Source organism: Gilliamella sp. ESL0250 (assembly GCF_013345045.1).
Classification (GTDB): domain Bacteria; phylum Pseudomonadota; class Gammaproteobacteria; order Enterobacterales; family Orbaceae; genus Gilliamella; species Gilliamella apicola_H.
Genome location: NZ_JAAEDV010000009.1, coordinates 1 through 57,671 on the forward strand (window position 1 = coordinate 1; position 57,671 = coordinate 57,671).

Here is a 57,671-nt window from a genome sequence, read left to right on the forward strand (position 1 = left end):
TTAACGATTTATAATACCGAAAGACCGCATGAGGCGTTAAATAACATGACACCGATTGAGTATAAAACACTAAAACAAGCAGCATGATTTTCTACGTGAGTTGTGTACTAGGTTTGGGGTATTTACATTCGATCCATTTTTTTTAATTAAAATTGATAAACTATTACCATCACTTATTTCATAATTTTTTTCTTTAATTTTTAAATTTTTAATTTTTATATCAGTTAGTTTATTACTAGCCATAACACACTTACCACTAAAAAATTTGTATACGTTTTTAGTCGTATTATAGCCGTATACAAAAACGTATACAAACATATATGCAATTTAGCGCAATTCAGTGCAACTTAGTGCAAGTGTTTTTTGGGGTGAAAGCTTTGTTTTTTAATGATTTTTAACGGTTGGATAAGGGATTAAAAAAGAGGAATGGTGGGTTGTGAGGGGATCGAACCCGCGACCAATTGATTAAGAGTCAACTGCTCTACCGACTGAGCTAACAACCCACCGAAATATTCGTCTATATTATATATAGTTTTAAGCAATAATGCAAATCACTAATCTGATTTTTAATTACTAAAATTTTGAGATAAATAGCCAAAAATTAAATTTAAAATTCTAAAATCATTAGAATTTTATCATTATGCGACTTAAGTTTAATTTATTATGAATCAATAAAAATTAAATTTAACAAGTAAATTTCAATATTGCTATATCATTAAATAATTCTATGTTCTACTGTAGTGAGTATTTCAACAAAATTAAATGTTCTATCATGAATTATAGATAAATCAGGAGGTAAAAAATGAAAATATCCTCAGTGACTATGCTTATCACAATGGGATTATCCAGCGCAGTAGCTTATGCGCATACTGCAAATGAAATTATCGTCCGTGGTGGACCTGTTTATGTTCACCCTAAAGATAAAAGTGATCATGTTAAAGTAGGCGGAGCCAAAAGCGATCTAAAAGCAAAAGCCGATAACGATACACAACTTGGATTAAATTTCCAATATATGGTGACCGATAATATTGGTGTCGAACTGTTAGCTGCAACACCTTTTAGCCATCAAGTTAAGCTAGGCGGGGGCAATTCAACGGGGCTTTCTGGTGCTCATTTAGGGAAAATTAAACATCTACCACCTACATTAAGTGCCGTTTGGTATCCACTTGATTCACAATATGAGTTACAACCTTATGTTGGAATGGGTATTAACTATACCTTCTTTTTTGATGAAAAAATTAGTGGTGAAGCCAAAAAAGCGGGATTTCATGGTTTAGATCTTGACAGTTCTTGGGGCTGGGCAGCTCAAGTCGGTGCTGATTATTCTTTAAATGACAATTGGCTTTTGAATGCTCAAATCCGTTATATTGATATAGAAACTAAAGCAACAACCCATTTAGGTAATACTAAAGTTACCGCTAATTATAAGCTTGATCCATGGGTTGCAATGATTGGTGTAGGTTATAAATTTTAAAGGAACAAACATAAAAAACCTCTCAAACGAGAGGTTTTTTATTACAAAGATTAAAGATTTTTTATGGCAACATACTGCTCTTGCAGTTTGGCTTTATCATCAATATAACCTTTTTGTTTTTCTTTTTCTTTCGCAACTACTGCTGCTGGTGCTTTATCGACAAAGCTGGCATTAGACAGTTTATTTTCAATACGAGAAATTTCGCCATTGATGCGTTCAATTTCTTTTTCTAAACGCGCAAGTTCGTTTTCTTTATTGATTAATCCTGCCATTGGGATTAATAACTCGGCGCCATCAACCAGTTTTGTGACCGATAATGGTCCAGTTTCACCATCATCAAGTAAAACAATTTCAGACAATCTTGCTAATGATTCAATAAAATTGATGTTATCAGCGATGATTCGATGCACCGTTGGTGAGCATTTTCGAATTAATAACTGCAATGGTTTGCTTGGCGCAATATTCATTTCAGCACGTATGTTTCGTACGGCAATCACGACATCTTTTATCCAATTAATATCAGCTACTGCTTGATCATTTGAATGCTGTTCATCAAAAGCAGGCATTGGCTGTAACATGATGGTGTCAACGGTTATATTCATTAAGCCTTTTACATTTTGCCAAATTGCTTCGGTAATAAATGGAATAATCGGGTGCGCAAGACGTAATAGAGCTTCTAATACCGTAATTAACGTATGGCGAGCTGCGCGTTGCTGTGACGGTTCGCCATTGGCTAAAATGGATTTGGTTAGTTCTAAATACCAGTCACAGAATTGATTCCATGTGAACTCATATAAAATATTAGCTGCTAAATCAAAACGATAAGTATCAAATGCGTCTCGATAAGCTTTAATGGTTTGATTAAATTCGGCTAAAATCCATTTATCTGCTAAAGAATAATCTAAACCCCCGCCTTTAAAGCCACAATCATGCCCTTCTGTATTCATCAGCACATAGCGGCTAGCGTTCCAAAGTTTATTACAGAAATTACGATAACCTTCTAAGCGTTTTAAATCCCAATTAATATCACGCCCAGTTGAGGCTAACGCTGCTAAAGTAAAGCGTAGCGCATCAGTACCGTGCGCCTCAATGCCATTAGGGAACTGTTTTTGGGTGCGTTTAGCAATTTTTTCAGCTAATTGAGGCTGCATCATATTGCCTGTCCGTTTTTCTAATAAAGCTGGCAGTGAGATACCGTCAATCATATCTAAAGGATCGATAACGTTTCCTTTAGATTTAGACATTTTCTGCCCTTCTTCATCACGAATTAAACCTGTGACATACACTGTTTTAAAAGGAACTTGTGGTTTACCATGTTCATCTTTAATAAAGTGCATGGTCATCATGATCATTCTAGCTACCCAGAAGAAAATGATATCAAAACCAGTTACGAGCACATTGGTTGGATGGAAGGTGGCTAAATCATCAGTATTATTCGGCCAACCTAACGTTGAAAATGTCCAAAGCGCAGACGAAAACCAAGTATCCAGCACATCTTCATCTTGCGATAATTCAATATCATTCGACAGATTATTCCCGCGTCGCACTTCTGCTTCATCACGGCCAACATAAACATTACCTTGTTTATCATACCAAGCCGGAATACGATGTCCCCACCATAATTGACGTGAAATACACCAATCTTGAATATCATTCATCCAAGAAAAATACATATTTTCATACTGTTTTGGTACAAATTGGATATCACCATTTTTTACTGCATCAATAGCAGGCTCGGCAAGCACTTTTGCTCGCACATACCATTGATCGGTTAGCATAGGTTCGATCACAACGCCACCACGATCACCATATGGAACGGTCAAATCATGCGGTTCGATTTTTTCTAAAATACCCAATGATTCACATTCTGCAACGACTGCTTTACGAGCAGCAAAGCGTTCCAATGTTTGGAACTGAGCAGGAATAACTAGATCATAAGCATCGCTTGGTTCACCATTGGTATCAAATACTTCAGCTTGCTGACGAATATCACCATCAAACGTTAAAATGTTGATCATCGGTAATTGATGACGTCGCCCAACTTCATAGTCATTAAAATCATGCGCAGGGGTAATTTTTACGCACCCTGTACCTTTGGTCATATCGGCATGTTCATCACCCACAATTGGAATACGGCGGTTAACAAATGGTAATATGACAAATTGTCCAATCAGATCTTTATAGCGAGGATCTTCAGGATTCACCGCAACCCCTGTATCCCCAAATAAGGTTTCAGGACGAGTAGTTGCCACCACTAAATAATCTTTTCCGTCGGCTGTTTTGGCACCATCAGCTAACGGATAACGTAAATGCCACATTGAACCTTTAACTTCGCGGTTTTCAACTTCAAGATCGGAAATAGCTGTACGTAATTTTGGATCCCAATTGACTAAGCGTTTACCACGATAGATGAGATTTTCTTGATATAATCTCACGAAGACTTCTTTCACTGCATTTGATAGACCTTCGTCCATGGTGAAACGTTCACGATCCCAATCAACTGAATCCCCTAAGCGACGCATTTGCTTAGTAATGCTACCGCCTGATTCGGCTTTCCATTGCCAAATCTTGTCAATAAAAGCATCACGCCCGTAATCATGGCGTGTTTTATTTTCTTCAGCCGCAATTTTGCGCTCTACCACCATTTGCGTTGCAATACCAGCGTGATCGGTTCCTGATTGCCAAAGGGTATTATGACCTTGCATACGATGATAACGAATCAAGGCATCCATAATGGTTTGCTGAAAAGCATGCCCCATATGTAAACTACCTGTCACATTCGGCGGTGGAATGGCAATACAATAACTTGGTTGCGATTTATCACCATTGGGTTTGAAATAACCACTTTGTTCCCAATGCTTATAAAGAGGTTGTTCAATTTCTTGTGGATTATAAGTCGTGTTTTTCATAATTAATGCATAAATCCTGATTTAAGGCATAAAATGGTTGCTATTCTACAGTAAAATAGCCAAACAATAAATTAGCAGAACAATAAACTCATCGATTTAATCGAATTGTAAAAATTTTTATAATACGATAAATAGCATAAAAAAACCGCCTTGTATTAAGCGGTTTTTTTATATCTATCATTGTAAAAATAATTGGTAATTAGTGATGTTGATAAATAAAATTATCAATTAATCGTGTTTTACCAATATAAACCGCTAGCGCACACAAACTATCTTGTTCAAGCCTATCAACCGATGTTAATGATGCTAGATCGACAAATTCAATATAGTCAATCTTGGCTAAAGATTGGTTGACAATAAGATCGTGCATAGCTTTTGTTATAACTGTTACCGACGTTTCCCCTTGCTTTATCATTGCATTGGCACATTCAATTGCTTGATAAAGGCACACGGCTGCGGATCGTTCACGTTCAGACAAATAGCTATTACGTGAACTTTTAGCTAGTCCATCTGCTTCACGCACAATAGGGCAACCAATAATTTCAATGTCGAAATTCAGATCACTGACCATTCGTTTAATTACCGCTAACTGCTGTGCATCTTTCTGTCCAAAATAAGCACGATCAGGTTGTGTAATATTGAATAATTTTGTGACAACAGTGCAAACACCTTTGAAATGCCCTGGGCGCCTTTTTCCACATAAAGCATCTGTTAAACCATTAACATCAACATAGCTGTTAAAATTAGCATCATACATTTCACTGGCAGTTGGACAAAAAATCAAATCTACGCCCATCTTCTCACAAACAATTTTATCTCGCTCTAAATCACGAGGATAACTAGCAAGATCTTCTGAAGGTCCAAATTGTATAGGATTAACAAAAATCGTCACAATAACTTTTTGGTTATCCCTTTTAGCCGCAGCCATTAAGCTTTGATGACCTTCATGCAAATAACCCATGGTTGGAACAAGTCCGATACTATAGCCAGCTTGACGCCAAGCTTTAACTTGTTCTCGTACTTGTCCAATTGTCGTTACAACATTCATTTAGTTATCCCTTATAATTGAAACTCAGATTTAAGTTTGTTTATTACCTCACCATCAATCGCAAATTCATGGATTGAAGTAGGAAATTGTTGTTGTTTTACCTGTTGGCAATAGTCAGTAAACGCTTGTTTCATATGATGACCAATTGGGGCAAAAGATTTGACAAATTTTGAAGAAACACCATCATACATAGACAGCATATCTTGATAAACAAGTACCTGCCCATCACAATTTACACCCGCGCCAATACCAATAGTTGGAATACTCACTAATTGTGAGATCAATTTTGCTAAATCAGCAGGTACACATTCAAGTACAATCGCAATCGCCCCCGCTTGTTCAACCGCTAATGCATCAAGAACAATATTTTTAGCATCTTGATAATCTTTACCTTGCACTTTGTATCCCCCTAATGCAAGAACAGATTGGGGCATGAGTCCAATATGCGCAACAACCGGAATAGATGCTTGCGTAATCATTTTGATGTGTTCACTAAATGCTTGCCCTCCTTCAAGTTTAACCGCTTGAGCCTGACCTTCTTTAATTAGGCGACCGGCATTTAAAACTGCATCATACACAGATGTTTGATAAGACATAAAAGGTAAATCAGTGACAACAAATGCGGACTTAGCTGCTCTTGCAACCGCTTTGGAGTGATGGATCATATCTTCCATAGTAACCGATACGGTGCTATCGTAACCCAGCATCACCATACCTAAAGAATCCCCCACTAATAAACAATCTATACCACTTTCATCCATTAATTTAGCTGTAGTGTAATCATAAGCGGTTAGCATAGTAATTTTTTGTCGGTTTTGTTTACGTTCTTTTAAAGTGGCAATCGTGTTTTTCAAGGTAACAACTCCAATTCTAATTGTCGATAGTCCTTGCTTGGATGTTTTGTTCGACTGATATTAAGTAAAATAGCAGATAACTGCTGGTAAATAGGTTTTAGTTTGACCGGCATAGCCATTATATGTTGTTTGATCGTTTCAATATCGCCTCGCTCGACAGGTCCAGTTAGGGCATCAATGACGCCTACTTCACATATATTTTTAGCATTTTCTAAGAATAATAGATGCCACGCTTGTTCACTAAACTCAGAATCTAACTCGCATTGGTCAAGTAAATCAATACCAAGTTGTACCAATGCAATAACTTGATTACTCAACATAACACAAGCCGCATGATAAAGTGGCTTTTTATTCGCAGGTAAAATGGCTAAAGGATTTTTTAGTGAAACAAAAAAGTTTTTTAATTGAGGAATAATGCTTTCATTTGCCTCAAGCGTAAAAGAAACACCTGACATAGCGGTATAGCATTCAAATCTATCATAAATGGCATATAAAGGATGCAATGAAAACGCAAATGGATGAACAATTTTATGTTGGCTAAATATATGTGACGTCAACAGCCCACTGCAATGACCGATCCATTTATTAGTAATAGGTAATTGGCAAAGTTCTTGCCAAACAGTGGCTATTTGGCTATCTGATACAGTAACCAATAAACAATCACAATCATTAACTAAATCAGCTAACGATGCATAAGCTTGACTATGAATAAAATCACTTGCCTCTTTTGCATGTTTATAAGATCGGCTATAAAACCCAGCAATCCGCATTCCACATAAAGAAAAATACTTAGCTAAGGTGCAACCTACTTTACCCGCACCAATAAAACCGATAATCATTGTAACTATAAATTATTAAATAATTGTCGCATTATAGCTCAACCAGCTTAATATTCAATCAAATTAGAGACTGATAACATATGGGGGCTGAATGGAAAATTATCATTTTTAATAGTGATAAAGTGTAGGAATTACTCGCACTATTTATGGTAATTTAAGAAAATATAACACCAAAAAAATCATGAAGCATTAAATAATATACCATCCATTGAACATAAAACACGAAAATAGGCAGTATTCTACATGAGTTGAGTACTAACTATGGGATAGTTACAGTAGGGGGATTATATGGAAAATGTAAGTTATATTTCAGTTTTATAGTATTATATTGTAATATCATTAAGATCCATTATTTTTTGTTTTTGGAGCATTTATATGAGTAAAATATTATCAAGTTTTACAGAAACACCGCAAACAATTAGTATTGAACAACTAGCAACAGCTTTAGGTTGTAATGAGTCGACGATATATATGTGGCTTAAAGATGAAACACTTCAATTACCAAAACCAATTGAAGTTGGAAAAAAGATGTGTTTTATTTATGAAGAAATTAAAGAGTGGTTGTTTAACAGACCAAGGCTTAATTGTTTTTATAATAAAAACTTAAATAAAATCGAAATTACTAATGAAGAAAGTTTGAACAGCCCTGATATCGATAGTTTAATTAACGAACAAACAGCTTTAGAAATATTACGACAAAATAAAAATAAATTTTTATCTAAAAGAAATGCTATTGTAATGCCTTGCGTTGTCATTGATAATAATACACATTTGTTTTTTAGTGAGTTATTAGGAAAATATATACTTTTACAAACTTATATGTAGAAATTACTCGCGTTTTTTACAGTAATTTAAGAATCTACGTAATGAATATTATAAAAAAGCAAAGTTAGCGCCCCATCCCCCACAAGATGCAGGGCGTTTATATTATAAGCAAAAATGACCACTATCGATTTAGCTAAATCGTTTTATGGTCAGTCATCCGGCCATTTATAAAAAGCTAAAGAAATTCTAATTGAAGCTATTTGTCCCTTTAACCACTAACAAATAACGTTATAAAACTATCTGTTATGATATTAACCATCTAAAATCTACTGAAGATAAATTAAGCTAAACATTCACTTTTTAGGTTATATTTTTTGTAAAAAATATTCAGGATTCTATACCGTTTGGCGATTAATTGAGAAGGCACAACACTATTGGTTAAAACGGGAAATAACCATCTTATCAATCAAACAACTATAAAAGCTATTCCTATGAATTACATATTTTTTATCATAAATTGATTTATTTCATCTAAGAACAAATTACCATATTTTTCCAATTTGATTTTACCTACACCAGTAATATTAATGAGCTGCTTTTTACTTTCTGGTTTAGTTTGAACCATTTCAAGCAATGTCGCATCACTAAAAACAATATAGGGAGGAATATCTTCGGCATCGGCAATATCTTTACGCAATCGTTTAAGATTATTAAATAAAATTCGTTCTTCGTAAGCTAGAATAGTTGTTAAATTAATTGCTCTAGCGTAACGATTTATACGGCTTTTCTTAACAATTTCTAAACGAGGTTTGGCCAATGATAATGATGTTTCTCCCCGAAGAATTAAACGTGCTTTTTGTGTTAATTGCAGAGTGGTATAAGTTGATATATTTTGATTTAAATATCCCAAATAAACCAGCTGTCTAATAACGCTGAGCCAATAGCCAGATGAATTTTGCTTACCAATGCCATAAACAGATAATTTATCATGACCATTATCTTTAATTTGAGAGCGCCCAGAGCCACGTAAAACATCGACAATATATTGCGCTCCATAACGTTGTTCAACGCGATAAACACAGGATAAAACTTTTTGTGCATCAATTAAGCCATCATAAAGTTCAGGAGGATACAAACAAACATCACAGTTATTACAAGGTTCTTCCCGCTGTTCACCAAAATAATTAAGCAACACAATGCGCCGACAAGTCAAACTTTGCCCAAAAGCTTCCATTGCATCAATCTTTTGCAATTCAACCTGTTTATGTTGCCCTTCTCTTTTTTCAATAACTTGTTGCTGATACCAATTAAGATCTTTACTATTAAACAGTAGCATCGCTTCAGCAGGTAAGCCATCACGCCCTGCTCGCCCCGTTTCTTGATAATAAGCTTCAATCGTTCGAGGGCAGTCTGCATGAACAACAAAACGCACATTGGGTTTATTAATCCCCATACCAAATGCAACCGTTGCTACAATAATTTGTACATTGTCTTTTAAAAAATCTTCCTGTGCTTGTTGGCGCTCATTATTAGACAGCCCAGCATGATAAGCTTTAACGGAAAACCCTCGTGCAGCAAGTCTAGTGGTCATATCTTCCACTCTTGAACGACTTGAACAATAAATAATGCCACTATTGCCTTTTTGTGTTTCAATAAACGAAACAACCTGCTCAGTTTGATTAAATTTTTCGACCACCGTATAACGAATATTTGGCCGATCAAAACTTCGCACTATTACTAATGGATCAACCAAATTTAATTGATGAATAATATCAGTCTGCGTCATTTTATCGGCAGTTGCGGTTAATGCAACAATGGGTACTTTAGGAAAACGAGTTGAAAGTTGACCTAATTGACGATAATCAGGTCTAAAATCATGTCCCCATTGTGAAATACAATGCGCCTCATCAATAGCAATTAAAGAAGGTGGATATTCATCAATTAATGTAGAAAAAGCCTGTAATGCTAATCGTTCAGGAGAAACATATAACAGTTTTATGGAGTGATCCAAATATTTTTTGATAACTTCTTGTTGCTCGGTCGATGATAGTGAGGCATTAAGATAGGCGGCAGAAATACCATTGGCTAATAACTGATCAACCTGATCTTTCATTAAAGAAATTAAAGGAGAGACAATAATTGCGGTTCCCGGCAATAATACTGAGGGAATTTGATAACATAAAGATTTACCGCCGCCTGTAGGAATAATTATTAAAGTATCACGTCCATCGATAATAGATTCAATAATTTCTCTTTGTTGATTTCTAAATGACTTGTAACCAAAAACATTTTGCAAAACATCTTCAATCTGATCTTTTATCGACATACCAACCTAAACATGCAGAGCCTAACTTGAGATAGCGAGTATAGCTAAATTAATTTAAACAAACCACCACGAATTTATATAAATTTACAATTGCTCCCAATAATAAAAAATTTTTTAGAAAAGATTTTTTGATTCAAATATGATGATTTTATTTAAATCGCAAGCAAATAATGTTTATTTACAACCTATTCAGTTCGAAAGATTAAAAAAACAGCTATTTTTTTATTTTTTTACTTGCTACAAATCAATTTGCCAGCTAATATTTGCGTGTTTCAAATATACGCCCGTAGCTCAGTTGGTTAGAGCATCACCTTGACATGGTGGGGGTCAGTGGTTCGAGTCCACCCGGGCGTACCATCCTAAAGCCTTATCTAAAAAGCCTTTAAAGTGATTACCTTAAATTTAGATTTTATTAGTAGGGTAAAATGGATACCATTAAATAACCCTTTAAATGCTAACAATTTCAAAATAAACGAATTTACACATGAAAAAATTTCAATAAAATCAGCGGTTTTTATGAATGATTTTTTGCTTAAAATTTGAGTTTTATTTTGGTGAAAGGAATTGGCCTTATTTTCAATACTTGACTTAACTCGTTTCCAGTTAAATAACATTCTACCTGTTGACTTACCTAATTTTTTCATAAATTTAAATCTCTCTTTAGCCTAATATTGTTTATTATGTAGATGTGTATATAGCATTGCTGTCGATTTGATATTGAGTGAATTACTCAAAATCTGGTCAAAAAAACACAGTTAAGTGGCTTCATTTTTTCTTTTTAAAATTCTTAGAAGTGTATATTTCGTATTTCTTGAATTTCTCATTCACTGGTTTGTTTTTTTTGCTAGAACGAACTCTATTTTGCTTTAATTTATCTTGCTCATCCTTTGGTTTATCACTCTCTTCTAATAGAAAATTGGCCATAATAAAGCAGATACAAATCAAAGCAAAAAAAGATACACCACCGATCAACCTAATTGCATCAGGATCTGAACCACGATATGTTATATTATGGATTACCACCGCATCTACAATTTCCGACCAAAAAACAATTAAAAATAATACGATTAATTTTTTCATTGTGGACACCACCCAGTAACAAACTTGTTATCATTACCCTGCACTTTTGCTATATGCGCATGACGTTTGCACTCCAAATTTTCAGGTGCATACATTTTATTCCAAAACATCATTTGCTTCTTTTCTTGATTAGATAAATTGATTTTATATTTATCAGACATGTAAAGATATGTACGTGTTATCATCTCACGAATTTCGTCACGTGGCTGGAATATACAAGCCTTAAAATCCACAGCATTTTTACACTTCCCATACTGATTAAATTCTTTAGTGGATAGCGAATAACGATAATTAGACCTATAGCCATTCACTTCACCAATAGCCGCTTGAAAGTTACGCATATCCCTTTCAATTTGATTGAAAGTAGCATCTTTTTTACACGTTTTATGTCCACTTGCTTGCCGGCATGTTAGGTATCTACCAAAATTTTCTGCAGATATAACATGTTCTCACTCAATGCGGTCAGCTCTAGCCTGATTTTTCTTGTCTGGTATCCACATTTGTCAAAATTAACAACACTTTTTTATCTATCCACTAAAATTCTCATCCACAATAACATGTAGTTTGATTAGGGTTTAATTTATATAATTTAGTTAAATGTGTTTTAGCTGAATTAAAGTTCCGTGCAGAATAAACCAATAACGGAGTAAATAAAAGTAAGATAGCTATTTTTCCCATAAAATACATTTAAAATAAATCCAATAACTGTAAAAATTTAATATGTTAAAAACATCGACTTTTATAGTAGAGCATCATGCAACAGCAACCATCAGCAAGGAACTTGATAAAACAAACCCTCAGCTTTCAATGAGGACTTAAAAGAGTAAAAGAATAAACATACGCTTAATTCTCTTGTTTATAATATTGATATCATTACCAGTCTATTAACCAATCAAAGGTGGGGCGCACCCACCTCTAGTTTTAAATATATTAACAGATATTTAATCAATCAAGGTGATTTATAGTAAAATCAGTAACTGAAACGCCTCAAAACGGGGATTGCAGTAGAAGATTTAAAACAACCCATTGACAATATCGCATTAATTGAGCAAGTAAGTAAAGGCCTAGATATATCACAAACTCAACTCATGATTGATACAGATTATTTTTATCAAAAACAAAAAATAAAAAATAAAATGAATGCCTTATACAGGTAATTTTTTAGTGACTAAATGCATAAATTAATGGATTTTTTCTAAAAAAGGCAGCTATATTAAAGCTGCCTAGAATAATAAACTAAACCGAAATTTTGGTTAATTAGAAGTTAATTTCGGTACCAACAAAATAGCGCCTACCTTCTAAGGTTTTACCAAAATCTTCATTAGAAACATCTTTATCAAATAAGTTATAAACACCAGCATAAATTTTAGCTTGTTTATGAACTTGATAAGATGCCCCTATATCCCAGAAAGTATAGCCTGGATAGTCAACTTTTGTGCCATTACGATTATTTGATGATTCCATACCATAATAGGCCATCTTAGCCCATAAATCCCATTGCTGTGTGGCATACCAATCGAGTTGGGTGTTGAATTTTTGTTTAGGCGTTCTATTTAAAGCTCGTCCTTTATATTGACCACTTTTTTGTTCTGTTTTTGTCCAAGAATAGTTAGAACTTAATAAGAAATCAGTAAATAAAGGTGTTTTAAATGAGAACTCAAGACCTTTAAGATCAGCTTTACCCACATTTTCACGACCTTGTATAAAGTCAAACTTTTTACTATAACCCTTTAACAAACATTTGCTGCCACTTTTACGATCACAAATATAATAGGATTGAATTTTATCTTTATATTTTGTGTAAAATGCGGTTGCCGAAGCATCGATACCATAATCATTGGTATAGCCTATACCAATTTCAAAATTATTTGATTTTTCTGGTTTTAAATTTGGATTTCCAATAATTACCCCATCGGAATATCCGCCTCCAGTAACTTGCCCCCAATCAGTTACAACGTAACGTAATTGTGGAGTCGCATAACCCGTTGAATAACCACCTTTTAAGGTAAAGTTATCATCAATATTCCAAACACTGTAAACCCTAGGGTTCCAGTTGCTACCATAATTTTCGTCTTTGTTGTAACGTAACCCTAATGTTAAACTCCAATTTTCTAAAATACGTAATTCATCTTCACCAAATAGCGCATAATTCCAACGATCAATTTTAGATAATGTGGTTTTTAATTGATTTCCTTTATCGTGCAGCTCTTGATAAGTATATTTCCCACCTAAAGTCAGCATATTAATACTAAAAGGAATAGTAACACGCGTATCTACATCCGTATTTCGAATCTTCATTTTTCTTTCAGGATTATTATTACCTTCATAAGCGACAAATGAGGTCGTTGACACATCACCAAATAAGCCAGTATGCGTTAAAGCAAATGTGTTGCGCTGATTATCTCGATTAAAGTTAGTTCTAGATCTATCTCTTGTTTTGCCCGCCGTTGCGTTACTATTTTGTAAAGCTCGTCCAAAATCGAGATCAAATTTTTGCGTATCTGTGGCATTTAACGATAATTTACCATTTAAACTGCGTAATTTTTGCCCAGCATGACCACTAAGAAATTCATCTTCATGACGTTTTGAATACTGTCCGTACAGTTGAATACCTAAAATATCATCAATAATCGGTCCTATGGTTGAAAAGCTGCCCGTGTAGGTATCTTTTTCTTTTGAACGATAAGGAATAACCGACTCTAGACGCAAACCACTTTGCCATTTATTTGACACTTTTTTGGTAATAATATTAATAACGCCCCCCATTGCATCAGAACCATACAATGAGGACATAGGACCACGCACAACCTCAATACGTTCAATTGCTGTTAATGGTGGTAACCAACCTTGCTCAAATCCGGAATTATCACTGTTTGGTCTGGTTTCACGAGTGCTAATTTTTTTACCATCCACTAATATTAAGGTATATTTAGCATCCATACCGCGAATACTAATATCAGTAGAATCCCCACCCCCTGTGATATTTACACCTGGAATATCTTTTAGCGCATCAGTAACATCGCGATAAGGTTTATTTTCGATCTCTTTAGGTGTAATAACCGAAATGGTTGCTGGTGCTTCTTTTACTTGCTGAGAAAACCCTGATGCAGTAACAACCATAGTGTCGGTATCTGCATTGCTAGCAGCTATCGCAGTACTTGATAATGACAACAAAATGCCCGTATTGATGACATGTTTTGCCAATTTAAACTTCTTTTTTGCGCTCATTTCTTATAACCCCATTATTTATAATGATATTTATAGTTTATATTCTATAAAACACTACACCATATGAGAATGATTATCAATATCTTTATAAAAAATTATTTAGATCTAGACAATTTTCATTTATTGAATAATAATTATTATCATTTACAATAATGTGGAAAAATTGATATGAACAAGAAAAAAAAGTTACTTTTAAGTAGTATTGCGGCGATTGTATTAGGTTTAACCGGCTGCCAATCATCATCAACAATGAGTGTCACCACTGATAGCCAAACGGTGGTCGTCCCTAAAGCGCCTAAAAAAGTAGTGGTAATGAACTACGGCGCATTAGATACATTAGATGCATTAGGTAAAGGCTCAATAGTTGTAGCCACCCCACTGTCAGTTATCCCATCTTACTTGCAACAATATAATAACTCCTCGATTACCGATACGGGCAATATGAAAGAACCCAATATTGAAACTATCAAGCAGGTTAAGCCTGATTTGATTGTTATTGATGGACGTCAGGCAAGTAAAGCCGAAGATTTATCTAAAATTGCCCCTGTCATTAATTTAAGTGTTGACGCCAAAAATTACGTTGAATCGACCAAAAATCATATCCAAGTATTGGCAAATATCACAGGCACTGAAAACAAAGCGGAAAATATTATCCAGTCATTAGATAAAAAAATTCAAGATGCCCAAACTTTAGCCCAAGCCAGTGCTAAAAAGGCTATCGTTGCTATTCATAATGATGGAAAGATGATTCTTATCAATTTAAGTTCAAGTGCGGCACTGATTCATGACGTACTAAACGTTAAACGAGCGGTATCACTCACCGTTATGCCTACAAATAACGCCATAGGCAAACCAAAACCAATTTTTGTTGATGATAATTACATTAAATCGGTGAAGCCGGATATTATCTTTGTTGTTGATCGTAGTAAAGCAATCGGCAAACAAGGTATGGCTGAACACTATTTTTCGCAACACATTCTAAACAAAAATAAAACACAAGTTGTCTATTTAACCCCTGATCTTTGGTATTTGTCGGGTGGTGGCGCAGAAAGCATAAATCGTCAAATTGACGAAGTGATAAATGCACTAAAATAATAATGTTTGATTAGCAAGTTTAACTTCCTATTTTTTAAAAGCCTTTATTAAAAATAAAGGCTTTATTTTATTGTTCTATAGCACTCAACCAATAAGCTTTCTTATTCAAGCAAACAGATTACGTTCCGAGTGATAAATAATAGATATCCGAAGCATTGTTGATAGAAATTTCAAATTAGAAAATCAGTGTATTAACTATGATGAAATATGATAAAATGTCGACGTTATTTTTATTTGCAAATGATAATTAACAAATATAGTTTATTAATTCTCAAACAATACCTCTTTAAATATTAAACACTATTATAAATACTATGAATATGTCACCCCCTACAATTGGATTTGTAAGCCTTGGTTGTCCTAAAAACTTAGTTGACTCTGAGCGAATTTTAACTGAACTACGCACACAAGGTTATCAAGTCGTACCTAGCTATGACAATGCTGATCTAGTCATTGTTAACACTTGTGGATTTATTGACAGTGCAGTTCAAGAATCGCTTGAAGCAATCGGCGAAGCACTAAACGAAAATGGAAAAGTCATTGTAACTGGCTGCCTTGGAGCCAAAGAAGATCAAATTAGAACGGTACACCCCAAAGTACTTGAAATATCTGGCCCGCATAGCTACGAAGCGGTTTTAAGTCATGTGAATAAATATGCCCCTAAACCTGAGTACAACCCTTTTACCAGTTTAATCCCGAGTCAGGGCGTTAAATTAACGCCAAAACATTACGCTTATCTTAAAATTTCTGAAGGCTGCAATCACCGCTGCACATTCTGTATTATTCCCTCTTTGCGTGGAGATATGGTTAGCCGACCAATTGGTAATGTTTTAGATGAAGCAAAACGCTTAGCAGATAGTGGCGTTAAAGAGTTATTAGTCATTGCCCAAGATACTTCGGCTTACGGTATCGACATCAAAAATCGCACCAATTTCTGGAATGGAATGCCATTAAAAACTGATATCCAAACACTGTGTGAACAACTATCAAATTTAGGAATTTGGGTCAGATTGCATTATATGTATCCTTATCCAAGTGTTGATAATCTAATTCCATTAATGGCTGATGGCAAAATTTTGCCTTATTTAGATGTGCCATTACAACACGCAAGCCCAACTATTTTAAAATCAATGAAACGCCCCGGTTCAATTGAAAGAACCTTAGAACGTATTCACAAATGGCGCGAAATCTGCCCAGATATTACATTACGTTCAACGTTTATAGTTGGATATCCTGGCGAAACCGATCAGGATTTTGAACTACTGCTTGATTTTTTGTCACAAGCACAATTAGATCGAGTTGGCTGTTTCCCATACAGCCCAGTAGAGGGAGCTGTTGCGAATGAACTGGCAAACCAAATTCCAGAAACAATCAAACAAGAACGTTTTGATCGTTTTATGCAATTACAGCAAAAAATCTCAACACAAAAATTACAAGCCAAAATAGGCAAAACACTAGCTGTCATTATTGACGAAATTGATGACGAAGGCGCAATAGGTCGCAGCATGGCTGATGCCCCTGAAATCGACGGTGTTGTTTATTTAAACGAAGAAAACCAAGTCAATATAGGTGATATTGTTCAAGTTAACATTGAACATTCCGATGAATACGACCTATGGGGAACAGTTAAAAGGTAATAAAAACAATGAAACAACATTATAAACACGAAATAAAAAATCTCGTTAAATTAGCGGTTCCTGTACTTATTGCACAAATATCACAAACAGCAATTACATTTGTCGATACCATTATGGCAGGGAATTATAGCAAAACAGCCCTATCTGGTGTGGCTATTGCAGTGTCAATTTGGTTGCCCACGATTTTATTTGGACAAGGTTTGTTAACGGTATTAACACCAATTATTTCAAACTTAAATGGTGCAGCTAAACGTGAGCAAGTTGCTGATCAAACCCGTCAAGGTGTAGTAATAGCGCTCATATTATCAATATTAATGATGTTGTTTCTATACCATTCTGACAAAGTCATTAACTTAAGAAGCTCAGCTGATCACCCTATCGATCCCGAAATGGTTGACGTTGCCGTCTCATTTTTACGCGCCATAATGTGGGGTGTACCTGCTTTTTTACTCTTTTTGGTCTACCGAAATCAATGTGAAGGACTATCAAATACCAAACCAGCGATGGTGATCATATTCATTGCCCTTCTTGCCAACATTCCAATTAACTATGTTTTAATCTATGGAAAATTAGGCTTACCTGCTTTTGGTGGAGTCGGCTGTGGCATTACAGCGGCAATCATTTTTTGGCTCATGTTTATATTAATACGTTTATATACACTTACTAGCGCAAGCCAACGCGATATTCGTCAAACACCGATCACCAAACTAGTTGATTTTGGCATAATCAAAAAAATTATTGTGCTTGGCACTCCTCTTGCGCTCGCTTACTTTTTTGAAATGAGCTTATTTGCTGTGATTGCATTATTAATTGCCCCATTAGGTCAAATAACCGTTGCTGCACATCAAATTATATTCACTATCAGCAGTTTAACCTTTGCTATTCCATTATCTCTTGGTGTTGCAACCAGTATTCGTGTTGGTTATTTACTGGGCAAAAAAAAACCAGCTTTAGCCAAACAAACCGCTTATATTAGTTTAGCCATATCCTTAGCCATCGCGATTATTGTTGCGCTAATCTTAGTTATTTTTAAAACACCGATTGTGGCTCTATTCACTAAAGAAACCGCCGTCATGGCTATCTGTATGCAGCTTATTATATTATTGGCTATTTATCAAGCATCAGATTATTTACAAGTAGTAGCAAGTAACGTACTACGAGGTTACAAAGATACCCAAAGCATCTTTTTTATCACCCTACTTTCTTATTGGATAGTTGGACTGCCTGTTGGCTATGTTTTAGGATTAACCAACCTAATCATTGAGCCAATTGGTGCAGCTGGTTTTTGGATAGGTATTATATCAGGACTTGCTGTTGCCGCTTTACTATTAATAGCAAGAATGCTCTACATCCAAAAACAACCCGTGGAGGTTATTTTAGAACAGGCATCAAAATAACATTATTTATATAAGACCTTCAATACTATAAAAAGGGTTAACCATATTTTGATTCATAGTCTAGTATGGAATCTTGAATAATCAAGCTGAAAAATGGGTTAATCCTTGAATGATTATGGACAAGTCGCGGTTTTATCTGCTATTCTAGCAGCCCACTAATAAAGAAACTTCTTCGTTTTCTCGTCGCCGTTATCTATACCCAATCAGTTTTATCACTAAAATAAGCATCGCCTTGTGTAATAATACTTCTATTAAATGATCATTAATTAATACTTAAATTAAATATTTAATTAAATAAAAAAACATTGCTTAAAATTTGAATAAATTTATAATCTTTGAAACCTAAATTTGATATAATTAATATAGTTACTATAATGATAAAAAAAGAAAATCTATTTTTACACGGCGTGTATATTTGTCTTTCTATTCTGTTGGTTTATTTATTAGGTTTCCCTCAAAGATTTGATCGCATATTTCTAACTTACTTTTCTCTTATCTTTTTGGCGCGATTTACTTTTTTCCGAATCTTTTTTGGCATATGGTTTGTCATAGCAGCACTCTATTCACCGGTAGGATTTTATTATGGTTCACCCAATGTTGCCGTGATTAGTTCTATTGCTGAAACAGATATTGATGAAATGACAGAGTTTTGTTCACAACTGCCTAGTTATTTCTATTTTGTTCCGCTATTCTTGGCGGTATCTTTTATTATCTTATTTAAAAAGTTTCCGTTCCCTAAAATAAACAACCGCTATTTAATTATTTTTGTATTAGGATTAACTTTTTATAAACCAATAAAAACTATTCTTCGACATCATCCAGACACTTTCAGTTCAATAGCTTATTCTTTTTTTAGTAATATCAAATATCCTATTTTAGAGTTCTGTATTGGATTTTATGAAAGTAGTAAACTATATTTAACTGAAAAAGAACAACAACTTAAACAGATTGAACAAACCAATAACATACCAATTGTATCGGTTAACCCAAAGCATAAAACCTATGTTATTATCATTGGTGAAAGCGTTCGAAAAGACTATATGAGTGCTTATGGTTTTAAATATGACAATACACCATTTACCCGCACTCATGCCAGTGTTATTTGGGATGGATTGATTGCACCAGCCCCAAATACTCAGGCATCAATTCCACACCTCATTAGCCAATCGATCTTTTCAGTCGACAAAAAGGTGAATGCTCAACTCAATAATAATATTGTAAGCATTGCTAATGATGCTGGATTTGAAACCTATTGGCTTTCAAATCAAGGCAAATTAGGCGCAATTGAAATTACCGTACCCCGTATTGCCGCTTATGCAAAGCATTCTTTTTATACCAAAAAAGGCGAATATAATGGCAAATCATCAAGAGGAAAACATGATACCTTATTATTACCTGAATTAGACAATATTTTATCGACAGAAGATAGTAAACCAAAACTTATTGTTATGCATCTAATTGGCTCTCATCCCCACTTTTGTAGGCGATTAGAATTTAAAGTGCAGTTTGATCTGAATAACAAAAACATATCATGTTATGTTAGTAGCATTAAAGAAACAGACGATCTTATTGCGGAAACAATCAATAAGTTAGAAAAATACAAGCAAGATTATTCAGTCGTTTACTTTGCCGATCATGGACTTGCACATGCAGATCAATACAATGATTTAAGACACAATCCAAACTACCAAGATAGCTATCGAGTTCCTTTTATCTTTTTTGATTCAGATAAATCCTCCCAACAAAAAATTAATAAACAGATATCGGGATTCCAACTAGTTTATTTGTTAAGCAACTGGATGGGGGTTAAACTAGATGTGAAACATGATTATATGCAAAATGAGCTTGCTCAGATACCCGAACAACAGAATATCAAAGTAAAAGATTGGGATAACAATAAATTATATCAATTTAATAAATTAAAAAATGACCCAAATCCTTTTAATTAATACCCATTATTTAAATAACAAAAAACGCCATCAACACTTTTGCTGATGGCGTTTTTTTAATGTAATAAATTAACTATTTCAACAAGCTATTTGCTTGCGCAAGCACATTTTCAACAGTAAAACCAAACTCTTTAAACAATTGATCCGCTGGACCTGATTCGCCGAAGCTTGTCATACCAATCACTTTGCCGTTAAGGCCAACATATTTATACCAATAATCGCTAATACCTGCTTCAATGGCAAGGCGAGCTGTTACTGACGATGGCAATACTGACTCTTTATACCCCTGATCTTGTTTATCAAACGCATCGGTTGATGGCATTGACACCACCCGCACTTTTTTACCTGCTTGAGTCAATTGTTGATAAGCTTCAACAGCAAGCTCAACTTCTGAACCCGTCGCAATAATAATTAAATCAGGTGTACCTATGCAATCATTTAAGATATAACCACCGCGATACACATCAGCTAATTGATGAGCAGTGCGGTCTTGTTGTTTAAGATTTTGTCGTGAAAAAATCAACGCTGTTGGACCGTCTTTACGTTCTATCGCATATTGCCACGCAATAGCTGATTCGACTTGATCGCACGGTCGCCAAGTACTCACATTTGGCGTAACACGTAAGCTTGCCATTTGTTCAACAGGTTGATGCGTTGGTCCATCTTCACCCAAGCCAATTGAATCATGAGTATAGACAAATAAAGCACGAATTTTCATTAATGCCGCCATTCGAATGGCATTACGTGCATATTCCATAAACATTAAGAATGTCGCCCCATAAGGAATAAATCCACCATGTAACGCAATACCATTCATAATAGCGGACATACCAAACTCACGCACACCATAATGGATATAATTACCATCCGCATTAGCTAATATCTCTTTAGATCCTGACCACATGGTTAAATTACTTGGCGCTAAATCAGCCGAACCACCTAAAAACTCTGGTAAAGCTGGAGCAAAAGCTTCAATAGCATTTTGTGATGCTTTACGGGTAGCAATTGCTGCTGGATTTGCTTGGAGTTTATTCACCACATCGTTAGCAATTTGTGACCAATTTTCCGGCAAATCACCATTAACACGACGCTTAAATTCTTTGGCTAATTCAGGATAAGCCTTAGCATAAGCATCAAAACGAACATTCCATTCATCTTCGATCTGCTCACCTTTAGTTTTAGCATTCCAAGCATCATAGTAATCTTTAGGAATTTCAAAAGCAGGATAATTCCAACCAAGAGCCTTACGTGTTGCTTCAATTTCGGCATCGCCTAATGGTGCACCATGGCTTTCATGGCTACCGGCTTTATTTGGCGATCCAAAACCAATCACCGTTTTACACATTAATAATGATGGTTTATCGGTTACCGCCTGCGCTTGCTCGATGGCTTCTTTTAACGCTTTAGCATCATGACCATCAATACTACGGATAACATGCCAGCCGTAAGCTTCAAAACGTTTTGCGGTATCATCAGTAAACCAACCTTCGACTTCACCATCGATTGAAATACCATTATCATCATAAAACGCAATAAGTTTACCTAATTTAAGAGTACCTGCTAACGAACACACTTCATGCGAAATCCCCTCCATCATACAACCATCACCCATAAACACATAAGTATGGTGATCAACAATAGTATGATCAAGTTTATTAAATTGTGCAGCTAACGTTCTTTCGGCAATAGCCATACCAACAGCATTAGCAATACCTTGACCTAGTGGTCCGGTTGTTGTTTCAACACCCGGCACATAACCATATTCAGGGTGTCCTGCGGTTTTTGAATGCAACTGACGAAAGTTTTTTAGATCATCAATGGTCACGTCATAACCAGTTAAATGTAATAAACTATAGATCAACATAGAAGCATGACCATTTGATAAAATAAAACGATCGCGATCGGCCCATTTAGGGTTATTTGGATTATGTTTTAAAAAGCCACGCCAAAGCACTTCAGCCATATCCGCCATACCCATAGGCGCACCAGGGTGCCCTGATTTTGCTTTCTGTACGCCATCCATGCTCAATGCCCTTATCGCATTCGCCAGATCGCGGTGAGATAGTGTGGTTGCATTCATATTATAATCTCCAAAAAAATTTTTTGAGTGAAAATTTGTTAATGCCTGCAAGGTTGATATCACTTGCAAAATAGTTAGTTAAATTAACAAAAATTAGTATAAAAATGGGGAGCTAACTCCCCTATCATGTGTAAATGATTATAGCAGTGCGCCAATCATATCTTCTAATTTTCCTTGATCAACGGCAAATGCGCGAATGCCTTCGGCTAATTTTTCAACTGCCATAGCATCACTATTATGTTGCCATCTAAATTCAGCTTCGGTCATTGGCGCAGGGCGCTCAACCACAGATTGATTTGGATTAAGTTTTTGCACAACAGGCACATTTGATTGTTGCATTTCGGCAAGTAAATTGGGCGAAATCGTTAACCTATCACAACCAGCTAACGCCAAGATTTGATCGACTTTACGGAAGCTTGCACCCATGACAATAGTTTTATAACCATGTTGTTTATAATAATTAAAAATATTACGTACAGAAACAACGCCCGGATCTTCATCAGCCACATAAGGATTGATTGGTTTTTTAGCTTGATACCAATCATAAATACGCCCTACAAATGGCGAAATTAAAAAGGCATTGACTTCAGCACATGCACGCGCTTGCGCGAACGAAAATAATAACGTTAAATTACAGTTAATACCTTCTTTTTCAAGCACTTCAGCCGCTTTAATGCCTTCCCACGTTGACGCAATTTTAATTAAAATACGAGACTTATCAATGCCCTTTTCCTGATAAAGTGCAATGATTTTACGCGCTTTTTCAATACAACCTTGTTTATCAAAGGACAAACGCGCATCAACTTCGGTCGAAATTCGCCCTGGAACGGTTTTTAAAATCTCGGCACCAATATTCACCGCAACTTGATCACACGCATTAACTAACTGCTGTTCTTTACTACCACCTAATTTTTTAGCGGTTTGCACTGCAGAATCAATTAAATTGCGATATTGAGGGAGTTGCGCTGCTTTCAAAACAAGAGAGGGATTCGTTGTTGCATCTTCGGGGGAAAACTGCTTAATCGAATCGATATCCCCCGTATCAGCTACCACCACAGTTAATTTTTTAAACTCATCTAATTGACTCATACTTTTTATCCTCATACAGCGTGTTATTATAATGAAAGTATAATAACATTTATTCAATAATAAAACGACTTTGTCACTGGATGATGATTGATCTTGGCTGTGGGCAAAAAAGCGCTGTAAAATGCAAATAAAAAAGGCAGAATCAGGCTTTACCGTAACATTATTACTTATTAATATTAGTCATGCCTGCTATTTTTATCGTATAAATAAATTCAATTATGTGAATTAAATCACAAAATCAAATTAGGGTTAATTTGCATTAATCGCTCTTTAAATCGACAAAATACTTAACAAAAAAATTTGCAGATTTAAAAATTCCCTAAACCATGATTTAACTGATTAAACCCAAACATATTCAAGTTGACTAGTTAAACCACAACTTGTACAAGAACGACACTGGTTAGCTTGGCAAGCCAATGGCTGATCTTGCGCTAGCAATTTTATCACGCCTTTTTTGATCCAAAACCGTAACATCTGCTCAGTTGCGCTTTCAGGTAGGTGAAAGTGTCTGGCAATATCTTGCAATGGTGCACGACCTTTTAATTGTACATAATCACGAATTGATGTTATTAACATAGCCATAACCAAAGTGGCAGGGTGATCCCTGCATACTTTTCCTCTATTTATATTTTACAAATTAGCCAGCCATTTATTTACTGACAGCACGATGATTTTTTACAGTGGGATGAATTTGGCGCTGTTGATTGATTAAAAGACGAATATCGCCCTAAAGTACGCATAAACAGTACCACTATAATAATAAATGCACTGCACCCAAACAGCCACCAAACGGCTACAGGCGAATGCCCAAGCAACGTAAATTGATAATAAATGGTTGCCGTAAGCCACGCAACGGTAAAAGTCCAAATTGCCACAAACACCATCCACTTAAAACCAGCTTCGCGATAAACAGCACCCAACGCCGCAGCACAAGGAGTATAAAGTAAAATAAAAATTAAATAACTCATCGCAGCCGAAGGTGAACTAAACCCATTTTTAATTTGTGAAATTGTTGTCGAATCCACCTCTAAATCAGTCTTTAGTGAATCCATATCTTGTGAAGCAGTATTAAATCCTAATGGATCTAAAACAGCATTCGACAAACTTGCCAGATTTTTTGGAATGGTTGCTAGCGCCTCTAAAATCCCTTGTGACAAACTAAATGGTTCGTCTTGCTCGTTATCATCATCGATAGAATAAAGCGAATTGAGAGTTGCAATTACCGATTCTTTAGCAAAAATACCAGTAAAAATACCAACTGTTGCTGGCCAATTATCGTGTTTAATCCCCATCGGTGAAAATGCAGGAGTGATTTTTTGACTAACAACAGAAAGCACAGAGTTTTGTGAACTTTCTTGCTTAAACGAACCATCACTCCCCCATGAGTTAAGCACACTTAATACCGTTACCATCAACACAATGGCTTTACCTGCTCTAAAAATAAATGACGTTAAGCGCTGCCAAGTCAAACTAATTAGATTACTTAAAGTCGGAATACGATACACAGGCATTTCCATAATAAATGGTGTGAGCGAACCTTTTAATAAAGTGAATTTGAGCACAAATCCCGTCACCATTGCCACTGCAATGCCTAGCAAATATAAAGCAAACACCACTATAGAGGAGTTTTTAGGGAAGAATATCACCGCAAATAATGCATAAACCGGCAACCTTGCTCCACATGACATAAAAGGGATCATACAAATGGACATAATGCGATCACGTGTACTTTCAAGCGTTCGCGTGCCCATAATGGCTGGCACACCGCAGCCAAATCCCACTAGCATTGGCACAAACGCTTTACCCGGCAACCCGATACTGCGCATTAGCCGATCGATTACCATTGCTGCGCGTGCCAAATAACCAGAATCCTCTAGAAACGACAAACAAAAAAACATCGCCCCAATAACAGGAATAAACGTTGAAACAGTTTGAATGCCACGACCAATACCATTGGCTAAAATAGCTGTAATCCAATTTGGAGCATTGATGGCATGAAGTAGCTCGGTTGTGCCATTAACAAAAATAGTGCCACAAAGCACATCAAAAAAATCAATAAACACCGCACCAAAATTAATCGCCACCATAAACATGGCATACATAGCTAACAAAAAGAACGGGATTCCAGTAATACGCCCTAACGCAATATTATCTAACCTATCAGAAAACCGACGGCTAAGCTCACGCGGCTTCTCAATGACTTTTTTACAAATTACATCAATCGTGTCATAACGGGCGCTAGCAAGTGCCACATCGATTTCATTATCACACCACTTTGCAAGCGACAAGCGGCAGTCCGCTAACATTTTGGTTTCACGTTGTGATAAGTGATAGCGCGAATCATCTAATAAGGCATCTATCAATTGCCAGCGATTAAATTGGCGCACAACACTATCTTCAGGCAGATCGCAAATATAACCATGAATCACCGCTTGCTGATCCTCGCCAAGCAAATCAATCGATGGCTGTGCTGCATATGGATGCATTACCATGTTTTCGATTTGTTGATAAAAGCCCTGCAAGCCGGTTTTTTGACGAGATGATATTGCCACCACAGGACAACCCAGCAAAGTTGACAACAGATCAACATTAATCTGTTCGCCCATGGCTTTAACTGCATCGCTCATATTTAACACAACAATCATCGGTACTTGTAAATCAATCAACTGACAAGTTAAATACAAACTACGTTGCAAATTAGTTGCATCAATAATATTAATAATCACGCATTCACTTTCGGACAGCACGAATTGGCGCGCAATAAGCTCATCTTGCGAAACACTAAGCAGATCAGGCTCAATTGAATACGTACCAGGCAAATCGATAACTTCATATTGTGTATGATGATAAGTGAACATACCGGTTTTACGTTCAACAGTCACGCCCGGCCAGTTTCCTACTCGCTGTTTTGAACCCGTTAGTATATTAAATAACGTTGTCTTACCACTATTAGGGTTACCAATTAATGCTATCTTCACGCACTAACCTCCATCACTTCAATGGCTTGTGCTTCTTTACGACGCAAGCAAAGCGCAAATCCACGCATTTTAATTTCAATCGGATCGCCAAGTGGCGCAACGCGCACAGCCAAAACCTTACAACCCGGCGTAATGCCCATTGCAAGCAACTTTCGACGAAAGGGTAACGATTCAGGTAATAATCGAGTAATCACCGCCTCGCGCCCTAAAGGTAACTGATTAAGGGTTAAAGATGACATTGTGCTTCCTAAAAATAACGATAGTATTGATAAAAGTAATCGTATTAAATCAAAGATGCATATCTTAAAAAATAATCAAAATTATTTTTAGTGTAAAAATGCGAATTATTCTCAATAACAACAAATAACACGTAAAAAATCGCAAAAAATATTAAAATCATAGAAAAACAAAACTCATTTGGTTTTGCCCTTTTATATCTATAAAATAAATCGTAACAATAGTTTTCAATTGTTTTAAAAGCGTTATTGTTTTCATAAAAAAACGTTCAAATAGCATATTGATTTTAATTAAATTTTATATAGATTAATTCAAACTTACCCCGACATACGCTAATTATTCATTGGAATTTATATTAGCAAAACGAGGAACCAAGAAGTGAAAATAAATTCTCTGGTTGTTTTCCCTGACTAGCGCTTTATGTCATCACATTCGGTTTTCGACGTTTTATAGGATCGTATACCAACTCTAGGCATTTGAGAACTAGCAGCTTTGCTAGGCTTAAGATCGTCTAAATGGAGATAATGTTTAAGAAAATTATTTAAATTTTTGTATAAAAAACCGACTTGAGTCGGCTTAATTTGGTTAGTTACATTGTGAGGTAATAAGTTTATTATCATTACCCTGAATTTGTTTAATTTGTTGATTGCGCTTGCATTCCCATTGTTTAGGAGGATACATTTTATTCCACTCGGTCATTAATTTATACTCAGAATCTGATAAATTTATATTGTATTTATTCGACATATAGAAATAGGTTCGTGCTATTGTTCCTCGAATCTCGTCGCGCGGTTGAAATTTTCTTCCTTTAAAATCAACGGCTGATTGGCATTTTCCATATTGATTAAATTCTTTAGTGAATTGCGAATAGCGATAATTTGACCTATCACCATTTACCTCACCAATAGCGGGTTGTAGATTGTGTATATCCCCCTCCATCAAGTTGAACGTAACATCTTTTTTACACGCTTTACGTCCGCCATCGCGCCAGCACTGTAGGTGACGTCCAAAATTTTCGGCTGGCATAACGTGTTCCCACTCAATGCGTTCTGCTCTTGTTTGATTTTTTCTTGGAGTGTAACCGCATTTAGTGAAGTCAACAGTCCCTTTTTTATTGTTAAAACTGAATTCACATCCGCAATAAAATTCCGTTTGTTTAGGGTTTTCGTTATAGATTTTAACTAACTGGTTTTTTGCCCAATTAAAATTTTGTTTGCTGTTAACGGTTGGTTGCTCGACTTGTACCAATGAAACTGAACCATCGTGTGAATTTACAACATAAACACCCATAGTATCGGCATAACTAAGATTACAGCACGAGAAGATAAATAATGCGATGAATAGCTTTTTCATAAATCCTTTTAAAAACAACTCCAAAACATATAAAAATTTTAATATTTTTATATAAAAAGCATTGATCTTTAATATAAGATAACTTACAACGTTAGCTATCAAATGAGAGAATTGATAAAGTAATTCCCCGAACTAAGACAAAGGTTTAAAAAGAATTAACATGAAGTTAAAAATATTCATTTTAATTCTGCTACTTTTGATTAGCTCCCCAGCATTCTAAAATAGTTCAAAGTTGAGAGTGACGCCCTATCAATGCCTTCCAATATAACAACTATTATTTAATAAATCAAGGCGATTATAAGGTATTAACTCGATCCAAAATTAACAAATCGAGTAATAAAAATGAGGTATCAACAGCAAAACTTTTAAATAAAATATAAACAATAACACAATGATTAAACAAACCAAGTTAGACTTAAACATGTCAGAAACTAAGTTTATAGTCGAAAGCATTAAACTTTTAAAAAATAACAAAAAAATCTCTAGATAAGGCTTTCAGATTGCGGACAAATCTTAATATCATTCGGAATTTATGCCCGTATTTATCACTCAAATTTTAATTAATATTTTTGTTAAACCTGTAAAAAAATAGTAGACCAAACTGTCGTAATAAGAGTGGTTTTATTGGTTTTTTTATCTGGCATAACTTTTTTACTCTATGTACTTGAGCAAATTTAATTGGCTTTGCCTTTATCGGTCTATCAGATATGTCATCTAATAATTTTTTGGTGGTTTTGACTTTGGTACATTGTGATAATAAAGGATATTATTTACACCGTATCGATTCAGAATGATTATGATGATAACCTTTTTTTCGGCTAGTGATTTTATGCGCTAGCGTTGTCTGCCCGGTCAAGTATAGGTATTGTGTTGGCTATTATAGATAAATGCCTATTTCTGCTTGGCTGGCTTGCGTGTGAGGCGACGAGAACTTGGTACTAGATAGATTTGTTCGGTTAATAGTAAATAGCAAGTGGGGCGGTAAATGAACCCTCAATAATTTGAGGGTTTTTATTGCATGTTAACTTAAATTATTAAAGTAAATCATTTTACTTTTAATTGCTGTTGTGCTTTCTTTTGTTTGCGGCTTTTGATTAGCATAATTAAATTTTTATGTGGTGTTTTCATAGATTATTTCCTTTTAGTTATAATTATAGGGTGAATAAATTAGTTTTTAATAATTTTTTACTATATAAATTTTAAGATTGCTAAGCGATGTTAATATCGCTTAGCTGTTATTGGTCAATTAAAACCATTGACCAAAGCGTTTGATATAAATGCGTTTCATCAATTGTGCAACACAGCAATAGCTAAATAGGGTTGCTAAAAGCCATGGAAAGTATGACCAAGGTAATGGTTGTAAACCAATTAATCCACCTAGTGGAGAAAACGGGATATAAATACCTACAGCCATAATTAACAGTGTCATCACAATAACAGGAAATGCTGCGGTGCTTTGCACAAATGGAATTTTTTGTGTTCTAAGCATGTGCACAACCAATGTTTGTGACAATAACCCCTCAATAAACCAGCCTGAATGAAACAGCGATTGCGCTTCAACACTGTTTGCACTGAATACAAACCACATTAGTGCATAGGTTGTAATATCAAAAATAGACGATGTTGGTCCAATCCAAATCATAAAACGTCTAATATTTAGCGCATCCCATTTGCGTGGTTTTTGTAAAAACTCATCGTCCATTTTATCCCATGGTAATGAGAGTTGAGAAATATCATACAGTAAGTTTTGAATAAGTAAATGTATCGCTAGCATAGGCAAAAATGGTAGAAACGCACTAGCTACTAATACTGAAAAAATATTCCCAAAATTCGAACTTGCGGTCATGTTTAGATACTTCATAATATTACCAAAAGTTTCGCGACCGCATATTACACCTTCTTCCAATACCATTAGGCTTTTTTCAAGCAGAATAATATCGGCAGATTCTTTGGCAATATCCGTTGCAGTATCGACCGAAATTCCTACATCAGCATCGCGCAGCGCAGGTGCGTCGTTTATACCATCTCCTAAAAAGCCAACGGTATGACCGTTATCTTGCAATAATCGGATAATTCGCGATTTTTGCAGCGGTGTTAATTTAGCAAAAATAGTGCGTTGTTCGATTTGTATTTTGAGTTCAGCATCATCCATTTTTTCAATTTCAGTGCCAAGTAATGGAATACCTGGCTCTAAACCAACTTCTCGGCAGACTTTGATGGTGATGATTTCATTATCGCCTGTTAAGACTTTAACACCCACACCATGTTCATTCAATGCTGAAATCGCTTCGAACGCACTTTCTTTTGGTGGATCTAAAAAGGTTAAAAAGCCACGAATAGCAAGTGCTGTTTCGTCTTGTACTGTGTATTGTGCTTTTGTTTCGCTAGCTGGAATATCTTTTACACCAACCGCTAATACTCTAAAACCATCTTTGTTGTAGTTATGCGCGAGTGCAATTAACGCTTGTTTACGTTTATCGTCTAATGGTAAATATTCACCATTTTCGTAGACATGACTGGCAATAGATAGCATTTCTTCAACAGCGCCTTTGCAAATCATTAAATGGTTATCACTGCCATTTTGCACAACCACCGATAAACGACGACGTACAAAATCAAACGGTAACTCATCAATTTTTTTGTACAAACCAACACCTACTTTTTTCATGTTGGTCTTTTCTTCGGTGAAACGGATGATCGCTTTATCCATTAAGTTTTTCATACCACTTTGATAATAGCTGTTAAGCCAAGCGAGTTCTAAAACAGAGGAGTCAACTTGCCCCTTTATATCAAGGTGATGTTCTAAAATGATTTTATCTTGCGTTAAGGTACCTGTTTTATCAGTACATAAAATGTCCATCGCACCAAAATTTTGGATAGCGTTAAGTCGTTTAACTACAACTTTACGTTTTGCCATACCAACGGCGCCTTTGGCTAGGTTAGCACTGACGATCATTGGTAACATTTCAGGCGTTAAACCAACCGCAACAGCTAATGCAAAGAGTGCTGCATCACCCCAATCATTTTTTGAAAAGCCATTAATAAAAAAGACAATTGGCACCATGATTAGCATAAAGCGAATAAGCAACCAGCTAACACTGTTAACACCACGATCAAATGAAGTTTCAGCACGCGATCCAACAATTGATTTTGCTAATGATCCAAAATGCGTATCGGCACCCGTTGCAACCACAATGGCAGTAGCGGTGCCACTGACAACATTAGTGCCCATAAAACAGATGTTATTAACATCAAGTAAATTATCTTTATTAATGTTTGATGCTTCGATATTATCGGTATTTTTTTGTGTTACCGCACCTAATGTGTCGTATTTTTCAACCGGAATCGATTCGCCAGTGAGTACAGCTTGACTAACAAATAAGTCACGAGATTCGATTAATCGGATATCCGCTGGGATCATGTCACCTGCTGATAAATAAACAATATCTCCTGGAACAATTTCACTTAATGGAATTTCAATGCGCTCTGGGGTCATATCTTTATGTGCACGTCTTAGCACGGTTGCGGTTGTGCGAATCATTGATTTTAGCGCTTCAGCCGCTTTGTTTGATCTAAACTCCTGCCAAAAACGCAATAACCCACTGAGCGATACCATGGTTAGGATGATAATAATCCCAGTTAAATCAGTTTCTTCACCATTTTGCAAAGGCAACCAAAAGTCAGTTACAAAACTGACGATGGCCAATGCTAATAATACAAATATAAATGGATTATTAAATGCCATTAATAGTTGCACTATCACTGATGGCGCTTTTTCTCGTGCGACTTCATTTTTACCATATTGTTCAATTCTCGATTTGGCACTTTCTTGTGTTAATCCTGAAAGGCTGGATTGAAATTTAGATAAAATGCTATCTAGGCTGTTTTGTGCTTCGTTGATAGCTTTGATATCTACACTATTTTGTGCTTTGGTTTTTGATGTATTTTTTGTCATCATGAGTACCTATATTCATAATTTTGGCAAAAGCATGCCAACTCATTGTTACCAAGTAACGATAAGTCATTAAATTTTGAGATGAGCTAAAATTTTTAGTGCATAGCAAAACTAGCCCATAAAGCTATTTTGTATAGCTAGTGCTAAGCATTAAATTTAATTAGCAAATAGAATTAATTAAGAATTTAGATACAACTCGGTGGTTCTAAATGTTTTTCTGAAAGATGTAAAATACGCAACATTAAGCTTTGTGCGCATTGATGTTTTGAGTTTGTGTGATAGCGTGTAAAAAAATGCATATCGTTCACCATTACCGTTTTATCAATTTCGGCTTGTGAACTGAAAAAATAGTGATTTAGACAGGTTCATTAACCGATAATGATGTGTTTAAAATTGTCTCCCCGCATTTTGGGGTGACCCGATTGAGTGTCCATATTTCTCCTGTAAATTGAACTCTTCACTTTGTATTTCAACTTCCCTTCACCCTCATTTTTAACTTCCATAACAGCTAAAAAAGGAAGAAAAGCTCAAAAGGCGGGCATTTTATACGCCTTTCCGAAACAGAAGTCAACCCATATAGCCTAAAAAGAGTGATAATTGTTAGGGAACAGCATTTATCGCCGTTTTTATCTTCATTTTATATCGAATTTATACCCAACTTACCTAATATAAGATACAATCACTTCACGATTAATTAACAGGAATATTTTAAATGGAACTTTCTGAGTTACTCCATGATAATTGGTTCAATTTAGTGATTATTTTTGTACTTTCTTTGGTTGCATTTATTTATAAAAAACGCACTAAACATAACGGTTTTGATAATATCATTAAATATACCGATATTTTAGAAAAAATCCCTCATCCAAAATATCAGACAGATTATCTAAATAACATTAAAAAAAGGCTCATTTGGGAAAAGGTCTGCTTTTACAAATCCGGCAATATTGACAAAGAAAGTATTGCCATTTCACTCGTGAATGCCGATGTTAATCATCTTATTAAACTGACTCAATTAGATTCCTTAACTCAATATTTTGGGATTGTAAAAAATCGTATTACGCCACTGAAACCCTATTTAATTAAAGAAGTTATGCTTAGCGGTGTTGCATTTGCGTTCGCATTTATTATGTTGCTTTCTAATATAATTACCATTTTTAGTTCAACTTGGATAATTAATGTCATTATTGCTATTTTGACAGTCTTTATTATTATGATCGCTTTATTTTGCTTTGCATTAGAGCCGCTTAAACGATTTAAAACCTATCTTTTAATTTCAAAAGACAGCAGCTTTTTACAAAGAGCAAATAATGAATTAGCTAAAATCATTCAAGATAAAAATAAAATTAATACCACTATTTTAGAAGAAATTAGCACATCAGAAAAATAACAAATTCAGCTATGAGATTAAAATAGTCAGTCAATATGACTATTTTAATAAATAGGATGAAACGTTATTGTTAAAAGTTATCCTATTTTTTGTTTACATGAAATCAAGCCCGAATATTCAGTCTGGTATTTTTTAACTGATTAACCAGCTCTAATAGTGATATGTTGAGCTGATGCATAAACTGCTGATATGAAAACGCTTTTTTACTAATTTCGTCCAATTGTAATTCCCAATGTGCGGTCATATCAGGCATCGACATGATATCGGGTAGCGACAAAATCAAATTTTTACCCACGTCAGTTGAGCGAATTGCTTTACCTTGACGAGTTAAAAATTGGCGTTTAAATAACAATTCAATAATGCCGGCCCTTGTTGCTTCAGTGCCTAAGCCATCGGTTTCACGCAGTATTTTTTTGATTTCAGGATTTTTAACAAATCGGGCAATTCCTGTCATAGCAGACAATAATGTTGCATCAGTAAAAGGTCTTGGCGGTTGGGTTTCTTTACTAACCAGCTCGGTATCAATACATTGCACAGTTTCGCCCTTTTTAACTAATTTAGTTAATAAACCATTACTTTCATTGTCATTTGTCTCGGTTTCAGCTTGGTAGTTTTTACTTCTAAATAAAACTTTCCAACCTTCATCAAGCATCTGGTTGGCTTTAGAAATAAATTTGCCCCCTTGAATGTCAACATCAATTTGCAATTCAGCATATTTATAAGCTGGGTAAAATTGAGCTAAATATTGCGTTGCCACAACTTGATACACCGCTTTTTCGTTATCAGTTAAGTTTTCCATTCTAGCTTTGCGCAAAGTTGGAATAATAGCGTGATGTGCTTCAACTTTTTTATCATTCCAAGCCTTGGAACGTAATGCAAAATTAGCATCACCAATAGCAGTTTGTAGTTCAGGGCAATTATTTTCAATGGCGGACTTTACGCCTGTAATTTGTTTTAAATGTTCTTCGGGTAGAAAGCGACAATCCGACCTTGGATAGGTGATTAATTTGTGTTTTTCATATAACGATTGGCAAATGTCGAGCACATCTTGAGCGCTCAATCCATTTTTTTTAGCCATTTCAATTTGCAATGCCGATAAATTAAATGGCATTGGTGGCGCTAGTTCTTTCTTTTTATTACTGACTTTATCAATTTTTCCAGATTGATTATTAATGCGCTGACAAACATTTTCGGCTAACTTTTTGACTAATACACGCCCTTCTTCATCCTGATAAGGTGCACAGGCTTCGCTGGGTTGCCATTTCGCTTTGAATATTTCATTATCTTTGGTTTGCAGCACAGCAAAAACTTCATAAAATGGTTTAGGTACAAATTGCGTTATCTCTAAATCTCGCCTAACCACCAATCCTAAAATAGGCGTTTGCACTCGCCCTATTGATAATACGCCTCGATAACCGTTTTTTTGCCCAACAATAGTACAAAGCCGGCTCATATTAATACCATAAAGCCAATCGGCTCGAGCTCTTGCTAATGCCGAGGTGGACAAAGGAATAAAATCTTGGTTACTGCGTAATTGTTGTAAGGATTTTTCAACAGCGCTAGCATTCAAATCACTGATTAAACACCGCTGTATTGTTTTGCGTTTATCTGGCGGTAATTGGCAATAATTTAGGACTTCATCAACCAATAACTGCCCTTCCCTATCTGGGTCGCCTGCGTGCACAATTTGATCGGCTGATTTAATCAGATCCACCAAAATATTAAATTGCTTTTTGGTATTTTCTTTTGGCATTAATATCCATTGTTCGGGCACGATGGGTAAATCGCTAATCGCCCATTTTTTATAACGAGGATCATAGACTTCTGGCGTGGCTTGCTCTAATAAATGCCCAATACACCAGCTCACAACATCACCATTACTTGCTTTAATAAAGCCATTGCCTTTTTGATGAGGTTTAGGTAATACATCGGCAATAGCCCGAGCTAAGCTAGGTTTTTCGGCAATAAATAAACGATAAGACTGATTAGATTGCATAAAAATGACTATTCATTAAAAATTCCAAAAGGTATAAACTATTATTCACTTTTCTAAAAAGATGAGTCTAATTACCACCATTTTTTATATTTAAGCCAAATAACTGAAACCAAACAAATCACGACAAGTAATAATATTAACCCATTAAAAGACCAATTCTGTTGGCTAAAGGGAATACCGGCTAAATTGACCCCCAGCAAACTGGTTAAAAAAGTAATCGGCGTAAAGATAATAGTAAATAGCGACATTAAATAAATTCGTTTATTGGTCGATTCAGCCAAGAAACTATTAATCTGCTCCATAATTGAGGCTATTCGTAATAAACAGCTATCTATATCAGACACATAATGATTTTGTTGATAAGAAATATCGTGTAATCGCTGACGATCGTTATCGTCAATCCATGATATTCGTTCTGTTGAAATCTTCACAAAAATATCACGTTGTGGTGATAATAATCGACGTAAGACGATCAATTGTTTACGGACACGACCTATTTCTTTATAAGAAAAAATACGTTGATTTAATACAGATTCTTCTAACTTAATGATTTTATTGTGAACACTATCAAAAGATAAATTAACTTGATCACTAATTAAATCTGACATTTGAATCAACCAATCAGCCACATCCACAGGTCCAATACCTTTTTCTAAACGATCTTTTAATTCAGCAATAGCTGCAATTTCTTGATGCCGAGTTGAAATGATCATGTTATCGGTAATAAAAAAACGAAAGGTAACAATAGGATCGGGAAGTTCATTAGGAATAAAGTTAACTCCTTTTAACACAACTAAAACCCCTGATTCAAAACGGATTTCTTTAGGTATTTGGTTTGGTTTTACCAATTCGTTTTTGATCAAATCAGGAACAAGATCTGTAGCATTTATCCAATCAATCGTTTCTTGCTTGGCAAAATCTAGATGGATCCAAAATGGCTGCGAAATGGAAGGCTTACTCTGTTCGTTAAGTGGCATTGCTTTGCCTTTACCGTCTAATTGACAGACAAAAGCAGGTTGAGCATCTAAAAGATGAGAAACAGAAATCACACTTTCACTATCTTGGTTCGTCATTACTAGTACCATTTATTATTGTTTTTTCAAATTATATACTGAATTTAGATTAAAATGGAGTCAATAATTAGTGTTTATTTTGCTTAAGGCATTAAATAAACTTGAAGGACACAAGAATTATCAGGGTGCTGATAAATACCCAACTTAACCCCAGCTAGCGACAAATATTATCCATTGTCAGAACGTCTTTGGATGTGCTTTGTTCAATAATTTCACCCTGATGAATTAATAAAATTTTGACGGCATATAATAATGCCGCTAAATTGAGATCATACAATACACAATATACCGCCAATTTCCGCTTATGAGCAAGTTGTTTTAACAATCTTAAGATCTGTTGTGGGTGATATAAATCAAGGCTGAAGTGGGTTCATCTAAAAAAGCAATTTTTCAGATAGAGGTTATCATAAAGGCTTAATCAAGATGATGACCTTAATGGTATTTTGCATTAAGTCGCCTTGATGGTCAGCAAGATCGCAATCATGGCGATTCAATCAATAATTATCCAGAAAATTGCCATTCAAATTCAATATCGGCGGAATTAGGAAGGCAAACGGGTGATCAACCTTTACTTAATACCACAGCTGATTACAATAGCAAGACCAAAAGGCACATTACAACACATAGGATAAATAGGGTAATTCTTTGATCATCAAAGAAGCAAAAATAACCGTTTTAATCTGGCCATCAAAGTGCAACTGCAGTCAACTAATATTAGCGGGATTGACGCCTTAACTACCCAATTCAATTATCAATAAACTCATATTTACGATAACACAGACTTAAAAAACACATCTAGAGGCAATTTCAACAACAAACACACTACAAAACCTCAACAGAGCCCTGCTTTTACGCAGGGTATATTTTCTTTAGTCGCAAGAAAAAAGCTAAGGAGTGACACAAAGGCCATCGTAGATAACCGGGTGGAGTGGGGTGCTCTCATAACCTTTCATTATTTGACCGTCGAATGAAGCCACCGTGAAAAATGGAACGCCATTTGCAGAGTCAGTCGTCGGGAAGTCGTCGCCACCAAATTCTGCTCCGATGTAATAATACATTTTGCCCCACTCAGAAAAGAGCCCTGCCCCTATTTGACGCTGGTAATGATTACCTGTCGATGACGGCGTGGCGCCAATGGCACCTGCCCCTCTGCATTGGCTTGAGTTATAACCACGGCAGACTGCGTTAGTGAGATCTTTTACTTTTGGAAGCCGATAACCTAAACCATCACACCACTCAGCATGGGTTGGAGCACTCTCAATATCCCATATGTCGCGAACGAGAAACCATTTTTGTAATACAAATCCATATGTTACAACCCCATTACCCTCGCTATCTTTACCAACTAATTCGAATGTCTGCGGTAAATTTGGCTTATAAATTAGACCTGGGTAAGTTGGTTTTTGACCGATATCAAGATAATTACCGTTCTCATCAACTTCACTGTCATCTAATCTAGGACCTGTTATGGTAACTCGCAGCACATCTTCTGGACCATCAAACCACCCATCCCATTCTCCTATCTCCCATTGCACTGTAGCAGTTATGCCCTCATGTGTAACGGGTTCCCAAGTCAACTGCCTTGCATCAACCCCCTCTATATCTAAATCAAAATATAATCCATTAGCGCCCGTAGTTGGAAAATTAAGCTCGTATGATGAGGGATTGATTGATTTCACAAAGAATCCTTTTTTTGGGTTCCATATATCAACAGGACCAGCATTTTCACGTGTACCCCAAACCAGATTTGGCCTAACGAAATTGATGAATGGTGATGGTGGTACTATTATTGAATCACTACGATTACCCCCTCGACCATTTTTACTGCTTAAAGCCTGTAAATTCAATGAATACGGCAATAACAACAATAGAGCCAATGCCAACGGGACTTTTCGGAATAATTTCGATAATAATTTGCAAGATATTAACAAGATGAGTGTAGTAATTTGCCTAATAGGTTTATTTAATAATTTTAAGATATAAGACTGCTGGTCTCTAAAACGATGATAATGTATCATGGCTAATCCATAAAGTAATTTTTTTTGTTTTATTTCACTTTTTATATTTCTTCGCTTACTAAACAAGCTACTTTTAATCGGTGAAATTATAGCCGTTAAAAAAAAGATTAGCTAGTTTTTTCAGGGAATTTTTTTTGTAAAGATTTATTAAGAGCTATCGATTCAGTTTTTATCAGAGTGTGGATCACATAAGATGATTTATTTAATTAAAATAATTATTTAGGTTTTAGTCGTTTTAGACTTTTGGTTAAAAAAATAGCTATTGTAATAATTTTCAAGTGAGAAGAATCTATGCGAAATCCCTAAAAAACACGTAACCACAGTTTGTTCACTGGACTAAATGTGTTAGTTTGCTTTTGAACATCGGTTGCTTTTAGATCGGTTAGAATAACCCATATACTAGAACTAGTGATGGCCGTTATACCTTTGTGAGTGACTGACGTCCAAGTTAACTAACTACCCCCGCCTATATCTAAATCAAAATATAATTCCATTAGCGCCTGCGATTAAGAAATTATGGTCATAAGATGCAAGCGTACAGTATCGTTAAAAAATTTCGAACTACTCTTTGGTCTGAACATTTTGTAAGGATTTGTTAAACGCAATTAATGGTAATCTTCATTGAGCTTTTAGTGAAAAGTTTTGCAAACCTTGTCAAAAACTTTCAGATAACTATGCGTTTGAATATGAAAATTATTTTTTTGTTTTAGAAAGCTATTTTTGTTTCAGCATTTTATGTTTAGATGATTTTATTATTACGCCGATTATCACGCTTGAAAGGTAGCTAATTTGAAATGGATTTTGGGACAAAATAGAAAACATCCGCAAAAAGATTGAGCTAGCGACGCAATTTCACTTCAAATTTTTTACATTCTTTTTTATTAAAAACCATTCTCCCCTTTTATGCGATCAGTGACAATTTGTCACTTTATCGGTATGATATTGGTCATTTTATTATAATCGATTAGGTTCAGTGTGAATATTCAACAATTATTAACGCAACGTGTTTCGCAAGCGATGATTATGGCAGGTGCAGATAAAAACTGCGACGCTCTAATTAAGCAATCAGCTAAAGCACAATTTGGTGATTACCAAGCGAATGGCATTATGGCTGTTGCTAAAAAAATGGGGATGCCCCCTCGGGATCTTGCTCAGGCGGTTTTACAACATCTCGATATTAATGATATCGCCGAAAAAGTTGAAATTGCCGGTCCTGGTTTTATCAATATCTTTTTAAAAAATAGCTGGATTGCTGAGCAAAATGAAATTGCTTTAAACAGTGATAAACTTAATATTACTTTGCCCGCAAAATCACAAACCATTGTGGTTGACTATTCAGCGCCTAATGTCGCCAAAGAGATGCATGTCGGGCATTTGCGATCAACCATCATTGGTGATGCCAGTGTTCGCGTTTTATCGTTTTTAGGGCATAACGTTATTCGTGCCAACCATGTTGGTGATTGGGGAACGCAATTTGGTATGTTAATTGCGTATCTTGAAAAAATGCAAAATGAGCATGCCAATGATATGGATCTTTCAGATTTAGAATCTTTCTATCGCGCTGCCAAAAAATACTATGACGAAGACGAAGTGTTTGCCGAAAAAGCCCGTAACTATGTAGTAAAACTGCAAGGCGGTGATGAGTATTGTCGCGAGATGTGGCGAAAGTTGGTTGATATTACCATGACGCAAAATATTGCCACTTATAAACGTTTAAATGTTACGTTATCGCTTGAAGACACCATGGGTGAAAGCATCTATAACAGTATGCTACCGGGTATTGTTGCCGATTTAAAACAAAAAGGGCTTGCCGTTGAAAGCGAAGGCGCGATTGTTGTGTTTTTAGATGAGTATAAAAACAAAGAAGGCGAACCGATGGGTGTTATCATCCAAAAACGGGATGGTGGCTATCTTTACGCTACAACCGATATTGCTTGCGCAAAATACCGTTACGAAACGTTACACGCTGATCGTATTCTTTATTATACTGACTCTCGCCAACATCAGCATTTGGAGCAAGTTTGGACAATTATTCATAAAGCCAAGTATGTGCCAGAATCATTAAAACTTGAGCACCATATGTTTGGAATGATGCTAGGTAAAGACGGTAAACCGTTTAAAACACGTTCTGGTGATACTGTTAAATTAAATGATTTGCTAGACGAGGCTTGTGAACGTGCGACAACATTAATTCGTAGCAAAAATCCTGACTTAACTGAAAGCGAGCTTGCCGAAATCGTCGATGCAGTGGCTATCGGTGCAGTTAAATATGCCGATCTTTCTAAAAATCGTACCACCGATTATGTTTTTGATTGGGATAATATGTTGTCATTTGAAGGCAATACCGCACCTTATTTACAATATGCTTATACCCGTGTGTTATCAATATTTAAAAAATCAAATATTACCGAAGACAGCTTAACAGGTAATATTAGTTTAGAAACCGATAAAGAGCGTGCCTTAGCAACTCGTTTAATTCAATTTGACGAAACAATTTCAACTGTGGCAAGGGAAGGTACGCCGCATGTACTTTGTGCTTATCTTTACGACATTGCGACGCTGTTTTCAAGTTTTTATGAAAACTGCCCTATTTTAACGGCCGACAGCGAAAGCTTGAAGCAAAGCCGCTTGAAATTGGCTTGTTTAACAGCAAAAACACTGAAAACTGGTCTTGATATGTTAGGTATTAAGACGGTTGATAAAATGTAGGTAAACCGCCACCGATGTGAATGCATGGGTGGCAGTTTTGCTAATACACTTAATATTTTGTACTTTTAAGCTACATGATTTGTTTAACAATATTAATCTCTAACCCATCAACGTGATCTTTAGCAAAGTTGGCAAATTCAACAAAATGAGGCGTTGCATTGTGAAAATCAATTGCCTGCTGTGAAGCCCATGTTTCGATCACAATAAAGATATTGGGGTTATCAATACTTTGATTAAGCTCATAGCGCACACAACCTGTTTCGGCCCTGCTACCTGCAACTAATCGTTTAAATATCGGTTGAAATGCATCATAAAATTCTGGTTTAACGGTGATTGTAGCAACAATATTTAATTGGCTCATGTTAACTGCCCTATATTTCACAATAATTGGTTAGTACAGTATACGCTTGGCATCACCAATAATCCAAAACAGAATAATAAGATAAATAATCTCATTTTTGTGACGTTCAATTATGATTATTAAATAATAAGTTATCATTTAATTTTTTATTTTATGAGTAATTTGTATTTATTGAACGCTTTTTTGTTAGTAGAAAATCTAAAAAATAATACTTTAACCATTTCATTTATTTATATATTTCATCAATTATAGTCCTTGCCATTAAAAATATTTTGGTTAGAATTTCTGCAATTTTTAATCGATAAGGTATAAGCGCAATGAACATTTGTAAATCAATAATCTTAATCACTAAAATTATTGATATTACTTGTATCCTCCTTTTTGGGGGATTTTTTTTGCCTATTGCGCTCGATTTTATCCACTTTATTCAAAATGATTGCATTAGAGGCACATTATGATTGAACATAAAAACATGTTGTTAACTACAAGAGACCAAAGTTTAAAAGCCTATTTAATGACTAAAATTAAACAAAATGGCGGATGGGTTAATGCTCATATGCATGCCGATCGTGCTTTTACTATTTCGGTTGATAGTTTTGATGTCTATCAAAAACAGACCTTAATTGAAAAATGGGATACATTAGATAAAGTCAAAGCATCAATGAGCGAAGATGATTACTATCGCCATTTTAGTATGGCGGTTGAGCGGATGATTGAGCAAGGAGTGAGTGCAATGGGATCGTTTGTTGATATTGACCCTATCGCTCAAGAACGGGCAATTAAAGGGGCGTTAAGAGCACGTGAAACCTATAAAAATGACATCACTATAAAATTAGTCAATCAAACACTTAAAGGCGTTATCGATAAAGAGGCTCGTTATTGGTTCGATAAAGGCGCTGATTTAGTTGATATTATTGGCGGTTTACCACGTCGTGATGAGCGCGATCATGGTGAAGGAATGGGACTGAAGCATCTTGATGTGCTAATGCAAACGGGTAAATCATTAGGCAAAATGGTGCACGTACATGTTGACCAGTTTAATTCTCAAGATGAGATTGAAACGGAACAACTTACCGATAAAACCCTTGAACATGGTATGCATGGTCGCGTTGTTGCCATTCATAGTATTTCGATCACAGCCCACAGTTTAGAATATCGCCAAAAACTCTATAAAAAAATGAAAGAAGCAAAAATGATGGTAATTGCCTGCCCATTTGCTTGGATCGATAGCCCACGTCGCGAAGAACAAGGCCCTACTCGTAACTCACTCACCCCAGTTGATGAACTTGCCACAGCAGGTGTTCCCGTTGCAATCGGTACAGATAATGTCAGCGATTATATGTTGCCATTTTCAACTGGCAATATGTGGGAAGAACTTAAATTATTAGTGACCGGATGCCGTTATACAGATTTAGATAATGTAATTAATGTAGCAACCAAAAATGGACGAATGGTGCTTGGGCTTGAATAGTTAATCATCTATATTAAATAAAAACCCCACAAACAATAAATAATGTTGTTAGTGGGATTTTATTTTTGCTTTGCATATAAATATTATGCACACTGATGAGATTAGATTATCTTTTGTAAAAATTAAAATATAAACTTCAATTAGTTACAAATATGAAAGATCTCTAATAATATCGTCAAACCGTGATTTTAGTTCGGTTAATTGCTGTTCTTTTGCTGCTTGAAGCAAGCTATCTTTAGTTTTCAACACTCCTTCACTGTGGTTACGCAAATTAGAGGGCACATTACCAGAATAGATATAATCATGTTTTGCCGATGTTTGAACAATGTCAAATTTTTTACTGTAACTATAGACGCCATGAACCTCAATTTCAGTGGTCAAGGTTAATTTATTACTATGCGTCACCGTTTTTAAATTAAATTGCTGATCTTTGTAGGTTTTAACTTGCTTTTTATTGCCGTTTTCGTCAGACACTTCAACAAATTTATCAAAGACTTGTTCGGTTTTGGTTTCATTGTTAACAGACTCCCCAAGATCAGAAAATTCAACGTTTGTCGTAATTCGGATTGTGACATCTGCCTGACTTGGTTGATAAGCAATGAATTCTATAAAGTCCTTACTTAATATATCTAATACAAAAGATTTTAATTCTAAAGAATTATAATAAACTTTAATTTTTCCTTTTTTTGTATAATTATTTGCTTGTGAATCTGCATCGCGAAAAGATCCGTATTGACGATAAGCAGAAGCAGCCGAGGCATAATATTTAGCAATTTCACGAAATTGATAACGATGCGTTGCAGTCTTTTCTAGTTGTTGTGCTTGTTCATAAGCATTTTCTGCTTGTTGAGTACAGTATTTTCTATCATTATCAATAGAAAGTTTATCACTATCTTTGTACTTGCCAAGCGGTTTATATACCTCCGAAGCATTACTAAATGCATCCGCAGCAGCTTTATAATTACCTTGCTGTTCGAACATTTTTCCTTGATCATAATACTCTTTAGCCGCAAGTTGCATATATTTTTTATTGGCATTTTTGTACAAGCTTTCAATATTTTTATAGTTATATTGCTCAAGCCCTTTTCCATATAAATCGGCTCTTATTCTGTAACTTTCACTATCGGTGCCAGTAATTGAATTGCCATAATTATAGTACTCTTTAGCAATAGTCTGTTGTAATTGAGTCACGTCATATTTGTTATCGAAAAAGCTGATTTCTTGGCTATAAAAACGATCAGTTAATCGCATTTTCATAGCTAATAGGTTTTCGTAACATTTTATTCGCGTGGCATAATCCAAGTTATTGGTGTTTAAAAGGCTTGTTTCGTAATGTTGCATGACATTACTGACTATATTTTGCAGTCGTTGTATATCTTGTTTTCCAAATTCTGCAGGACCTTTGTCCTCAATACTATCACCCAATAGGTTGATACTTTCTAAATATTTTCCTTCTTTATAAGCATCTTCTGCTGTACGTGTATGGCAAGCAGTTAATAAAAACATAAAAAAAACAGCTATGATTATACGCATAATTTTCCTTTCAATTTATTTTATTTTTGTGCTCGTTCATCTATTTATTATGATGAAAACTGTTTTAATTGAGCTTAATTAATAAGCTGGTTGATGAGTTTATTATAAATTTGCTCTAATTTATTAACTTTTTTTGCTAAAGTTGAGCCACAAATTAATCATCTTTAAAACAAACTAACGCCATATCACAGACAAGCGATATGACATTGATATCATAAAGAAGAATCACTGTCACCTATTTGGCTAAACGCTTTTTAGATTAGATTTTTTGTAAAAAATATTCAGGATTCTATACCGTTTCATCATTAAATTTGTAGTCACTAAGGGTTAAAACGTGTGATAACCATCATATCAATCAAATATTCAAAAACCTATCTGCTCACAAACAAATAAGAAAACCAAAAACGATAGGGGCTTTAATGAAGATGTGATGTTCACTTTAGGTTAGATTTTTTGTAAAAAATATTCAGGATTCTATACCGTTTCGTCATTAATTGAGAATTGGTAGTGACTATGGGGTAAAACGCGTAATAAACAACATATCAATCGAATATTCAAAAACCTATCTGCTCACAAACAAATAAGAAAACTAAAAACGATAGGGGCTTTAAAGAAGATGTAATATTCACTTTTAGGTTAGATTTTTTGTAAAAAATATTCAGGATTCTATACCGTTTCGTCATTAATTGAGAATTTGCAGCCACTATAGGCTAAAACGTGTAATAAACAACGTATCAATTAAGCATTCAAAAAATCCGCTTGCCAACAAAAGTATAAGCAATTTTTTTACTTTTATAATAAGATTAAACCACATAAAGCGATTTTGGGTAAAAACGCCTTATGAGTTTTTAGCAAATTATTTTAATCTTGATGTATAAACCACTCGGCGTTTTCCTATCTATAAAGATTATTTTCGGGTTGCTTTTTGGGTTACTTTTTGACGAGTAGTTTTAGTCTGTTGATTAAATTTTACGCGCTTAGGTCTTGCTATTCGTTTGTCAGAGGATGAACTTGTTGTAAAGCTTTTGGCTTCTGGTGGTAAACCGACTAGTTCACGTAAGTAATTGACTGAGTCAATACCCAGTTCCATCCAAGTTCCACGCGATAATCCTTTAGGTAAAGTGATATTGCCATAACGAATACGCAATAATCGGCTAACTTGCACCTCGATAGCTTCCCACATACGGCGCACTTCGCGATTACGTCCTTCAGTTATCACAACATTAAACCATTGGTTAAGCCCATCGCCACCTTGTGCTTTTATTGATTGAAATGAGGCTGGACCATCTTCTAGTTGTATTCCTTTACGAAGTTGATTAATCTGCTGATCAGTCACATTACCAAATACACGCACAGCATATTCGCGCTCAATTTCGTGCCTTGGATGCATTAAGCGATTAGCTAATTCACCATCTGTTGTAAATAATAATAAACCCGATGTATTAATATCAAGTCTACCAATATTGACCCAACGAGCATTTTTTAGCCTAGGCAAACGTTCAAAAACAGTGGCCCGACCTTGTGGATCATGACGTGAGCAAATTTCGCCTTCTGGTTTGTAATAAGCGAGCACGCGACAAATTTCTTTTTCTTTGCTTCTAAGCTGAACCAAGTGCCCGTTGATACGTATTTTAGGGTTTGCATTCACATCAACGCGATCACCTAAAGTGGCAATTTTACCATCCACACTGATTTTACCGGCTATAATCATGGCTTCAATTTCGCGGCGTGATCCATTACCTAAATTGGCCAATACTTTTTGTAGTTTTTCAGTATTATCATGTGCCGATGTCTTGCGAGTCACAGTTGGTGCACTTGACATTTTCGTTTTTCCATAAGATTGGCTTTCTTTAGCTTTAAGACTATTTATCTTTTTGCCTCGTTGTGGCAATGCAGATTTGCTATTTTTCATATTATCCTCGCTGTTACCTTCTCAGGTATCATTTTTTCTATTCACTTTATTGTCTGAATGTTGACAATAAAAAACGGTCATTTATTCGAATGGTTTAGTGTCTCCACTTCCTTGACGAATAATTTCTGGATAGTCATTTGTTAAATCAATTACGGTGGTGGGTTGCTCACCTATATAGCCTCCGTGCACAATCGCATCAAGCTGATGACCAATTTTATCTTCTATTTGGTCGGGATCGGATTGCGCTTGATCATCATTAGGTAAAATTAACGTTGCGGTCATTAATGGTTGCCCTAATAATTCAAGTAACGCTAAATCAATTTTATTATCTGGAATACGTAGCCCAATGGTTTTACGTTTTTCGTTCATTAATCGACGGGGTACGTCTTTACTGGCTTGTAAAATAAACACATATTTGCCCGGTGTATTATTTTTTAATAATCGAAAAGTCGTGTTATTAACAAAAGCATAGCAAGATAGCTCTGAAAGATCACGGCACATTAAAGTAAAGTTGTGATTTTTATCCAGCTGACGAATTTGGCAGATGCGATCAACGCCATGTTTGTTATCCAGTAAGCAACCCAAAGAATACCCAGAATCAGTCGGAAAAGCGATAACGCCACCGTCATTTAATATTTTAACAACTTGATCTAATAATCGCGTTTGAGGATTATCTGGGTGGATATAAAAAGTTTGGCTCATAATTTTCTTCTATAATTAATCGTTAATCTATTTTTCAGTATTGAGTTCAATGCCGTCAATATTTTGATGAAACGTAAATATAAAATCATTTAATCTTAATTTAATTAGTATTGCCAATTATGCCAAATTGGCGTGACACTACTTGGCAATGGCGTTGTTTTGCCTAAATCCAAATAATTAACTAAATCATGAAAATCTGAACCTTGCGATGCTAACATGTCAAATTCATTGGCTAATTTAGCTAATCGATATAAATCATCTTGCGTTTGCCTGCTTTGCGAGACCTCAATTGCATCACCACCACAAGCTTTAAATTCACTCAGCAATAATTTTAATTTTGTTAAGGTTAGATCATAACGACTTGGATGTGCAAGCACCGCTTGTCCGCCGGCCATGTGAATGGCATTAACCGCATCAGCAATGCTGCACCATGTTGCAGGCACATAAGCATACCCACCTTTACCTAGGTACTTTTTAAATGCGCGTTTGATGTCCTTAACATAGCCGTTAGCGACTAAAAATCTTGCAAAATGGGCACGCGAAACAATGTCACCTTTCGCAAATTGTTGTGCTTGTTGATAAGCATTTTCAATACTAACCTTTGCCAATTTTTGGCTTATTGCCAACGCTCGATTAATGCGGCCTTGCTCTTGTGATGATAATAGTGTCAATAATTGAGGATGCTCAATATCAATATTTAATCCCACAATATGGATTTCGTTATTCTTCCAAGCCGTAGATATTTCAACACCACAAACTAATTTAACAGGCAAATTTTCATTAGCAATTGTTTGTTGAGCTTCAGGTAAACCTTTAACGGTGTCATGATCGGTAATAGCCAAAATAGCAATTTGGTTATCCACCGCTCTTTTGACAAGATCGCTGGGCGTTAACACACCATCTGATGCTGTAGTATGAGAATGTAAATCAACAATCACTTTTTTCTCGAAAATTATTTTGAAACGTGTAATATACCACACAATTTGCATGACCACTAAAAGGTATATTATGAAAGATCAAATTATTCTTGCTCAGCAAGATACTAACGCTATTATTGAAGAACTGTTAGAAGATGGTAGCGATCCTCATGCGCTTTATATTATTGAACACCATGTTTCATCACAAAATTTTGATAAATTAGAAAAAGTAGCAGTAGAAGCTTATAAGTTAGGTTATGAAGCAACCGATCCCGATGAAGATGTCGATGATGCGGGCAACGTTATTATCGCTTTTGATATCGTTGCTGAAAGTCCGCTTAACGCTGAATTAATTAATGCGCAAATTGCCGAAATCATCACTCTTACCGCCCAATTGGGCGTCAACTATGATGGTTGGGGCACTTATTTTGAAGATGGAAGTGATGACGATTTTGATGATAGTGAACTTATGGAAACACTTCATTAAATATTATCAACACTCTTTTACTCTTCCTATTCTTATCCGTTATTTAACGGATAAGAATATTGAGTTAATCTAATCTATTGCAATTCTTCTATACGGCTTGTTCTTTTGTGATTTGGCGATACGCTACGAACAGAGACTGTTTCGCCTTTTCTAATGCCTACTGGTTCAGTGTAGCGATGCCAAGTTTTACCTTGATTGGTTGAATATTCAATGGTTAAACCAGGAAACACAATATTTGCTACTAATTGACCGTTTTCAATTTTAGCACCTGGAACAGGCAAACGATAATCTATACTAGCTAAATCCAATTTTTGCAGTTCACGCTGCCCAACTAAATTGGCAAAGCGAATCCAATCATTAAGTAATTGTTGTTGATCAACATAATGCGTTGTTCCCTGAGCAAATTGACGATCTTTTTGGTAGTCAATTTCCCAATCGGCCTGATGCCAAGCTCTTTCAGCGACGGCCAACAAACGTGGAAATGTCATGTATTCCATTTTTTTATCTGTCCGAATATCTTCAGTCCAAATCTGAGCAGATATGCCATAAGCGCCAGACCAATTCATTGTCCCTTTAGCCGTAAATGGATTACCATCGCGATCAACAGAAGTTTCTGCATTTTGTGGCAAATTATTTGGTGCGAAACTAAATATTTTACGTTCATCATTAAAACGGGTTGCCCAATAATAACCACTCTCTTTTGGATTGACTTCATATGGCATATCTAAATAAACATAATCAGGATTAGAAATGATCACTTGATAACCTTTATTGTTCCACTCATTTACAGAGTCAAAACCGCCCCAATATAATGTGTCCCAAAAGTTAACTGTCACTTTATCAACCGCAAAAGATTTTGCATTATCAGCATATTTCATGCCATCTTGCCATGCTTGCATATGGTTAATGCCATGAGATTTTATTATCGTACTGACTTGTTGTGCAAAATAACTAGGTAAATGTTCAATATCTTTTACCTTTCCTTTTGACACAAAGGTTTGGCAGGCTTGAGATTTTGCCCATGGATGATCTTCTATGCTTTGATCTATCGTTCCTTTAGCATCAGTTTTATCTTTTGCTTGTAGATCTTGATAACCTGCACCTAAACGAATATTTTTAGCTTCATCACCACCAAAATGCCAAGTGTGAAGTGGTTGACCTGCCTCAATATGCATTTTAGTTATTTCATCAATGATTTTATTGACAAAACGTTTAGATGAATCGAGGCAAGGATTTAAATAACTTAAACGATTATAAAATTGTACTGTTGTGGTATTAGAAGTATCGGTTGGATCAACTAGTCGAAACTCATTAGCTTGCGCCTCTTTTCCTTCTGCCATTAAACGTTTATAGCGCGCTTCCATTGACACAATTGCGGCTCTAGCATGAGCTGGCATATCAATTTCAGGAATAACCTCGATAAAGCGTGCTTTAGCATATTTGACAATATCAATATAGTCTTGACGAGTTAAAAATCCCGATCCTGTCGTATTACTTTCGGGACCCGAACCTAATTGCGGTAATAAACAACTTTGCTCAGTAAGATCATGGCAACGTTTGCTGCCAATATCGGTTAGTTCAGGTAGGTCTGGAATTTCAATTCGCCACCCTTCGTCATCACTGAGGTGAAAATGAAACTTATTTAGTTTATATTTTGCCATTTGGTCCAATAAGCGCATTATGGATGCTTTAGATTTAAAATTACGACCAATATCGAGCATAATACCGCGATAAGCAAAACGTGGGGAATCAAATACATTTAGTGTTGGGATTGTTTTAAGTTCGTTTACGGGAATCAATGATAAGATGGATTGTACAGCATAAAAAATACCGCTTTCGTCGTAAGCTGTTATTAAAGCCTCATCTTTTTTAATATCTAATTGATACTCCCCCGATTGCCCTTGTTTGAATTGTTTAGGAGCAATTGTCGCTTTTATTTTATAACCATTTTGAGTAACGGGAATACCTAATGTGTTAAACGCCGTGTTTAAAATTGTTAAGCTTTCTTGATTTAAGTCATTAAGTATTAGATTCACTCCTTGCTGACCAATTGTTATATCTTCTTTTCCTAATGTCATTTTTGCAGGTGTTGGCAAAATTTGCCCTCGGAGTGATTCAGCCGATAATTTCTTAATATCCGAATTATATTGGAAACGAGTATTAGGCGTCATTAATGTATTGTGATCATCGGCTGTCCTTTTCCAGTTTTGTTGAATTGGTGCAACAAAAGCCGATAAATTGTCAGTCCCCGTGTTAGTATTAGCAATGATCTTTGGTTTAGCATTACTTGATGTGATATACCAACGAGGCATTAAATCACTTTCACTTACCATCCAATATTCACCAATTATGGGAATATTGATGGTTGAATGAGCGGGGATCGAGGTGAATTTTTCTGTTGGTTCGATTTTATGAAGATCGCCAGTAATGTGGGTTATTTTGAACTGTTCATTATTTACCGCTAAAATCATACGGATATTATTAAAATAAATAGCCCAATCCTTATCCTTGATTACCGAACCATTATTCTTTAGCGAAATCTGCACCTTGTTACAAGCAGCCCAATCAGCACCTAAAGCTGAACAATTTTCACCATGTGCCCCAGCTTGATTGTCTATTACCTCATATTTAACATTGAGTTGTGAACTCATTGAGTCAACAATTTGTTGCGAAGCAAAAACAGATTGGCTTGCTCCCATACTTAATAAAGAAGCAATTGAAGTGGCTAATATTGCTGTTTTTATCTTTTTTATCTTTTTCATCATTTTTACCTATTTTTGTTGAGCACTAAAAACAGTGAATGGAATTGTGACAATAAATTTGATATCGCGCTCATCTTGAAAGATATTGCCATATCCACCGCCCCAGCTTGGTATGCTATTTGAGTGATTGTTATATTTTGTGTAGTGCAATTGAAAAGCCGTATCTTTTGCCCAACTTTCTTGCACGGTATACCCTAAATCAAAGTTATATGCTGATTCAATCAAACGTTGTTTTTGATTGAATTGTCGATTAGTGCTTGGTTTTGCGTTCCATCCATAAGCATAAGAAGCGCCAGTTTTCCAACCTGCTAAAGAGTAAGATAAATTACTTAAATCATAAGTTATTTCAGCAAACAGGGCTTTTTCACCATTAGCATTAAAGTCGGAACGCGAATTCCACCAAACATCTAAACGACCATTTGATGAAGCATAATCAGGTGTCATTCGTTGCAAAAAGAATCCTTGCTCTCCATTAGCTTTAACCGCAACACCTTCCAGTCGCAGACCAATTGGACCAACTTGATAACCTAATGTTGCCGCTTGTAGCCATGCTAAGCCATCGTAAACATCTTTGCCTTGATGGGATTGATCTTTGGCGCCATAAAATTGGTAACTCATGGTCAGCGGGCTATCAAACACTTCTGTTCTATAAGATACTTTGCCAAAAAATTGGTTCATATAATTGTGCGCTTGGCCAAATGCACTTTCTAATACTAAATTATTTTTGAAGTCATACTTCAAGCCAGCAGAATGTAAATAATCAATTTTTTTACCCGCGCCCCATTGTTTGAATTCATAGAGCCTTTTATACCATGGCGCTTTATATTTATCTGTCCACATGTATGACATTGATAATGCACCGGCTGTATCAAAATCAAGGGTTGAACCCAATTCAAATCCACGATAAGTACCCGGTAATAAGCTCCAGTGTGGTGCCAGCAACGTTTGTCCTGAAGGTTGAATATAACCTGCTTTCAGCCAAAATAACTCATCAATTTTAAAATTCGCTTGTGCTTTATAAAAACTAAGCCCACTGACGTCTTTCTTCCAATCTTCATCCCAACGAGTTTTTGCACCACTAAATCCAATTTCATTTGGATGACCATTGCCACCATTACTCACTTCCCATGCGCCATAACCGCCTAGCTCGATAGCAAATCTATTGGCAATATACCCAGAACGAAAGTCCAAATTACTATTAAAGGTTGATTGCCTTATATTGCTTTTATATTTATCAGTTTCGATATCTTTACGATCACGATCGCGATTCCAAAAAAAGATATTACCAGTTAATGAAGAATCTTCAATAAAGTCATTTACACCCGATGCATAAACAGGGATTGCACTGGTTAAAATAGATAAGGACAAAATCAGTTTAGTTAAAGGATTAAATGGTCGAGGTATTATTTGTGCATTATAGGTATTCATCTTTATTTTCCTAAAATTATTCTGTTTAATTAATAATGAAATTCATCAAGCTCTTACTTACATGAGCAAGCTAAACAACAGATTAATATTTTTCTTAGAATTCGAAAGACACTTTATTTTCATTAGCGTATACAAATCAGTGTAGCCTAATAAAAACTTCATCAATGGCGATATTGACTTGAAATACGCAGTTTTATAATGCATAAACATATTTTATCTAGCAAATTAAACAATCTAAAATCGTGATCTAAGTCACCAAAACAGCCATTATTTATACGATTTTTTAGATAAAAATCACAACTTTTTTTATTATGAAAAATAAAAAATATCAGATTCTGTGTTTAAAACACTAGCGAATATTGATGTTAACTTATAAAAACAAGAATGGAGGTAAATAGGATAAATAAGACGAAGAAAGCAATAAGGTAAAAAAAGAGGAATCACTCGGATTCCTCTTTTTATTGGCATAAAAAAATATGTTACTTTTAATTTTCAGTATCAATTTCATCAAAGCTTTTTACTAGCTCATCAATCGCTTTCATCTGTTTTAAGAAAGGTTCAAGTTTATCGAGTGGTAACGCTGATGGGCCATCGCATTTTGCATGGATCGGATCGGGATGTGATTCTAAAAATAATCCAGCTATACCAACAGCCATACCTGAACGCGCAAGCTCAGTGACTTGACCACGACGCCCGCTAGATGCTGCGCCCATTGGATCACGACACTGCAAGGCATGAGTAACATCAAAAATAACGGGTGAACCTTTGCTGGCTTTTTTCATAATGTTAAAACCTAGCATATCCACCACTAAATTATCATAACCAAAACAACTACCCCGATCACAAAGGATAATTTGATCATTGCCTGCTTCTTCAAATTTTTCAACGATATTTCCCATTTGTCCAGGACTGACAAATTGCGGTTTTTTGACATTAATTACTGCACCTGTTTTCGCCATTGCAACAACGAGATCCGTTTGCCTTGCTAAAAAGGCCGGTAATTGAATCACATCAACCACATCAGCAACGGGTTGACATTGCGCTTCGGTATGGACATCGGTAATAATTTTAATGCCAAACTGTTGTTTAAGCTCTTGGAAGATTTTAAGCCCTTCTTCTAAGCCAGGTCCACGATAAGAATGGATTGATGAGCGATTCGCTTTATCGAAAGACGCTTTAAAAATATAAGGGATATTTAGTTTATTAGTGATGGTAACATAATGTTCACAAATTCTCATTGCCAAATCGCGAGATTCAAGTACATTCATACCACCAAATAGTACAAAAGGTAGATCATTGGCGACAGTAATATCACCAACGTTTACTTTTTTTTGCTGCATCATAAATAAAATTTTCCTAGTTAAGGTTTGAACCAGCGACCAAGTGTGACTCGATCATTACCACTGTAGTCGGTGAAAGTTTCAACTAATTGAAATCCGTGTTGTTTAAAAATGGTTTGCACTGCTTCACCTTGTTTCCAACCATGTTCTATCAGTAACCAACCATATTGGTTTAAATGCTTAGTTGCACCTTTTACAATTAGTTTAATATCAGCTAAACCATCATCTTCAGAAATTAGCGCACTTCTTGGTTCATAACGCACATCACCTTGTGATAAGTGAATATCGGTTGGCTCAATGTAAGGAGGATTACTGACAATCATTGAAAACTTGCGGTTTTTGATTGGTTTATACCAATCTCCTTGTAAAAAATAGACATTATTTACCCCAATTTGGGTTGCATTTTGTTGAGCTAAAATTAGCGCATCTTTATTTTTTTCAATTGCGGTAAATAAACAGTCTTGGCGCTCAGTTGCCATAGCAATAACTATTGCACCAGTACCCGTACCAAGATCCAACACTTCGCATGGCACTTTAGGTAGATACTCTAAACCTAATTCAACTAATTTTTCGGTATCAGGTCTCGGTATTAACGTGGCATTAGAAACATTAAATTTCAAAGACCAAAATTCTTTTTCGCCAGTAATATAAGCGATAGGTTCACCGTTTTGCCTGCGTTTTAAACATTCAGATAAAGCTATTAATTCATCATCAGTAAGTAATGTTTCACTAAACGCCATTAAAAATGTTCGCGTTTTGTGAGTCACATAACTTAATAAAATTTCGGCATCACGCTTTGGGCTTTCACTATCAGTCAATGTTTGAGATGCGCACTTAAGCCATTGTAAATAAGTCATTCATCTTGTTCCGATAAAGCGGCCAGTTGATCTGCTTGATATTCTTGTACAATTGGATCGATTAGCATCTCTAATTTCCCCGCCATCACTTCGTCTAAACGATAAAGTGTTAGGTTGATTCGATGATCAGTAACTCGACCTTGTGGATAGTTATATGTTCTAATTCTATCTGAACGATCACCCGAACCTAATAAATTACGTCTTGTCGAGGCTTCTTCTTGTTGACGCTTGCGTAGTTCCGCATCTTGAATGCGCGCAGCCAATACTGACATAGCTTTGGCTCTATTTTTATGTTGTGAGCGCTCATCTTGACACTCAACCACAATACCTGTTGGTAGATGGGTAATACGAATGGCCGAATCGGTAGTATTAACATGCTGACCACCGGCACCAGATGAACGATAAGTATCAATTTTTAAATCAGCAGGATTAATTTCGGGCATTTCAGCTTCAGGCACTTCGGGCAAAACAGCGACGGTACAAGCTGAAGTATGAATACGACCTTGCGATTCCGTTTCTGGCACACGTTGAACACGATGTCCTCCCGATTCAAACTTCAAATGACCATAAACACCATCACCACTCACTAACATAATAACTTCTTTATAGCCACCATGCTCACCATCACTTGCACTCATAATTTCAACGCGCCAATTGCGTGATTCAGCATAACGTGTATACATTCGGGCTAAGTCACCAGCAAAAATAGCGGCTTCATCGCCACCCGTTCCCGCTCTCACTTCGACAAAACAGTTATATTCGTCATTAGGATCTTTAGGAAGTAATAGCACTTGTAATTGCTTTTCTTGCTCTTCAATTCGACTTAATGCTTCGTTTAATTCCTCTTGCGCCATTTCGCTCATTTCAGGATCGGATAGCATCATTTTAGCTGTCTCAATATCCTCTTGTGTTTGCTTCCAATCAGAAAAACACTTAACCACTCCAGTTAACTGTGAATATTCTTTAGAAAGTGTGCGAAAACGATTTTGATCGGCAATAACCGAAGCATCAGACAACAATGCTTGAACTTCTTCATAACGCTCTTGTAGCGTTTCTAACTTACTGATAATTGAAGATTTCATAAAAATATATTTTAAATGATAGAAATTAATTAAATTTGTGGGGCATTATATACTCAATCGGCTTTAAAATACAGTTTGAGCTAGTTATCAAGTATATATCGCATCATTACATAAACAATATATAGCAAATCGATTGAATAAATAAAATATTATATGTAAATAGTCAATATATTAGAAACTTAATATTAGGTTATTTGTTGCTCTATCATTTTTTCATATTTAAATTCTATTTTGATCATAAAAAATTTTCTACTTGTGAGTGTATTTTTTAGAAAGAATTAAAAGATAATTAATTATTATTTAAACTGAACACTAACTTTTTTTGACCATGAGATATTCGCTTATGATTTTTATTTATATCGGTAAATTTTTTCCAATTTTTAGCCACTATCAATAACCATACTTTTTAGTAAAAAGTAGCTAAAAACATTTCTAGACAATAATTTACATTTTTACAATAATAAAAACATCACAATAAATTGCGCTGTAGTTAATCACCAATGACAACACTTTTTTGTAGAAGCCAATTTAAAATTAAGAAAAGTTAGCATTAGTACAGATAATATCGCAGAGAAAATAAAACAATGGCAATCATAGATAACATAACAAAAACACTCCAAGAAGATTTATCAAGCGAAATAAAGCAAGGGAGTAAATTAGCAATCGTTGCCGCATGCTTTTCGTTTTTTGCGTTTGAAAAACTTAAAAAAGAGCTGAAAAATATAGATGAACTCCGTTTTATCTTTACTTCACCAACCTTTATAACCGAGCAAACCCCAAAAGCACAAAGAGAATTTTACATTCCACGCCTTAATCGAGAACGTAGTCTTTATGGTACCGAATTTGAAATTAAACTTCGCAATGAACTAACACAAAAAGCGATTGCTAAAGAGTGTGCTGATTGGATTAGACAGAAGGTCACATTTAAATCCAACATCACTAATGAAAATATGGCTGGATTCATACATGTAGATGATAATGCTTATATACCAATTAATGGATTTACAACTATTGATCTAGGTTGTGAACGGGGAAACAATGCTTACAACATGGTACAAAAGATTCCTTCTCCAGATTCAATTAAATTTCTTTCCATTTTTAATGAGCTTTGGCAAGATAAAACTAAACTTCAGGATGTAACCAATGTTGTTATCGACAATATTGCCAGTGCCTACAATGAAAATTCACCTGAGTTTATCTATTTTGTTATCCTCTATAATATTTTTAATGAATTTCTTGAAGATATTTCAGAAGATGTATTGCCCAACGAAGCTACTGGATTTAAAAATAGCAAAATCTGGAATATGCTATTCAACTTTCAAAAAGATGCGGCCTTAGCA

At 35.4% G+C, this 57,671-nt stretch carries 41 protein-coding genes and 2 tRNA genes (1 of these 43 running past the window's edge); 13 read left to right on the plus strand and 30 right to left on the minus strand.

Features of this window, described 5'->3' with window-relative positions; translation table 11 throughout:
- Positions 1-6 precede the first annotated feature (6 nt).
- Positions 7-87, plus strand: coding sequence for an integrase core domain-containing protein (locus GYY69_RS13125; RefSeq protein ID WP_141670356.1), 81 nt, complete (start codon positions 7-9; stop codon positions 85-87).
- 340 nt (positions 88-427) lie between these two features.
- Here GYY69_RS13125 and GYY69_RS07980 read toward each other — a convergent pair.
- Positions 428-503: transfer RNA gene (locus GYY69_RS07980), tRNA-Lys, on the minus strand.
- Positions 504-802: 299 nt separating this feature from the next.
- Here GYY69_RS07980 and GYY69_RS07985 point away from each other — a divergent pair.
- Complete coding sequence (locus tag GYY69_RS07985; RefSeq protein WP_174797198.1) at positions 803-1,474, plus strand: OmpW family outer membrane protein; 672 nt, start codon at positions 803-805, stop codon at positions 1,472-1,474.
- Between the two features lie 50 nt (positions 1,475-1,524).
- Here GYY69_RS07985 and GYY69_RS07990 read toward each other — a convergent pair whose 3' ends face one another.
- From GYY69_RS07990 to GYY69_RS08005, 4 genes are all read right to left on the minus strand, one after another.
- Positions 1,525-4,383 (minus strand): valine--tRNA ligase, encoded by a 2,859-nt coding sequence (locus GYY69_RS07990; protein WP_174797199.1) that lies wholly within the window; start codon positions 4,381-4,383, stop codon positions 1,525-1,527.
- A 199-nt stretch (positions 4,384-4,582) separates the two neighbouring features.
- Complete coding sequence (panC, locus tag GYY69_RS07995; RefSeq protein WP_174797200.1) at positions 4,583-5,431, minus strand: pantoate--beta-alanine ligase; 849 nt, start codon at positions 5,429-5,431, stop codon at positions 4,583-4,585.
- 11 nt (positions 5,432-5,442) lie between these two features.
- On the minus strand, positions 5,443-6,285 hold the full coding sequence (gene panB / locus GYY69_RS08000; RefSeq protein WP_174797201.1) for a 3-methyl-2-oxobutanoate hydroxymethyltransferase: 843 nt from the start codon (positions 6,283-6,285) through the stop codon (positions 5,443-5,445).
- Positions 6,282-7,124 carry a Rossmann-like and DUF2520 domain-containing protein gene (locus GYY69_RS08005; protein ID WP_174797202.1) on the minus strand — a complete coding sequence of 281 codons (843 nt, stop codon included), beginning with the start codon at positions 7,122-7,124 and terminating at the stop codon, positions 6,282-6,284. Before GYY69_RS08005 ends, panB begins: the two co-directional genes overlap by 4 nt.
- 375 nt (positions 7,125-7,499) lie before the next feature.
- Between GYY69_RS08005 and GYY69_RS08010 the strand changes: the two genes are divergently transcribed.
- Complete coding sequence (locus GYY69_RS08010; protein ID WP_174797203.1) at positions 7,500-7,949, plus strand: helix-turn-helix transcriptional regulator; 450 nt, start codon at positions 7,500-7,502, stop codon at positions 7,947-7,949.
- A gap of 436 nt (positions 7,950-8,385) precedes the next feature.
- Here GYY69_RS08010 and recQ read toward each other — a convergent pair whose 3' ends face one another.
- Entirely contained in the window at positions 8,386-10,215 is a 1,830-nt protein-coding gene (gene recQ, locus GYY69_RS08015) for a DNA helicase RecQ (RefSeq protein ID WP_174797204.1), read from the minus strand.
- A 280-nt stretch (positions 10,216-10,495) separates the two neighbouring features.
- Here recQ and GYY69_RS08020 point away from each other — a divergent pair.
- A tRNA-Val gene (locus GYY69_RS08020) sits at positions 10,496-10,572 on the plus strand.
- 14 nt (positions 10,573-10,586) lie between these two features.
- On the opposite strand, the gene GYY69_RS08025 is transcribed toward GYY69_RS08020, so the two are convergent.
- The 4 genes from GYY69_RS08025 to GYY69_RS08040 all read right to left on the minus strand — a co-directional run bounded on the left by GYY69_RS08025 (position 10,587) and on the right by GYY69_RS08040 (position 14,523).
- Positions 10,587-10,859, minus strand: a complete 273-nt coding sequence (locus GYY69_RS08025; protein ID WP_174797205.1) for a hypothetical protein — start codon at positions 10,857-10,859, stop codon at positions 10,587-10,589.
- 121 nt (positions 10,860-10,980) lie between these two features.
- Positions 10,981-11,295, minus strand: a complete 315-nt coding sequence (locus tag GYY69_RS08030; RefSeq protein ID WP_174797206.1) for a hypothetical protein — start codon at positions 11,293-11,295, stop codon at positions 10,981-10,983.
- Positions 11,292-11,735: an endonuclease gene (locus GYY69_RS08035; protein ID WP_342354071.1), complete on the minus strand. Its 444-nt coding sequence runs from the start codon at positions 11,733-11,735 to the stop codon at positions 11,292-11,294. Before GYY69_RS08035 ends, GYY69_RS08030 begins: the two co-directional genes overlap by 4 nt.
- An 817-nt stretch (positions 11,736-12,552) precedes the next feature.
- Entirely contained in the window at positions 12,553-14,523 is a 1,971-nt protein-coding gene (locus GYY69_RS08040; RefSeq protein ID WP_174797208.1) for a TonB-dependent receptor domain-containing protein, read from the minus strand.
- Positions 14,524-14,691: 168 nt separating this feature from the next.
- On the opposite strand from GYY69_RS08040, the gene GYY69_RS08045 reads away from it, so the two are divergent.
- The 4 genes from GYY69_RS08045 to GYY69_RS08060 all read left to right on the plus strand — a co-directional run bounded on the left by GYY69_RS08045 (position 14,692) and on the right by GYY69_RS08060 (position 20,601).
- On the plus strand, positions 14,692-15,618 hold the full coding sequence (locus GYY69_RS08045; RefSeq protein ID WP_174797209.1) for a siderophore ABC transporter substrate-binding protein: 927 nt from the start codon (positions 14,692-14,694) through the stop codon (positions 15,616-15,618).
- A 320-nt stretch (positions 15,619-15,938) separates the two neighbouring features.
- Positions 15,939-17,255, plus strand: a complete 1,317-nt coding sequence (rimO, locus tag GYY69_RS08050) for a 30S ribosomal protein S12 methylthiotransferase RimO (RefSeq protein ID WP_174797210.1) — start codon at positions 15,939-15,941, stop codon at positions 17,253-17,255.
- Positions 17,256-17,263: 8 nt separating this feature from the next.
- On the plus strand, positions 17,264-18,652 hold the full coding sequence (locus GYY69_RS08055) for an MATE family efflux transporter (RefSeq protein WP_174797211.1): 1,389 nt from the start codon (positions 17,264-17,266) through the stop codon (positions 18,650-18,652).
- Positions 18,653-19,026: 374 nt separating this feature from the next.
- On the plus strand, positions 19,027-20,601 hold the full coding sequence (locus GYY69_RS08060; RefSeq protein ID WP_174797212.1) for a phosphoethanolamine transferase: 1,575 nt from the start codon (positions 19,027-19,029) through the stop codon (positions 20,599-20,601).
- 73 nt (positions 20,602-20,674) lie between these two features.
- Here the strand turns inward: GYY69_RS08060 and tkt are convergent, their stop codons facing one another.
- The 7 genes from tkt to mgtA form a co-directional block, all read right to left on the minus strand.
- Positions 20,675-22,681, minus strand: a complete 2,007-nt coding sequence (gene tkt, locus GYY69_RS08065; protein WP_174797213.1) for a transketolase — start codon at positions 22,679-22,681, stop codon at positions 20,675-20,677.
- 138 nt (positions 22,682-22,819) lie between these two features.
- On the minus strand, positions 22,820-23,770 hold the full coding sequence (gene tal / locus GYY69_RS08070) for a transaldolase (RefSeq protein WP_174797214.1): 951 nt from the start codon (positions 23,768-23,770) through the stop codon (positions 22,820-22,822).
- A 339-nt stretch (positions 23,771-24,109) separates the two neighbouring features.
- Positions 24,110-24,346, minus strand: coding sequence for a FeoC-like transcriptional regulator (locus GYY69_RS08075; RefSeq protein WP_174797215.1), 237 nt, complete (start codon positions 24,344-24,346; stop codon positions 24,110-24,112).
- A 77-nt stretch (positions 24,347-24,423) separates the two neighbouring features.
- Entirely contained in the window at positions 24,424-26,748 is a 2,325-nt protein-coding gene (gene feoB, locus GYY69_RS08080; protein WP_174797216.1) for a Fe(2+) transporter permease subunit FeoB, read from the minus strand.
- A complete protein-coding gene (locus GYY69_RS08085) occupies positions 26,745-26,987 on the minus strand; it encodes a FeoA family protein (protein ID WP_174797217.1) in 243 nt (80 codons plus the stop codon). The genes feoB and GYY69_RS08085 overlap by 4 nt, the downstream gene beginning before the upstream one ends.
- A gap of 583 nt (positions 26,988-27,570) precedes the next feature.
- Positions 27,571-28,338 carry an endonuclease gene (locus GYY69_RS08090; protein ID WP_202984976.1) on the minus strand — a complete coding sequence of 256 codons (768 nt, stop codon included), beginning with the start codon at positions 28,336-28,338 and terminating at the stop codon, positions 27,571-27,573.
- Between the two features lie 1,246 nt (positions 28,339-29,584).
- Positions 29,585-32,293 carry a magnesium-translocating P-type ATPase gene (mgtA, locus tag GYY69_RS08095; protein WP_202984977.1) on the minus strand — a complete coding sequence of 903 codons (2,709 nt, stop codon included), beginning with the start codon at positions 32,291-32,293 and terminating at the stop codon, positions 29,585-29,587.
- 712 nt (positions 32,294-33,005) lie between these two features.
- Here mgtA and GYY69_RS08100 point away from each other — a divergent pair.
- The gene (locus tag GYY69_RS08100) at positions 33,006-33,683 is read left to right on the plus strand and encodes a hypothetical protein (protein WP_174797219.1); all 678 of its coding nucleotides are present in this window, start codon (positions 33,006-33,008) and stop codon (positions 33,681-33,683) included.
- A 103-nt stretch (positions 33,684-33,786) separates the two neighbouring features.
- On the opposite strand, the gene GYY69_RS08105 is transcribed toward GYY69_RS08100, so the two are convergent.
- The 3 genes from GYY69_RS08105 to GYY69_RS08115 all read right to left on the minus strand — a co-directional run bounded on the left by GYY69_RS08105 (position 33,787) and on the right by GYY69_RS08115 (position 38,770).
- Positions 33,787-35,679: a DNA topoisomerase III gene (locus GYY69_RS08105; protein WP_174797220.1), complete on the minus strand. Its 1,893-nt coding sequence runs from the start codon at positions 35,677-35,679 to the stop codon at positions 33,787-33,789.
- A gap of 71 nt (positions 35,680-35,750) precedes the next feature.
- Positions 35,751-36,752 (minus strand): zinc transporter ZntB, encoded by a 1,002-nt coding sequence (gene zntB / locus GYY69_RS08110; RefSeq protein WP_174797221.1) that lies wholly within the window; start codon positions 36,750-36,752, stop codon positions 35,751-35,753.
- Positions 36,753-37,639: 887 nt separating this feature from the next.
- Positions 37,640-38,770 carry a hypothetical protein gene (locus tag GYY69_RS08115; RefSeq protein ID WP_174797222.1) on the minus strand — a complete coding sequence of 377 codons (1,131 nt, stop codon included), beginning with the start codon at positions 38,768-38,770 and terminating at the stop codon, positions 37,640-37,642.
- 975 nt (positions 38,771-39,745) lie between these two features.
- Between GYY69_RS08115 and argS the strand changes: the two genes are divergently transcribed.
- On the plus strand, positions 39,746-41,479 hold the full coding sequence (argS, locus tag GYY69_RS08120; RefSeq protein ID WP_174797223.1) for an arginine--tRNA ligase: 1,734 nt from the start codon (positions 39,746-39,748) through the stop codon (positions 41,477-41,479).
- 70 nt (positions 41,480-41,549) lie between these two features.
- Here the strand turns inward: argS and GYY69_RS08125 are convergent, their stop codons facing one another.
- Positions 41,550-41,840 carry a putative quinol monooxygenase gene (locus GYY69_RS08125; RefSeq protein ID WP_174797224.1) on the minus strand — a complete coding sequence of 97 codons (291 nt, stop codon included), beginning with the start codon at positions 41,838-41,840 and terminating at the stop codon, positions 41,550-41,552.
- Positions 41,841-42,294: 454 nt separating this feature from the next.
- Between GYY69_RS08125 and GYY69_RS08130 the strand changes: the two genes are divergently transcribed.
- Positions 42,295-43,311, plus strand: coding sequence for an amidohydrolase family protein (locus GYY69_RS08130; protein ID WP_202984978.1), 1,017 nt, complete (start codon positions 42,295-42,297; stop codon positions 43,309-43,311).
- Positions 43,312-43,455: 144 nt separating this feature from the next.
- Here the strand turns inward: GYY69_RS08130 and GYY69_RS08135 are convergent, their stop codons facing one another.
- The 4 genes from GYY69_RS08135 to rnm all read right to left on the minus strand — a co-directional run bounded on the left by GYY69_RS08135 (position 43,456) and on the right by rnm (position 48,447).
- Positions 43,456-44,844 carry a hypothetical protein gene (locus GYY69_RS08135; protein ID WP_174797225.1) on the minus strand — a complete coding sequence of 463 codons (1,389 nt, stop codon included), beginning with the start codon at positions 44,842-44,844 and terminating at the stop codon, positions 43,456-43,458.
- A gap of 907 nt (positions 44,845-45,751) precedes the next feature.
- Positions 45,752-46,666, minus strand: coding sequence for a 23S rRNA pseudouridine(2605) synthase RluB (gene rluB, locus GYY69_RS08140; RefSeq protein WP_174797286.1), 915 nt, complete (start codon positions 46,664-46,666; stop codon positions 45,752-45,754).
- A 171-nt stretch (positions 46,667-46,837) separates the two neighbouring features.
- Positions 46,838-47,458, minus strand: coding sequence for an L-threonylcarbamoyladenylate synthase (locus GYY69_RS08145; protein WP_174797226.1), 621 nt, complete (start codon positions 47,456-47,458; stop codon positions 46,838-46,840).
- A 104-nt stretch (positions 47,459-47,562) separates the two neighbouring features.
- Entirely contained in the window at positions 47,563-48,447 is an 885-nt protein-coding gene (gene rnm, locus GYY69_RS08150) for an RNase RNM (RefSeq protein WP_174797227.1), read from the minus strand.
- A gap of 19 nt (positions 48,448-48,466) precedes the next feature.
- On the opposite strand from rnm, the gene rraB reads away from it, so the two are divergent.
- Positions 48,467-48,862, plus strand: coding sequence for a ribonuclease E inhibitor RraB (gene rraB, locus GYY69_RS08155; RefSeq protein WP_174797228.1), 396 nt, complete (start codon positions 48,467-48,469; stop codon positions 48,860-48,862).
- Between the two features lie 74 nt (positions 48,863-48,936).
- Here the strand turns inward: rraB and GYY69_RS08160 are convergent, their stop codons facing one another.
- The 5 genes from GYY69_RS08160 to prfA form a co-directional block, all read right to left on the minus strand.
- Positions 48,937-51,627 (minus strand): beta-N-acetylhexosaminidase, encoded by a 2,691-nt coding sequence (locus tag GYY69_RS08160; RefSeq protein ID WP_446718894.1) that lies wholly within the window; start codon positions 51,625-51,627, stop codon positions 48,937-48,939.
- 6 nt (positions 51,628-51,633) lie between these two features.
- Entirely contained in the window at positions 51,634-53,052 is a 1,419-nt protein-coding gene (locus tag GYY69_RS08165) for an OprD family outer membrane porin (protein ID WP_174797230.1), read from the minus strand.
- 485 nt (positions 53,053-53,537) lie between these two features.
- Entirely contained in the window at positions 53,538-54,392 is an 855-nt protein-coding gene (gene kdsA, locus GYY69_RS08170; RefSeq protein ID WP_174797287.1) for a 3-deoxy-8-phosphooctulonate synthase, read from the minus strand.
- Positions 54,393-54,412: 20 nt separating this feature from the next.
- Positions 54,413-55,249 carry a peptide chain release factor N(5)-glutamine methyltransferase gene (gene prmC, locus GYY69_RS08175; protein ID WP_174797231.1) on the minus strand — a complete coding sequence of 279 codons (837 nt, stop codon included), beginning with the start codon at positions 55,247-55,249 and terminating at the stop codon, positions 54,413-54,415.
- The gene (gene prfA / locus GYY69_RS08180; protein ID WP_160431948.1) at positions 55,246-56,331 is read right to left on the minus strand and encodes a peptide chain release factor 1; all 1,086 of its coding nucleotides are present in this window, start codon (positions 56,329-56,331) and stop codon (positions 55,246-55,248) included. Before prfA ends, prmC begins: the two co-directional genes overlap by 4 nt.
- A gap of 584 nt (positions 56,332-56,915) precedes the next feature.
- On the opposite strand from prfA, the gene GYY69_RS08185 reads away from it, so the two are divergent.
- On the plus strand, positions 56,916-57,671 hold the start of the coding sequence (locus GYY69_RS08185; RefSeq protein WP_174797232.1) for a helicase-related protein. The gene runs 2,502 nt beyond the window's last position; only the first 756 of its 3,258 coding nucleotides appear in the window; its start codon is at positions 56,916-56,918; the stop codon falls past the right edge of the window.

Excerpts from the sequence above, each read along its gene's own strand:
- GYY69_RS07985 (WP_174797198.1), top strand. The coding sequence starts at position 803 with ATGAAAATATCCTCAGTGACTATGCTTATCACAATGGGATTATCCAGC.
- GYY69_RS07990 (WP_174797199.1), bottom strand. The coding sequence starts at position 4,383 with ATGAAAAACACGACTTATAATCCACAAGAAATTGAACAACCTCTTTAT.
- panC (WP_174797200.1), bottom strand. The coding sequence starts at position 5,431 with ATGAATGTTGTAACGACAATTGGACAAGTACGAGAACAAGTTAAAGCT.
- GYY69_RS08005 (WP_174797202.1), bottom strand. The coding sequence starts at position 7,124 with ATGATTATCGGTTTTATTGGTGCGGGTAAAGTAGGTTGCACCTTAGCT.
- GYY69_RS08010 (WP_174797203.1), top strand. The coding sequence starts at position 7,500 with ATGAGTAAAATATTATCAAGTTTTACAGAAACACCGCAAACAATTAGT.
- recQ (WP_174797204.1), bottom strand. The coding sequence starts at position 10,215 with ATGTCGATAAAAGATCAGATTGAAGATGTTTTGCAAAATGTTTTTGGT.
- GYY69_RS08025 (WP_174797205.1), bottom strand. The coding sequence starts at position 10,859 with ATGAAAAAATTAGGTAAGTCAACAGGTAGAATGTTATTTAACTGGAAA.
- GYY69_RS08030 (WP_174797206.1), bottom strand. The coding sequence starts at position 11,295 with ATGAAAAAATTAATCGTATTATTTTTAATTGTTTTTTGGTCGGAAATT.
- GYY69_RS08040 (WP_174797208.1), bottom strand. The coding sequence starts at position 14,523 with ATGAGCGCAAAAAAGAAGTTTAAATTGGCAAAACATGTCATCAATACG.
- GYY69_RS08045 (WP_174797209.1), top strand. The coding sequence starts at position 14,692 with ATGAACAAGAAAAAAAAGTTACTTTTAAGTAGTATTGCGGCGATTGTA.
- rimO (WP_174797210.1), top strand. The coding sequence starts at position 15,939 with ATGTCACCCCCTACAATTGGATTTGTAAGCCTTGGTTGTCCTAAAAAC.
- GYY69_RS08055 (WP_174797211.1), top strand. The coding sequence starts at position 17,264 with ATGAAACAACATTATAAACACGAAATAAAAAATCTCGTTAAATTAGCG.
- GYY69_RS08060 (WP_174797212.1), top strand. The coding sequence starts at position 19,027 with ATGATAAAAAAAGAAAATCTATTTTTACACGGCGTGTATATTTGTCTT.
- tkt (WP_174797213.1), bottom strand. The coding sequence starts at position 22,681 with ATGAATGCAACCACACTATCTCACCGCGATCTGGCGAATGCGATAAGG.
- tal (WP_174797214.1), bottom strand. The coding sequence starts at position 23,770 with ATGAGTCAATTAGATGAGTTTAAAAAATTAACTGTGGTGGTAGCTGAT.
- GYY69_RS08075 (WP_174797215.1), bottom strand. The coding sequence starts at position 24,346 with ATGTTAATAACATCAATTCGTGATTATGTACAATTAAAAGGTCGTGCA.
- GYY69_RS08085 (WP_174797217.1), bottom strand. The coding sequence starts at position 26,987 with ATGTCATCTTTAACCCTTAATCAGTTACCTTTAGGGCGCGAGGCGGTG.
- GYY69_RS08090 (WP_202984976.1), bottom strand. The coding sequence starts at position 28,338 with ATGAAAAAGCTATTCATCGCATTATTTATCTTCTCGTGCTGTAATCTT.
- mgtA (WP_202984977.1), bottom strand. The coding sequence starts at position 32,293 with ATGACAAAAAATACATCAAAAACCAAAGCACAAAATAGTGTAGATATC.
- GYY69_RS08100 (WP_174797219.1), top strand. The coding sequence starts at position 33,006 with ATGGAACTTTCTGAGTTACTCCATGATAATTGGTTCAATTTAGTGATT.
- GYY69_RS08105 (WP_174797220.1), bottom strand. The coding sequence starts at position 35,679 with ATGCAATCTAATCAGTCTTATCGTTTATTTATTGCCGAAAAACCTAGC.
- zntB (WP_174797221.1), bottom strand. The coding sequence starts at position 36,752 with ATGACGAACCAAGATAGTGAAAGTGTGATTTCTGTTTCTCATCTTTTA.
- GYY69_RS08115 (WP_174797222.1), bottom strand. The coding sequence starts at position 38,770 with ATGATACATTATCATCGTTTTAGAGACCAGCAGTCTTATATCTTAAAA.
- GYY69_RS08125 (WP_174797224.1), bottom strand. The coding sequence starts at position 41,840 with ATGAGCCAATTAAATATTGTTGCTACAATCACCGTTAAACCAGAATTT.
- GYY69_RS08130 (WP_202984978.1), top strand. The coding sequence starts at position 42,295 with ATGATTGAACATAAAAACATGTTGTTAACTACAAGAGACCAAAGTTTA.
- GYY69_RS08135 (WP_174797225.1), bottom strand. The coding sequence starts at position 44,844 with ATGCGTATAATCATAGCTGTTTTTTTTATGTTTTTATTAACTGCTTGC.
- rluB (WP_174797286.1), bottom strand. The coding sequence starts at position 46,666 with ATGTCAAGTGCACCAACTGTGACTCGCAAGACATCGGCACATGATAAT.
- GYY69_RS08145 (WP_174797226.1), bottom strand. The coding sequence starts at position 47,458 with ATGAGCCAAACTTTTTATATCCACCCAGATAATCCTCAAACGCGATTA.
- rnm (WP_174797227.1), bottom strand. The coding sequence starts at position 48,447 with ATGCAAATTGTGTGGTATATTACACGTTTCAAAATAATTTTCGAGAAA.
- rraB (WP_174797228.1), top strand. The coding sequence starts at position 48,467 with ATGAAAGATCAAATTATTCTTGCTCAGCAAGATACTAACGCTATTATT.
- GYY69_RS08160 (WP_446718894.1), bottom strand. The coding sequence starts at position 51,627 with ATGATGAAAAAGATAAAAAAGATAAAAACAGCAATATTAGCCACTTCA.
- GYY69_RS08165 (WP_174797230.1), bottom strand. The coding sequence starts at position 53,052 with ATGAATACCTATAATGCACAAATAATACCTCGACCATTTAATCCTTTA.
- kdsA (WP_174797287.1), bottom strand. The coding sequence starts at position 54,392 with ATGCAGCAAAAAAAAGTAAACGTTGGTGATATTACTGTCGCCAATGAT.
- prmC (WP_174797231.1), bottom strand. The coding sequence starts at position 55,249 with ATGACTTATTTACAATGGCTTAAGTGCGCATCTCAAACATTGACTGAT.
- prfA (WP_160431948.1), bottom strand. The coding sequence starts at position 56,331 with ATGAAATCTTCAATTATCAGTAAGTTAGAAACGCTACAAGAGCGTTAT.